This is a genomic window from Pseudomonas sp. PL-6, assembly GCF_054110165.1.
On sequence record NZ_CM134189.1, the window covers coordinates 3,249,835 to 3,306,058 of the forward strand.

At 66.4% G+C, this 56,224-nt stretch carries 49 protein-coding genes, 4 tRNA genes and 2 pseudogenes (2 of these 55 running past the window's edge); 22 read left to right on the top strand and 33 right to left on the bottom strand.

Annotated elements, in window-relative coordinates; translation table 11 throughout:
• The 4 genes from ACW9UL_RS13765 to pedF form a co-directional block, all read right to left on the bottom strand.
• A protein-coding gene (locus ACW9UL_RS13765) for a quinoprotein relay system zinc metallohydrolase 1 (RefSeq protein ID WP_457787346.1) crosses the window boundary here: on the bottom strand, positions 1-464 show its 5' portion. The gene continues 463 nt to the left of window position 1, outside the view; the window shows 464 of its 927 coding nt (coding positions 1-464); it begins with the start codon at positions 462-464; the stop codon falls past the left edge of the window.
• A gap of 136 nt (positions 465-600) precedes the next feature.
• Complete coding sequence (locus ACW9UL_RS13770; protein ID WP_457787347.1) at positions 601-1,350, bottom strand: quinoprotein dehydrogenase-associated SoxYZ-like carrier; 750 nt, start codon at positions 1,348-1,350, stop codon at positions 601-603.
• A 21-nt stretch (positions 1,351-1,371) separates the two neighbouring features.
• Positions 1,372-2,244, bottom strand: coding sequence for a substrate-binding periplasmic protein (locus tag ACW9UL_RS13775; RefSeq protein ID WP_457787348.1), 873 nt, complete (start codon positions 2,242-2,244; stop codon positions 1,372-1,374).
• Positions 2,245-2,392: 148 nt separating this feature from the next.
• On the bottom strand, positions 2,393-2,812 hold the full coding sequence (gene pedF, locus ACW9UL_RS13780; RefSeq protein WP_021443425.1) for a cytochrome c-550 PedF: 420 nt from the start codon (positions 2,810-2,812) through the stop codon (positions 2,393-2,395).
• 289 nt (positions 2,813-3,101) lie between these two features.
• On the opposite strand from pedF, the gene exaA reads away from it, so the two are divergent.
• Together exaA and ACW9UL_RS13790 are read left to right on the top strand one after the other, a co-directional pair.
• Positions 3,102-4,964: a quinoprotein ethanol dehydrogenase gene (exaA, locus tag ACW9UL_RS13785; protein ID WP_457787349.1), complete on the top strand. Its 1,863-nt coding sequence runs from the start codon at positions 3,102-3,104 to the stop codon at positions 4,962-4,964.
• Between the two features lie 105 nt (positions 4,965-5,069).
• Complete coding sequence (locus ACW9UL_RS13790) at positions 5,070-5,723, top strand: pentapeptide repeat-containing protein (protein ID WP_457787350.1); 654 nt, start codon at positions 5,070-5,072, stop codon at positions 5,721-5,723.
• An 88-nt stretch (positions 5,724-5,811) separates the two neighbouring features.
• On the opposite strand, the gene ACW9UL_RS13795 is transcribed toward ACW9UL_RS13790, so the two are convergent.
• From ACW9UL_RS13795 to ACW9UL_RS13805, 3 genes are read right to left on the bottom strand one after another with little or no spacing between them, the layout of a single operon-like run.
• Positions 5,812-6,462, bottom strand: coding sequence for a response regulator transcription factor (locus ACW9UL_RS13795; RefSeq protein WP_457787351.1), 651 nt, complete (start codon positions 6,460-6,462; stop codon positions 5,812-5,814).
• Positions 6,459-7,724, bottom strand: a complete 1,266-nt coding sequence (locus tag ACW9UL_RS13800) for a HAMP domain-containing sensor histidine kinase (RefSeq protein ID WP_457787352.1) — start codon at positions 7,722-7,724, stop codon at positions 6,459-6,461. The genes ACW9UL_RS13795 and ACW9UL_RS13800 overlap by 4 nt, the downstream gene beginning before the upstream one ends.
• Entirely contained in the window at positions 7,725-8,162 is a 438-nt protein-coding gene (locus ACW9UL_RS13805; protein WP_457787353.1) for a cupredoxin domain-containing protein, read from the bottom strand.
• A gap of 158 nt (positions 8,163-8,320) precedes the next feature.
• On the opposite strand from ACW9UL_RS13805, the gene pedA1 reads away from it, so the two are divergent.
• From pedA1 to ACW9UL_RS13835, 6 genes are all read left to right on the top strand, one after another.
• Positions 8,321-9,496 carry a lanthanide ABC transporter ABC transporter substrate-binding protein PedA1 gene (gene pedA1, locus ACW9UL_RS13810; RefSeq protein WP_457787354.1) on the top strand — a complete coding sequence of 392 codons (1,176 nt, stop codon included), beginning with the start codon at positions 8,321-8,323 and terminating at the stop codon, positions 9,494-9,496.
• A gap of 70 nt (positions 9,497-9,566) precedes the next feature.
• Positions 9,567-10,532 (top strand): YVTN family beta-propeller repeat protein, encoded by a 966-nt coding sequence (locus ACW9UL_RS13815; protein WP_457787355.1) that lies wholly within the window; start codon positions 9,567-9,569, stop codon positions 10,530-10,532.
• Positions 10,529-11,395, top strand: a complete 867-nt coding sequence (pedB, locus tag ACW9UL_RS13820) for a lanthanide ABC transporter ATP-binding protein PedB/LutE (protein ID WP_457787356.1) — start codon at positions 10,529-10,531, stop codon at positions 11,393-11,395. The genes ACW9UL_RS13815 and pedB overlap by 4 nt, the downstream gene beginning before the upstream one ends.
• A complete protein-coding gene (gene pedC, locus ACW9UL_RS13825) occupies positions 11,392-12,183 on the top strand; it encodes a lanthanide ABC transporter permease protein PedC (protein ID WP_457787357.1) in 792 nt (263 codons plus the stop codon). Before pedB ends, pedC begins: the two co-directional genes overlap by 4 nt.
• A 129-nt stretch (positions 12,184-12,312) precedes the next feature.
• Positions 12,313-12,891 carry a PQQ-dependent catabolism-associated CXXCW motif protein gene (locus ACW9UL_RS13830; RefSeq protein ID WP_021442088.1) on the top strand — a complete coding sequence of 193 codons (579 nt, stop codon included), beginning with the start codon at positions 12,313-12,315 and terminating at the stop codon, positions 12,889-12,891.
• A 23-nt stretch (positions 12,892-12,914) separates the two neighbouring features.
• Positions 12,915-13,580, top strand: coding sequence for a response regulator (locus ACW9UL_RS13835; protein WP_457787358.1), 666 nt, complete (start codon positions 12,915-12,917; stop codon positions 13,578-13,580).
• A gap of 92 nt (positions 13,581-13,672) precedes the next feature.
• Here the strand turns inward: ACW9UL_RS13835 and ACW9UL_RS13840 are convergent, their stop codons facing one another.
• The 5 genes from ACW9UL_RS13840 to ACW9UL_RS13860 form a co-directional block, all read right to left on the bottom strand.
• Positions 13,673-16,741: an efflux RND transporter permease subunit gene (locus ACW9UL_RS13840; protein WP_457787359.1), complete on the bottom strand. Its 3,069-nt coding sequence runs from the start codon at positions 16,739-16,741 to the stop codon at positions 13,673-13,675.
• Positions 16,742-16,743: 2 nt separating this feature from the next.
• Positions 16,744-17,760, bottom strand: a complete 1,017-nt coding sequence (locus tag ACW9UL_RS13845; protein ID WP_021442091.1) for an efflux RND transporter periplasmic adaptor subunit — start codon at positions 17,758-17,760, stop codon at positions 16,744-16,746.
• Positions 17,761-17,910: 150 nt separating this feature from the next.
• Entirely contained in the window at positions 17,911-18,705 is a 795-nt protein-coding gene (locus ACW9UL_RS13850) for an ABC transporter permease (RefSeq protein WP_021442092.1), read from the bottom strand.
• Complete coding sequence (locus ACW9UL_RS13855) at positions 18,702-19,634, bottom strand: ABC transporter ATP-binding protein (RefSeq protein WP_122107062.1); 933 nt, start codon at positions 19,632-19,634, stop codon at positions 18,702-18,704. Before ACW9UL_RS13855 ends, ACW9UL_RS13850 begins: the two co-directional genes overlap by 4 nt.
• A gap of 157 nt (positions 19,635-19,791) precedes the next feature.
• On the bottom strand, positions 19,792-20,454 hold the full coding sequence (locus ACW9UL_RS13860) for a transglutaminase-like domain-containing protein (protein WP_457787360.1): 663 nt from the start codon (positions 20,452-20,454) through the stop codon (positions 19,792-19,794).
• Between the two features lie 143 nt (positions 20,455-20,597).
• Between ACW9UL_RS13860 and ACW9UL_RS13865 the strand changes: the two genes are divergently transcribed.
• The 3 genes from ACW9UL_RS13865 (at position 20,598) to ACW9UL_RS13875 (ending at position 24,600) form a co-directional block, all read left to right on the top strand.
• Positions 20,598-23,045, top strand: coding sequence for an acyl-CoA dehydrogenase (locus tag ACW9UL_RS13865; protein ID WP_457787361.1), 2,448 nt, complete (start codon positions 20,598-20,600; stop codon positions 23,043-23,045).
• A 153-nt stretch (positions 23,046-23,198) separates the two neighbouring features.
• A complete protein-coding gene (locus ACW9UL_RS13870; protein WP_021441642.1) occupies positions 23,199-23,606 on the top strand; it encodes a PA2817 family protein in 408 nt (135 codons plus the stop codon).
• A 172-nt stretch (positions 23,607-23,778) separates the two neighbouring features.
• Positions 23,779-24,600 (top strand): CmcJ/NvfI family oxidoreductase, encoded by an 822-nt coding sequence (locus tag ACW9UL_RS13875; RefSeq protein ID WP_457787362.1) that lies wholly within the window; start codon positions 23,779-23,781, stop codon positions 24,598-24,600.
• 150 nt (positions 24,601-24,750) lie between these two features.
• Here the strand turns inward: ACW9UL_RS13875 and ACW9UL_RS13880 are convergent, their stop codons facing one another.
• The 9 genes and pseudogenes from ACW9UL_RS13880 to ACW9UL_RS13920 all read right to left on the bottom strand — a co-directional run bounded on the left by ACW9UL_RS13880 (position 24,751) and on the right by ACW9UL_RS13920 (position 33,186).
• The gene (locus ACW9UL_RS13880) at positions 24,751-25,719 is read right to left on the bottom strand and encodes an LLM class oxidoreductase (protein ID WP_021441644.1); all 969 of its coding nucleotides are present in this window, start codon (positions 25,717-25,719) and stop codon (positions 24,751-24,753) included.
• Between the two features lie 220 nt (positions 25,720-25,939).
• Complete coding sequence (locus tag ACW9UL_RS13885; RefSeq protein ID WP_457787363.1) at positions 25,940-27,721, bottom strand: monovalent cation:proton antiporter-2 (CPA2) family protein; 1,782 nt, start codon at positions 27,719-27,721, stop codon at positions 25,940-25,942.
• A 322-nt stretch (positions 27,722-28,043) separates the two neighbouring features.
• On the bottom strand, positions 28,044-28,514 hold the full coding sequence (locus tag ACW9UL_RS13890; protein ID WP_021441646.1) for a phosphate-starvation-inducible PsiE family protein: 471 nt from the start codon (positions 28,512-28,514) through the stop codon (positions 28,044-28,046).
• Positions 28,515-28,804: 290 nt separating this feature from the next.
• Entirely contained in the window at positions 28,805-31,648 is a 2,844-nt protein-coding gene (clpK, locus tag ACW9UL_RS13895; RefSeq protein WP_457787364.1) for a heat shock survival AAA family ATPase ClpK, read from the bottom strand.
• Positions 31,649-31,746: 98 nt separating this feature from the next.
• Positions 31,747-32,090: pseudogene (locus ACW9UL_RS13900) on the bottom strand (Hsp20/alpha crystallin family protein); the annotation flags it as partial.
• Between the two features lie 700 nt (positions 32,091-32,790).
• A tRNA-Gly gene (locus ACW9UL_RS13905) sits at positions 32,791-32,866 on the bottom strand.
• A gap of 21 nt (positions 32,867-32,887) precedes the next feature.
• Positions 32,888-32,963: transfer RNA gene (locus ACW9UL_RS13910), tRNA-Glu, on the bottom strand.
• A gap of 44 nt (positions 32,964-33,007) precedes the next feature.
• Positions 33,008-33,083 (bottom strand) — tRNA-Gly (locus ACW9UL_RS13915).
• A 27-nt stretch (positions 33,084-33,110) separates the two neighbouring features.
• A tRNA-Glu gene (locus ACW9UL_RS13920) sits at positions 33,111-33,186 on the bottom strand.
• Positions 33,187-33,408: 222 nt separating this feature from the next.
• Between ACW9UL_RS13920 and ACW9UL_RS13925 the strand changes: the two genes are divergently transcribed.
• Both ACW9UL_RS13925 and ACW9UL_RS13930 read left to right on the top strand, forming a co-directional pair.
• Positions 33,409-34,176, top strand: coding sequence for a hypothetical protein (locus ACW9UL_RS13925; RefSeq protein WP_457787365.1), 768 nt, complete (start codon positions 33,409-33,411; stop codon positions 34,174-34,176).
• Between the two features lie 40 nt (positions 34,177-34,216).
• Positions 34,217-34,873, top strand: coding sequence for a glutathione S-transferase family protein (locus tag ACW9UL_RS13930; RefSeq protein ID WP_457787366.1), 657 nt, complete (start codon positions 34,217-34,219; stop codon positions 34,871-34,873).
• An 89-nt stretch (positions 34,874-34,962) separates the two neighbouring features.
• Here ACW9UL_RS13930 and msrC read toward each other — a convergent pair whose 3' ends face one another.
• Positions 34,963-35,445 (bottom strand): free L-methionine (R)-S-oxide reductase MsrC, encoded by a 483-nt coding sequence (msrC, locus tag ACW9UL_RS13935; protein ID WP_457787367.1) that lies wholly within the window; start codon positions 35,443-35,445, stop codon positions 34,963-34,965.
• Entirely contained in the window at positions 35,442-36,332 is an 891-nt protein-coding gene (locus ACW9UL_RS13940; protein ID WP_457787368.1) for an ATP-binding protein, read from the bottom strand. Before ACW9UL_RS13940 ends, msrC begins: the two co-directional genes overlap by 4 nt.
• Before the next feature lie 106 nt (positions 36,333-36,438).
• Between ACW9UL_RS13940 and ACW9UL_RS13945 the strand changes: the two genes are divergently transcribed.
• Positions 36,439-38,760: a hybrid sensor histidine kinase/response regulator gene (locus tag ACW9UL_RS13945; protein ID WP_457787369.1), complete on the top strand. Its 2,322-nt coding sequence runs from the start codon at positions 36,439-36,441 to the stop codon at positions 38,758-38,760.
• Positions 38,761-38,805: 45 nt separating this feature from the next.
• On the opposite strand, the gene ACW9UL_RS13950 is transcribed toward ACW9UL_RS13945, so the two are convergent.
• The 3 genes from ACW9UL_RS13950 to pdxB all read right to left on the bottom strand — a co-directional run bounded on the left by ACW9UL_RS13950 (position 38,806) and on the right by pdxB (position 41,044).
• Positions 38,806-39,264, bottom strand: coding sequence for a MarR family winged helix-turn-helix transcriptional regulator (locus ACW9UL_RS13950; RefSeq protein ID WP_021444510.1), 459 nt, complete (start codon positions 39,262-39,264; stop codon positions 38,806-38,808).
• A complete protein-coding gene (locus tag ACW9UL_RS13955; protein ID WP_021444509.1) occupies positions 39,261-39,746 on the bottom strand; it encodes a glutathione peroxidase in 486 nt (161 codons plus the stop codon). The genes ACW9UL_RS13950 and ACW9UL_RS13955 overlap by 4 nt, the downstream gene beginning before the upstream one ends.
• Positions 39,747-39,913: 167 nt before the next feature.
• Positions 39,914-41,044, bottom strand: coding sequence for a 4-phosphoerythronate dehydrogenase PdxB (pdxB, locus tag ACW9UL_RS13960; RefSeq protein ID WP_457787370.1), 1,131 nt, complete (start codon positions 41,042-41,044; stop codon positions 39,914-39,916).
• A gap of 149 nt (positions 41,045-41,193) precedes the next feature.
• On the opposite strand from pdxB, the gene ACW9UL_RS13965 reads away from it, so the two are divergent.
• Complete coding sequence (locus ACW9UL_RS13965) at positions 41,194-42,567, top strand: MATE family efflux transporter (protein ID WP_457787371.1); 1,374 nt, start codon at positions 41,194-41,196, stop codon at positions 42,565-42,567.
• Between the two features lie 36 nt (positions 42,568-42,603).
• A complete protein-coding gene (locus tag ACW9UL_RS13970; RefSeq protein WP_457787372.1) occupies positions 42,604-43,671 on the top strand; it encodes a DUF3080 domain-containing protein in 1,068 nt (355 codons plus the stop codon).
• A gap of 22 nt (positions 43,672-43,693) precedes the next feature.
• Here the strand turns inward: ACW9UL_RS13970 and tusA are convergent, their stop codons facing one another.
• The gene (tusA, locus tag ACW9UL_RS13975; protein ID WP_031302689.1) at positions 43,694-43,933 is read right to left on the bottom strand and encodes a sulfurtransferase TusA; all 240 of its coding nucleotides are present in this window, start codon (positions 43,931-43,933) and stop codon (positions 43,694-43,696) included.
• 281 nt (positions 43,934-44,214) lie between these two features.
• On the opposite strand from tusA, the gene ACW9UL_RS13980 reads away from it, so the two are divergent.
• Positions 44,215-44,412: a hypothetical protein gene (locus ACW9UL_RS13980; RefSeq protein WP_457787373.1), complete on the top strand. Its 198-nt coding sequence runs from the start codon at positions 44,215-44,217 to the stop codon at positions 44,410-44,412.
• Positions 44,413-44,503: 91 nt separating this feature from the next.
• On the opposite strand, the gene rlmM is transcribed toward ACW9UL_RS13980, so the two are convergent.
• Entirely contained in the window at positions 44,504-45,559 is a 1,056-nt protein-coding gene (gene rlmM, locus ACW9UL_RS13985) for a 23S rRNA (cytidine(2498)-2'-O)-methyltransferase RlmM (protein ID WP_457787374.1), read from the bottom strand.
• Positions 45,560-45,751: 192 nt separating this feature from the next.
• Between rlmM and acnA the strand changes: the two genes are divergently transcribed.
• The 4 genes and pseudogenes from acnA to ACW9UL_RS14005 all read left to right on the top strand — a co-directional run.
• Positions 45,752-48,493, top strand: a complete 2,742-nt coding sequence (gene acnA, locus ACW9UL_RS13990) for an aconitate hydratase AcnA (RefSeq protein ID WP_457787375.1) — start codon at positions 45,752-45,754, stop codon at positions 48,491-48,493.
• A gap of 143 nt (positions 48,494-48,636) precedes the next feature.
• Entirely contained in the window at positions 48,637-50,202 is a 1,566-nt protein-coding gene (gene aer, locus ACW9UL_RS13995) for a methyl-accepting chemotaxis protein Aer (RefSeq protein WP_021442269.1), read from the top strand.
• A 289-nt stretch (positions 50,203-50,491) separates the two neighbouring features.
• The gene (locus tag ACW9UL_RS14000; RefSeq protein WP_457787376.1) at positions 50,492-51,046 is read left to right on the top strand and encodes a hypothetical protein; all 555 of its coding nucleotides are present in this window, start codon (positions 50,492-50,494) and stop codon (positions 51,044-51,046) included.
• Between the two features lie 96 nt (positions 51,047-51,142).
• Positions 51,143-51,265, top strand: a pseudogene (locus ACW9UL_RS14005) (DinB family protein); the annotation flags it as partial.
• A 100-nt stretch (positions 51,266-51,365) separates the two neighbouring features.
• Here the strand turns inward: ACW9UL_RS14005 and ACW9UL_RS14010 are convergent.
• The 5 genes from ACW9UL_RS14010 to ACW9UL_RS14030 all read right to left on the bottom strand — a co-directional run bounded on the left by ACW9UL_RS14010 (position 51,366) and on the right by ACW9UL_RS14030 (position 55,937).
• Positions 51,366-52,073, bottom strand: a complete 708-nt coding sequence (locus tag ACW9UL_RS14010; protein WP_021442272.1) for a type 1 glutamine amidotransferase — start codon at positions 52,071-52,073, stop codon at positions 51,366-51,368.
• Between the two features lie 103 nt (positions 52,074-52,176).
• Entirely contained in the window at positions 52,177-52,521 is a 345-nt protein-coding gene (locus tag ACW9UL_RS14015) for a ribonuclease E inhibitor RraB (protein ID WP_021442273.1), read from the bottom strand.
• Between the two features lie 266 nt (positions 52,522-52,787).
• Positions 52,788-53,549 carry an SDR family oxidoreductase gene (locus ACW9UL_RS14020; RefSeq protein WP_457787377.1) on the bottom strand — a complete coding sequence of 254 codons (762 nt, stop codon included), beginning with the start codon at positions 53,547-53,549 and terminating at the stop codon, positions 52,788-52,790.
• Entirely contained in the window at positions 53,549-54,478 is a 930-nt protein-coding gene (locus ACW9UL_RS14025) for an alpha/beta hydrolase (RefSeq protein WP_457787378.1), read from the bottom strand. Before ACW9UL_RS14025 ends, ACW9UL_RS14020 begins: the two co-directional genes overlap by 1 nt.
• Complete coding sequence (locus tag ACW9UL_RS14030) at positions 54,462-55,937, bottom strand: flavin-containing monooxygenase (RefSeq protein WP_457787379.1); 1,476 nt, start codon at positions 55,935-55,937, stop codon at positions 54,462-54,464. The genes ACW9UL_RS14025 and ACW9UL_RS14030 overlap by 17 nt, the downstream gene beginning before the upstream one ends.
• A gap of 102 nt (positions 55,938-56,039) precedes the next feature.
• Here ACW9UL_RS14030 and ACW9UL_RS14035 point away from each other — a divergent pair, with 102 nt between their 5' ends.
• Positions 56,040-56,224: the beginning of an AraC family transcriptional regulator gene (locus ACW9UL_RS14035; RefSeq protein WP_457790961.1), read on the top strand. Its footprint extends 841 nt past the window's final position; only the first 185 of its 1,026 coding nucleotides appear in the window; the start codon lies at positions 56,040-56,042; its stop codon lies off the right edge, out of view.

Consider the following 56,224-nt stretch of genomic DNA (forward strand, 5'->3'; position numbering starts at 1 on the left):
TGCAGGTCCTCGGTGGGCAATACCACCTCGGTGCCGCGCATCCAGTCGCCCACCAGGCGGTACATGTTCTCCGCCATGGCATCGCCCTGCTCGGCCAACAACCTTGTGGTCTCAGGCAGCGCCGCGATGGGCACATCGGCGAAAGCCTGGTTGCCGAGCACGTGATCCGGGTGATGGTGGGTCAGCAACACGCGCAGCACCGGCTTGCCGGTGGTTTTCTCGATGCTCTGGCGTAGCGCCTCACCGTAACGACGTGACGGGCCACTATCGATCACCACCACGCCATCGGCGGTTTCGATAAAACCGACGTTGAGGATATTGCCGCCGTTGTCCGGCGCGAAATTGTCGGTGCTGCCCTCCACCAGCCAGACGCCATCGGCGATCTGTCGGGGTTGCAGCTGGTAGTTCAACTCGGCGTGAGCCAGGCCAGTGGCCAGGATTAGCAGCAACAGCATCCAGCGCATGATCTTCCCCCTGTAATCCCAGCCACCGCGCATCAAGGTGGACTCCACTGCAGCGTTCGCCGGTAGCTTGGCGCTAAGCGCCGCGAAGCCCAACGCTGCGTCGCGCCCCGGTATTTCGCGACGTATGGAGCCCTGGTTAGAACGCGGCCTGGAATTCGTTGCCATTGTTGTCGCGCAGCCACAGCTCGGCGTGCCGATTGCCGCGCAGGTCGAAGCTCAGCGTCGGGTTCTCGCTGACCGCCGGAAACAGCTCGATGCGCCCCAACACCTGGCCGCCCTCCCCGCGCAGCTCGGCCTGTTCGATATAGAACTCGGGGATGCCACCGACCAGGCCGTTGTCCATCGGGTGCGAGACCTGCAGGCGCAGGCGGCTGCCCTCGCCGCGCACGAAGCGCTTGCCCAGCACCTGGCCCAGGCGCTCTTCCCAACCGGCCTCGGCGCGCACCACGCTGGGCGCCGTGCAGCCGCCGCCCGCGGCTTCGATGCGGGCCGAACCGACATGCCAGAGGCCATCGTCGGTGAGCACCGCGGCGCGGATCGGCGTGGCCTGCTCGACGCGAATGCGGATGGCCAGGCTCGGCTCCAGCTGCGCGCCGGGGGTGAAATCGACAATACGCGGGATGGGATTGAGTTCGGCCCAGGCCAGGATGCGCTTGACCTTGCCGCGGTAAGCGCTGGCGTCGATCTGGATCGGCACCTGGCGCGCGTCTTCGGCAAAAGGTGGCACCTCGAGACGCACCTGCTCATCGAAGACGAAAGGCTCGCCGTTCAGCAGGCGCTGGTGGTAGTAATCCCACATCACCGAGGTGACGGGATCGGCCGGCTGGGCCCGCGCTTCCCAGGCCCAGGCAAACAGGGCCAGCAACACCAAGGTCCGCCAATCCATCGCCCACCTCCGGCTCGCGCCCTATTGGTATTGTTCAGGCTTCTCGTAGCGCAGCCCGTAGCGCGCATAGAGACGCTCGAGCGAGCCATCGAGAATCAGGTTTTCCAGCTGTTCCTCGACCGCATAGGCCAACTGTCGATTGCTTTCGTGCACCGCCATGCCGATCTCCCAGATCTGCCGGCCCATGTCCGGGTAGGCGTTCTCCGCCAGTGCCAGCTGCGGGTCGCCGGCTTCGTGCAGCAGCCAGTCCACCTCGCCACGCAGCGCCATCACCGCGTCCACCTCGCCGGCCCGCATGGCGGCGAAGGCCAGCTGCGGCGTCGGGTAGTGATGGGTCTGCTTGCCGAGCATGCCGCCCTGCACCGAGCTGAGGTAGAACGAGGGCACGCTTTCCACCTCCACCCCCACCGGATGCCGGCGCAGCGCAGCGATGCTCGGCACCTCGGCCAGGCGGCGGCGGTCATGCGCCAGCTGCCAGCGCTCGCGCTGGTAGGGACCGAACATCACCACCAGTTCGTTGATCAGCTCGCCCAGTTCGTTGCGCTTGTAGGAAAACTCGCGGTCGTAGGGCACGCGCAGCATCAGATCGGCCAGCTCGCCCTGCGCGGTGACGCGGCCGCGCCAGATATAGTCGCGCAGGTCGTCGTCGAGCTTCTCGCCAGGCGGCGCCCAGATCAGCTCGAGCCGCAGCCCCAGGCCCTTGGCGAGCGCCTGCGCCAGCTCGTAGTCGACGCCGCGCGGCTGGCCGTCCTGCTCGTAGCTGTAGGGCGGGAAGTTCTGGTACAGCGCCACGCGCAGGGTGCCGGACTCGTTGATACGGTCGAAGTCGCGCACCTGCGCCTGCGCCGTGCCCAGGCACAGCAGCAGGCCACACAACAGGATCAGCCGGTGCATGCTCCTAGAGATGGTGAAGAAATCGTCGCGAGCGAAGGCAGGTCGCGTTTCGCCGGAGCGCAGCAAGCGGAGTGTATTGAAATACATGAGCATTGCGAGCACCGCCGAAGCGCGAGATGCCGAGCGCAGCAGATTTATCATCAAGCTCTTACTCCTCGACGTGCACGCTCTCCAGGTAGGTACGCACCGCCCACAGGGCTTCCTGACTGAGGAAGTCGGCCATCTTCGGCATGTACACGCGGCCATCGCGCACCGCACCGTTGATTACCCGCTCCTTGAACCATTCGTCACCCATGGCGCCCAGCTCGAGCAGGCGCAGGTCCGGGGCGATACCGCCGGATTTGGCTTCCAGACCGTGGCAGGCGGCGCAGTTCTGGTTGTAGGCCGAGGCGCCGATCTCGATGGCGCGCGGGTTGTCGCGGTAGGGGTTCTCCTCCAGCCATTCCTCGCCCAGCGGCTCCAGGCCGTCGGTGTTGACCGCCTGCGGCACCACGTCGCCATGCGCCCAGAGCTGAGTGGATGCGGCCAGCAGCACCAGGGCCAGGGTGGAATTGAGTTTCTTGTTCATGGCTAGGACCTCATCGAATGCACGCAAGACGGCTCGTACGGAGCTCGTGGGGCCATCTTAGAAAGGCCGCGCAAGACGCCGAATGCTGCTTTGGTGGTCGCGTCCTAGTCCCTTGGTAGTAGGGCTTGTGAGGGGGTGTTGGCGATGCCTTGGCAGCAAGGCCAAGTCATGCCCCGACCGGGAAATCCTCCCGGCAAAGGCGGGAGTTTTTCCGTAGGCGCGAAGGTGGCCGGGTACCACCATCGACTTGCCACTGCGGCGATCACTTTCTTCAACGGGAAGCACAACCATGACAACAAGAAACCTACCCAGCACCCCGCGTCCCCTGGCGCTTGCCCTGATGCTGGCCGGCGGCCTGGCACTGAGCCAGGGCGCGCTCGCCAAGCCGGTCACCTGGGAAGACATTGCCAACGACCACCGCACCACCAGCAACGTGCTGCAGTACGGCATGGGCACCAACGCCCAACGCTGGAGCCCGCTGGCTCAGGTGAACGCCGACAACGTGTTCAAGCTCGCCCCGGCGTGGAGCTACTCCTTCGGCGACGAGAAGCAGCGCGGTCAGGAATCGCAGGCCATCATCCACGACGGCGTGGTCTACGTGACCGGCTCCTACTCGCGGGTGTTCGCCCTCGACGCCAAGACCGGCAAGCGCCTGTGGACCTACAGCCATCGCCTGCCCGATGACATCCGCCCCTGCTGCGACGTGGTCAACCGCGGCGCCGCCATCTATGGCGACAAGATCTACTTCGGCACCCTCGACGCCCGCGTCGTGGCGCTGAACAAGGACACCGGCAAGGTGGTGTGGAACAAGAAATTCGGCGACCACTCCGCCGGCTACACCATGACCGGCGCGCCAACCATCGTGAAGGATGGCAAGACCGGCAAGGTGCTGGTCATCCACGGCAGCTCCGGTGACGAGTTCGGCGTGGTCGGCAAGCTGTTCGCCCGCGACCCGGATACCGGCGAGGAGGTCTGGATGCGTCCGTTCGTCGAAGGCCATATGGGCCGCCTGAACGGCAAGGACAGCACCCCGACAGGCGACGTGAAAGCGCCGAGCTGGCCGGATGATCCCAACCACCCCACCGGCAAAAAGGAAGCCTGGAGCCAGGGCGGCGGCGCGCCGTGGCAGAGCGCCAGCTTCGATGCCGAGACCAACACCATCATCATCGGCGCCGGCAACCCGGCGCCGTGGAACGGCTGGGCGCGTACCAGCGACGGTGGCGACCCCAAGGACTACGACAGTCTGTACACCTCGGGCCAGGTCGGTGTGGACGCGACCACCGGCGAGGTGAAGTGGTTCTACCAGCACACCCCCAACGATGCCTGGGACTTCTCCGGCAACAACGAGCTGGTGCTGTTCGACTACCAGGACAAGGACGGCAAGGTCACCAAGGCCACCGCCCACGCCGACCGCAACGGCTTCTTCTACGTGGTCGACCGCGCCAACGGCAAACTGAAGAACGCCTTCCCCTTCGTCGACAAGATCACCTGGGCCAGCCACATCGACCTGGAAACCGGTCGCCCGGTGGAGAACGAAGGCCAGCGCCCGCCCAAGCCCAAGCCGGGCGAAAGCAAGGGTGAAGTGGTCGAGGTCTCCCCGCCCTTCCTCGGCGGCAAGAACTGGAACCCCATGGCCTACAGCCAGGACACCGGTCTGTTCTACGTCCCGGCCAACCACTGGAAGGAGGACTACTGGGCCGAGGAAGCCACCTACAAAAAAGGCTCCGCCTACCTGGGCATGGGCTTTCGCATCAAGCGTCTGTACGACGACCACGTCGGCATCCTGCGCGCGATGAACCCGACCACCGGCCAGGTCGCCTGGGAGCACAAGGAGCGCCTGCCGCTGTGGGCCGGCGTGCTCGCCACCAAGGGCAACCTGGTGTTCACCGGGACCGGCGACGGCTACTTCAAGGCCTTCGACGCCAAGAGCGGCAAGGAGCTGTGGAAGTTCCAGGTCGGCACCGGGATCATCTCCCCGCCCGTTACCTGGGAACAGGACGGCGAGCAGTACATCGGCGTGACCGCCGGTTACGGCGGCGCCGTGCCGCTGTGGGGCGGCGACATGGCCGAGCTGACCAAGCCAGTCGCCCAGGGCGGTTCCTTCTGGGTGTTCAAGCTGCCGAGTTGGGACCAGGCCAGCGCCAAACGCTGATGGCCCAGCGCATGGCGCACCTCTGGGTGCGCCATGCGCTTTGGTCCGTAGGAGCGGCTTCAGCCACGAACCAGACGAATCAGACAATCCCCCCGAGGACTCGCCATGAACTACCTGCCTCTGCTTATCCCGGTGCTGCTACTGGTCATCGGCAGCCACGCCATCGGCGCCGAGAGCGACGGCGTGCCGCAGATCAACGGCTGCCGCATCGAACCCGACAGCCAATGCCCCAACGCCAACCTGCGCGGCGCCGACCTGCGCAACCTGGACATGCGCCGCATGAATCTTTCCGGCGCCGACCTGTCCGGCGCGGATCTGCGCCACGTCAACCTCGACCTGGCCAATCTGGAACAGGCCAAGCTGCGCGGCGCCAAGCTCAACCGCGCCAGCCTGCAACAGAGCAACCTGCGCCTGGCCGACCTGTCCGGCGCCAGCCTGGTGGCCATCAGCGGCTGGGGCCTGTTCGCCCAGGCCGCGCAGTTCGAAGGCGCCGACATGCGCGCCGCCAACCTGGAGTTCGCCCGCCTCTCCGGGGCCAGGCTGCACAACGTCCAGTTGCAGGCCGCCAACCTGGAAATGACCTGGCTGAGCAAGGCCGACCTCAAGGGCGCACATCTGCAAGACGCCAACCTGCAGGAAGTGAAACTGGCCGGCTCCAATCTGGAGAGCGCCAACCTCAGCGGCGCCCGCACCCGCTTCGGCAACTTTCAGGACGCCAATATGCCGGGGTGCGTGCAATGCCCCAAGGGCTGGGATTGAGAGCTCTGGTTCGAGGCTAAAGCCGCTCCTACAGCCTGCGGCCGAACGCTGATTGGCGTAGGAACGGCTTCAGCCGCGCCCCCCTGAATCAGGCACTCTCCAACCCCACCCTGACCACCCCACTGTCGATAGCCAGATGCACCAACTCGGCCTGCGAGCTGATCTGCAGTTTGTTCTTCACCAGGGTCTGGTAGTTGGACAGGGTCTTGCCGCTGATGCACAGCTTCTCGGCGATCTGCCGGGGTGGCAGGCCGCGGGCGAGCATGACGAAGATTTCGAACTCGCGCTGGGTCAGTTCGCGCAGACGCGGGTCGAGGCCGCCACTGCTGGTGGGATTGCAGGCCAGTTGGGTGGCCAGGGGTTGTTCGATATAGGCGTGGCCGGCGGCGGTGCGGCGTACCGCCTCCACCAGCACTTCCGGCGACGAGTTCTTGGTCAGGTAGCCGATGGCGCCGGCGTCCAGCGCCTGGCGTACCAGGGGCAGTTCGTCGTGCATGCTGAAGAACAGCACGCGCAGTTGCGGCAGGCGCTGGCGCAGGCGGCGGGTGGTTTCCAGGCCGCTGATGCCGGGCAGGCCAATATCCATGATCACCAGGTGCGGTATCTCTTCCTGCACCCGTTGCAGGGCCTGTTCACCATCGCTGGCCTCGCGCAATTGCACCTCCGGCAACAGGGCACGCAGCAGGCTGGCGTAGCCCTGGCGCACCACGGCGTGATCGTCCACCAGTAGCACCTTCATCGCATCGCCTCCAGAGGAATGTTCAGGCACAGCGCCCAGCCCGCTTGTGGGCGACTGTGCAGACGCAGCTCGCCGCCGAGGCTGCGGCTGCGTTCACGCATCGAGCGCAGGCCGATGCCGGGGCGCAGCGGCAAAGCCGTGCCGCGACCGTTGTCACGCACCAGCAGGCGCAGCCCCTGGCCGCGGCGCTGCAAACGAATGCGCACTTCGCTGGCGTCGGCATGCCGGGCGACATTGGTCAGCGCCTCCTGCACCAGCCGATAGAGATGGGCCTTGCTCGCCAGCGGCAAGCTCGGCAACTGCTCGCCCAGTTGCAAGCGGCAGCGAATGCCCTGCGCCTGCTGCCAGTCGGCGGCCAGTTGCTGCAAGGCCGGGCCCAGTTCCAGGCGTTCCAGCACCACCGGATAGAGGTCGCGGATCAGGCGGCGAAAGCCCTGCTGCAGGCGCTCGCAGTTGTCGTCCAGCAGGCGCGCGGTGTCCTGCACCTGCTGCGGCCGCTCGGCGATCACCTTGAGCAGGCAGGCCTGGGCGCGGATACCGCTGAGGTACTGGCCGAGGTCGTCGTGCAGGGTCTGGCCGAGGCGCGTGCGCTCGCGCTCCTGCAACTCCAGCAGCGCCTGGGTCAGCTCGGCGTTGTCCGCCTGCACCTGCTGCAGGGTGGTGGCCATGGCGTTGAAGTGGCCGGCCAGGCGCTGCGCCTCGGCCAGGCCATGGTGTTGCAGGCGGGTGTCGAAGTGGCCGGCGCCGACCTGGCTCAGGGCGGCCAGCAGCTCGTCGAGCACGCGCAGGCCGCGGCGTACGGCGAAGCGAATGGTCAGCAGGCTCAGGGCCAGGGCGAAGGCGCTGAGCAGCAGCAGTTGCAGCAGCGAATCCTGGATTTCCTCGATCTCGTCGGACGGATCGAGGGCGATGCGCAGTTCGCGGCCATCGTCCAGCGGCCAGACGTCGGCCACCAGCAGGGCCGGATCCAGCAGCTGCCGGGCGACCCACTGCTGTAGGCCGCTATCCGTCTGCTGGTCGACCGGCTCGCCTGGGCGCAGCCAGCTGACGCGGATATGCCGCAGGTTGTCGGTCAGTTCGGGGCGCAGGCTGGCCGGGTTGTTGCGCGCCACTTCGCCCAGGTACTCGACCACCGCCTCGGCCGCCAGCAACTCGCGGCGCACGTCGTGGCTGGCCTGGCGCAGCAGCAGCGCCAAGCCGGCGAGGGTCACCAGCGCGAACAGCAGGCTGACGCCGAGATTGATACGGCCGAGGGCGGTCATCTACTTGACCACGAAATAACCGAGCATGCCCTTGCCTTCCAGGCCCTTGGCGTAGAAGCGGTATTTGCCCGGCTTGACCGGCAGGAAGAAGATCTCCGCCTCGCCGGCGTCCTCGAACTCCAGCTCGGTGAGGGTCACCGCCTTGATCTCCACGCCGCCGGCCTCGACCTTGCGCAGGTAGATGGACGTGGCGAACTCGGGCGCCTGAAAGGCGTACTCCTTTTGCCCGCTGGCGATGATCTTGAGCTGATAGGCCTGGCCGGTCTGCAGCTGATACTCGCTGTGCGACATGGCGTAGTCGCTTTCCTCGCTGCCCAGCACCAGGTCGGGCAAGGCAACCGGCCGGCGGGTCATATCGCCGGCGGCGTGCAGGCTGTCGACGCCGAGCAGGCTGAGGATCAGCAGCAGCGGCAGCGTAAGGACTTTGATAATGCGCATGGGGGTTCACCTGTTGTTTTTATGAGCCTGGTGACCATGCTAGGGAGCGAGCGACCATTGCGGTTTACTACCTTGGTACCGGCGCACTGGTACTTTGGGCATATTTCCCGAGGCGGGGGCTGTTCCTATGCTGGGGCCATCCGACCGGGAGCCGCCCCATGCGCCAGATTTGCCAGTCCGCCCTGCTAGTTCTCGCCCTGCTCTGCGCCAGCGTCGCCTGTGCCAGCGAGCTGCAGGTGCGCATCGGCTACCTGGCCCACCTGCCGCCGCGCGGGCCGCTGCTATCGAACGTCATTCCCGAGCCGCTGGACGCCGGCCGCCGCGGCGCCGAGCTGGCGATTGCCGACAGCAACAGCACCGGGCGCTTTCTCAAGCAGAGCTACAGCCTGGAAAGCGCCGAAAGCGACGAGGCCGCCAGCCTGCTCGCCGCCGCCGATGCCCTGCATGTCCAGGGCATTCGCCTATTTGTGATCAACGCCCCCGCCGCGACCCTGCGCCAGCTTAGCCAGCGCCTGCCGGACAGCCTGCTGCTCAACGCCGGCAGCACCGACGACGGCCTGCGCCGCGCGCAGTGCCTGGGCAACGTGCTGCACACCCTGCCCAGCCGCGCCATGCTGGCCGATGCCCTGGCGCAGTTTCTCGCCGTGCGCAAATGGACGCGCTGGCTGCTGGTGACCGGCAACACCGAAGACGACCTCGCCTACGCCGACGCGCTCAAGCGTGCGGCCAAGCGCTTCGGCCACAAGATAGTCGCGGAGAAGCCCTGGAGCTTCGACAACGACCAACGCCGCAGCGCCCAGGCGGAGATGCCGCTGTTCACCCAGGCCAGCGAGTACGACGTGGTGCTGGTGGCCGACGAGCGCGGCGACTTCGGCGAGTACCTGCCCTACAACACCTGGTACCCGCGCCCGGTGGCCGGCACCCAGGGCCTGACCCCGACCGCCTGGCACAAGAGCGTGGAGACCTTCGGCGCCGCGCAACTGCAGAAGCGCTTCGAGGAACTGGCCGGGCGCTGGATGAACGACCGCGACTTCGCCGCCTGGATGGCTGTGCGCAGCCTGGCCACGGCCATCACCAAGCAGCGCGCCGCCGAGCCGCAGGCCATACGCCGCCTACTGCTGAACGAACAACTGCCGCTGGACGGCTTCAAGGGCCGCAAGCTGAGCTTCCGCCCGTGGAACGGCGAGCTGCGCCAACCCATCCCACTGGTTCACCCACGCGCCCTGGTCAGCACCTCACCGCAGGACGGCTTCCTGCATCCCAGCAACGAGATGGACAGCCTCGGCTACGACCGCCCGGAAGTGAGCTGCGACCTGGCCGGTAACGCGAATTGATGGTGCGCACCCGACCCTAGGGTGCGCCGTGCGCACCGGCAAAAACCGACATAAAAAGAGGATCAACCCCATGCGCCTTACCCCTCTCGCCTGCGCCGTCGCCTTCGGCCTGGCCTGCCACTCGGCCCTGGCCGCCACTGCCTATGTGTCCAACGAGAAGGACGACAGCATCAGCGTGATCGACCTGGACACGCTGGAGGTCACCGATACCCTGGCCGTCGGCATGCGCCCGCGCGGGCTGCTGCTGTCCTCCGACAACAAGCTGCTGTACATCTGCGCCAGCGATTCGGACCGGGTGCAGGTGATGGACCTGGCCACGCGCCAGATCGTCAAGGAGCTGCCCTCCGGCGCCGACCCCGAGCAGTTCGCCCTGCACCGCAACGACCGCTGGCTGTACATCTCCAACGAGGACGATGCCCTGGTCACCGTGGTCGACACCCAGAGCGACGAGGTGCTGGCGCAGATCGAGGTGGGCGTGGAGCCCGAAGGCATGGCGGTGAGCCCGGACGGCAAGTGGGCGGTCAACACCAGCGAGACCACCAACATGCTGCACTGGATCGACACCAGCACCCAGCAACTGGTGGACAACACATTGGTCGACCAGCGCCCGCGCCACGTCGAGTTCGACCAGGACGGCAAGCGCCTGTGGGCCTCGGCCGAGATCGGCGGCACGGTCACGGTGATGGACGTCGAGGCGCGCGAGATCCTCAAGGTGCTGCGCTTCGCGATCAAGGGCGTGCACCCGGACAAGGTGCAGCCGGTGGGGGTCAAGCTCAGCGATGACGGCAAGTACGCCTTCGTCGCCCTCGGCCCGGCCAACCACGTGGCGGTGGTCGATGCGCAGAGCTACGAGGTGCTCGACTACCTGCTGGTGGGCCGGCGCGTCTGGCATATGGCCTTTACCCCGGACCAGCAGCGCCTGCTGACCACCAACGGCGTCAGCGGCGATGTGTCGGTGATCGATGTCGATACGCTCAAGGTGAGCAAGTCGATCAAGGTCGGTCGCTACCCCTGGGGCGTGGTGGTGACGCCATGAATGCCCTGCAGGTGAGCGGCGTCGGCTTCGCCTACGGGGCGCGCCAGGCGCTGAACGACCTGGCCTTCGAGCTGGCACCCGGACGCTTCGCCGCCCTGCTCGGCCCCAACGGCGCCGGCAAGTCCACCCTGATCGCCCTGCTCACCCGCCTGTATGAGCTGCAGCAGGGCGACATCCGCATCTTCGGTCACAGCCTGCGCGATGAGCCACGCCAGGCGCTGCGCCAGCTTGGCGTGGTGTTCCAGCAAAGCACCCTGGATCTGGACCTGTCGGTGCAGCAGAACCTCGCCTACCACGCCGCCCTGCACGGCATGCCCAGGCGCCAGGCGCAGGCGCGTATCGACGAAGAGCTGCTGCGCCAGGATCTCGCCGAGCGTCGTCACGACAAGGTGCGCACGCTCAATGGCGGCCACCGTCGCCGCGTGGAGATCGCCCGCGCCCTGCTGCACCAGCCGCGCCTGCTGCTGCTCGACGAGGCCAGCGCCGGGCTCGATCCGGCCAGCCGCCAGGCCCTCGGCCGGCATGTGCGCAACCTGTGCCGCGAGCAGGGCCTGAGCGTGCTGTGGACCACCCACCTGCTGGACGAGATCGAGCCTGGCGACGAGCTGCTGATCCTGCATCGCGGCGAGCGCGTGGCCCGCGGCAAGGCCGCCGATTTCGGCGACGACCTGGCCACCAGCTTCGCCCGCCTGACCGGCGACGAGGCGATGGGCCGTGGGCATGTGCGCGAGGCGATCCGGCCGAACGGTGGGAGGGGCTTCAGCCGCGATATCCACAATATCGAAGAGCTCGCGGCTAAAGCGGAGCGCCGCCCGACCACCCCCACGCCCCCCGCAAACGCCTCAAAGGAGCCGCAACCATGACCGCCTACTGGGAATGCCTGCGCGGCATCGTGCTGCGCGAATGGCTGCGCTTCGTCCTGCAGCGCTCGCGCTTTCTCAGCGCCCTGGTGCGGCCGCTGCTGTGGCTGTTGGTATTCGCCGCCGGTTTCCGGGCGGCGCTGGGCATCGCCATCATCGAGCCCTATGACACCTACATCACCTACGACACCTACATCGTGCCCGGCCTGGCCTGCATGATCCTGCTGTTCAACGGCATGCAGGGCTCGCTGGCGATGGTCTACGACCGCGAGATGGGCAGCATGCGCGTGCTGCTCACCAGCCCGCTGCCGCGCGCCTTCCTGCTCGCCGCCAAGCTGCTGGCCACCGCGCTGATCTCGCTGCTGCAGGTCTATGCCTTTCTCGCCATCGCCTGGGTATACGGCGTGCAGCCGCCGGCCTGGGGCCTGCTCGCCGCCCTGCCGGCGCTGCTCTTGGTGGCGCTGCTGCTCAGTGCCCTGGGCCTGCTGCTGTCCAACGGCATCCGTCAGCTGGAGAATTTCGCCGGGGTGATGAATTTCGTCATCTTCCCGCTGTTCTTCCTCTCGTCCGCGCTCTACCCGTTGTGGAAGATGCGCGAATCCAGCGAGTGGCTGTACTGGCTGTGTGCGCTCAACCCCTTCACCCACGCCGTGGAGCTGGTGCGCAACGCCCTCTACCTGCGCCTGCACCTCGATGCGCTGCTGATCTGCAGCGGCCTGACCCTGCTGCTGACGCTGCTCGCCGTGGCCAGCTTCAACCCGCAGCACGCGGCGCTGCGCAAGGTAGGTTGAGCCACTTTCTGGCCGCTGGCCATTACGACTTCTACTACTTTGGTACTGCTTTTGCTCTCCATCGTAGAATTTCCAACGCAGCAGTCCGGGCCTCTAATACCTGCATAAAAAGAACAGAGGCCCACGGTCATGAAACACTGCCTTGCCCTGCACGCGGGGCTGCTCCTCGGCACCAGCCTGCTAGCGCCCGTGACGCTGGCCGAGGTCGCCCTGTTCGCCGCCGACGGCTATCGCCAGACGCAATACCGCAGCCCCACCCCGGCCGCCCTCGACGGCGCGCGCACCCTCGACACCCCGGCCCTGCAGCGCCTGCTGCGGGAACAGCCGCACACCCGCCTGATCGACGTCTACCGCCGCACCTGGTTGAACGGTCGCTTCGTCGAGGACGAGGCCCACGCCAACCTGCCCGGCAGCCTGTGGCTGGCCAACACCGGCGACGGCCGGCTCGAGCCGCGCTGGCAGCGCTACTTCGAGCTGCACCTGCGCAACGCCAGCCAGGGCGACCCGGACTGGCCACTGGTGTTCTACTGCCGCTCCGATTGCTGGCTGAGCTGGAACGCCACGCGCCGCGCCTACCGCCTGGGCTACCGCCAGCTGTACTGGTACCGTGACGGCATCGACGCCTGGGAGCAGGCCGGCCTGCCCCTGGTGCCCGCCCAGCCTGCCGAACTGCCCGGCGCTTTCTTCATCCCCAACGCCGCACCATAATCACAACAACGAGGTGAAAGGCCATGTACAAGATTCTGATTGCCGACGACCACCCGCTGTTTCGCGAGGCCATCCACAACGTCATCGCCGACGGCTTCCCCGGCAGCGAGATCATGGAAACCGCCGACCTGGACAGCGCCCTGGAACTGACCCAGGCGCACGACGATCTCGACCTGATCCTGCTCGACCTGAACATGCCTGGCATGCACGGCCTGGGCGGGCTGATGAACCTGCGCAACGAGGCGCCGACCATCCCGGTGGTGATCGTCTCCGCCGAGCAGGACAAGCAGATCGTGCTGCAGGCCATCACCTACGGCGCGGTGGGTTTCATCACCAAGTCCTCGCCGCGGGCGCAGATGACCGAGGCCATCGCGCAGATCCTCGACGGCAACGTCTACCTGCCGCCGGACATCATCCGCTCGCAGAAAAGCGGCGGCCACCGCCAACACACCGACCACCACAGCATCCCGCCGGAGCTGCTGCAGGCGCTGACACGCAAGCAGCTGCTGGTGCTCGAACGCATGACCAAGGGCGAGTCGAACAAGCAGATCGCCTACAGCCTGGATATCGCCGAAACCACGGTCAAGGCCCATGTCTCGGCGATCCTGCGCAAGCTGGGCGTGCACAACCGGGTGCAGGCCATTCTCTCCGCCGGCGACATCGACTTCGCCGCCTACCTGCGCCGCTGACCCGCGGCGTCAGCACGCCCTAACACCTGATGGCCCGGAGGCAATCCGGGGACGCTTCCTGCCCGGCTGGTCGCTCGCGGGTGGCATCCGGGCTACGAAACGGCCGGCTCCTCGTCGATCATCCGCAGCGGCGCCCAGCGGCGCAGCAGCAGGTACAGGGTGGGAATCACGTAGAGGGTGAAGAAGGTGCCCACCAGCAGCCCGCCGACTATCACCAGGCCGATCTGCTGGCGACTCTCGGCGCCGGCGCCGGTGGCGATGGCCAGCGGCAGTGAACCGAGGACCATGGCCCCGGTGGTCATCAGGATCGGCCGCAGGCGCTGCACCGACGCCTCGATCACCGCGGCGCGCAGCTCCTTGCCCTCGCGCAGCAGGTGGTTGGCGAACTCGACGATGAGGATGCCGTGCTTGGTGATCAGGCCGATCAGGGTCACCAGGCCGATCTGCGAGTAGATGTTCAGGGTGCCGCCGAACAGGGTCAGGGCGAGCAAGGCGCCGGCCATCGACAGCGGCACGCTGAACAGGATGATCAGGGGGTCGCTGAAGCTCTCGAACTGCGCCGCCAGCACCAGGAAGATGAAGGCCAGGGCCAGGGCGAAGATCAGCGCGATGCCGGCGCTGGATTCCTTGAAGTCGCGCGAGGTGCCGGTGTAGTCGTACTGGGTGTCGGGCGGGAACACCTCGCGCGCGGCGGCCTCCAGATGGTCCAGCGCCTCGCCCAGGGTATAGCCGCTGCCGACGTTGGCGCTGACCGTCACCGCGCGCAGCTGGTTGAAGTGGTTGAGTTCGCGCGGCGCCACGGTCTCGCGTACCGAGATCAGGTTGGACAGCTGCACCATGCCGCCCTCGCGGTCGCGCACGTAGACCCGATCCAGGTCCTGCGGATTGCTGCGGTCGATGTCCTGCAACTGCACCAGCACGTCGTACTGCTCGCCGCTCTGCTTGAAGCGGGTCACCTGGCGGCTGCCGAACAGGCTTTCCAGGCTGCGACCGATCAGCGCCACATCGGTGCCCACCGCCACCGCCTGCTCGCGATTGACCGCCACCTTGAGCTGCGGCGTGTTGAGCTTGAGGTCGCTGTCCAGGCTCTCCAGCCCCGGATAGTCGCGCACCCGCTCGAGCAGCTGCTCGACGTAGCCCTGCAGCTCGGCGTACTCCATCGACGAGCGGATCACCAGGTTGATCGGCTGGTTGCGCGCGCTCTGCCCCAGCGGCGGGCGGTTGACCGGGAACACGCGCATGCCGGCGATATCCTGCAGCTTGGGCAGCAGCTCGTTGCGGATCTCGAACTGGCTGCGGCTGCGCTCGGCCCAGTCCTCCAACTTCATGAAGGAAATGCCCTGGGCCACCGTGGGGAAGCCGGCGATGACCATGTAGCGGTTGGTTTCCGCGATGCTCGCGTAGGCGGCCTCCACCTCCCGCGCGTAGCGCGCGGTGTAGTCGATGGTGGCACCGTCCGGGCCGTTGAACACCCCGACTATGGTGCCGGTGTCCTCGGTCGGCGCCAGCTCCGAACGCAGCCCGTTGAACAGCCAGGCGCAGACCACGAAGGCCAGCAGCAGCACGCCGAGCACCAGCGGCCAGGTACGCAGGGCACTATTGAGGCTGTGCTTGTAGCTGTAGGTGACAGCGTTGAGGAAGTTCTCGATCAGGTTGTACAGCCGGCTGTGGCGCTCGCCGGCCTGGTGCGGCTTGAGCAGCACCGCGCACATCATCGGCGTCAGGGTCAGGGCGACGAAACCGGACACCAGCACCGCGCCGGCCAGGGTCCAGGCGAACTCGGTGAAGAGTTTCCCCGTGGTGCCCTGCATGAAGCCGATCGGGGCGAACACCGCGGCCAGGGTCAGGGTCATGGCGATCACCGCGAAGGCGATCTCGCGGCTGCCCTTGAACGCCGCCTGCATGGGTTTCATCCCCGCCTCGATATGGCGGTGGATGTTCTCCAGCATGACGATGGCGTCGTCCACCACCAGGCCGATGGCCAGCACCATGGCCAGCAGGGTCAGAGTGTTGATGGAAAAGCCCATCAGGCTCATCAGGGCGAAGGCGCCGATCAGCGACACCGGGATGGTCACCAGCGGGATGATGGTGGCGCGCAGCGAGCGGAGGAAGATGAAGATGATCAGGATGACCAGCCCCACCGCTTCCCAGATGGTGATGAAGACGTTGTCGATGGACTCGCGGATGAACAGCGAGTTGTCGTTGGCCACCGTCATGTGCATGCCCTCGGGCAGCAGCGCGCGGATCTCCGGCAGGGCCGCCTCGAGGCCGGCGGAGATGTCCAGCGGGTTGGCCGTGGCCTGCTTGATCATGCCCATGGACACCGCCGGGCGACCGTTGAAGCGCACCACGCTGCGCTCGTCGCGCGCGCCGATTTCGGCATGGCCGACGTCGGCCAGGCGCAGCAGGTAGCCCTGCGAATCGTCGAGAATCAGCTCGTTGAACTGCTCGGGCGTGCTCAGGTCGGTTTCCGACAGCACGGTGAACTCGCGCTCGCGCGATTCGATGCGCCCGGCGGGAATCTCCACATTCTGCCGGCGCAGGGCGTCTTCCACGTCCTGCACCGTGAGGTTGTGCGCGGCGAGCTTCTCCGGGTCGAGCCAGATGCGCATGGCGAAGGTGCGTGCGCCGCGAATCTGCACCTCGGACACGCCGGGGATGGTCTGCAGGCGATCCTTGATCACCCGCTCCAGCACGTCGGTGATCTCCATGGCGTTGTAGCGGTCGCTGTAGGTGGCAATCCAGATCACCGGCTGGGCGTCGGCCTCGACCTTCTGCACTATGGGCTCGTCGATCTCGTCGGGCAGCAGACCGCGCACCCGGCCGAGACGGTCGCGTACGTCGTTGGCCGCCTCGTCGGCATTGCTGCCGAGGCGGAACTGGGCGGTGATCTGGGTATTTTCCGAGCGGCTGATGGAGCTGACGAAATCCAGCCCCTCGATGCCGGACAGCACGTCCTCGATCGGCTGCGCCACCTGCGACTCCATGATCTCCGGGCTGGCGCCGGGGTAGATCACGTTCACCGTGACGATGGGCACGTCGATATTGGGGTATTCGCGCACGCTGAGGCGGTCGTAGGCCATCAGCCCGAGCAGCACCACGATCAGCGACAGCACGGTGGCGAACACCGGCCGGCGGATGCAGATATCGGAGAGGATCACCGCTAGCGCTCCCCGCTCTTGCTGCGCACCGCCAGGCCCGGGCGCACCTTCTGCCAGCCGGCGCTGATCACCGTCTCGTCGCCCTCGAGGCCTTCGCGCACCTCCACCAGGCCGTCGAAACGCTTGCCCAGGCGCACTTCGCGCTGTTCGACGCTGCCGTCCACCACCAGGTTGACCAGCAGCTGCTCGCCCACCGGCATCACCGCCTCCTCGGGAATCACCAGCGCCTCGGGGCGCTCGGCGAGGATCACCGAGACGCGGACGAACTGGCCGGGGCGCAGACGGCGGTCGTCGTTGCCGATATGGGCGCGGATCGCCTGGCTGCGGCCGACTTCGTCCAGACGTGGGTTGATGGCGAAGATCTCGCCCTGGAAGCGCTCGCCCGGATAGGTGTCCAGGCTGATTTCCACCGTCTGCCCCAGGCGTACCTGGGCCACGGCCTTCTGCGGGATGCGGAAGTCGACCTTCAGCGGGTCGAGCACTTCCAGGTTGACGATGTTCTGCCCGGCGCTGAGGTAGTCGCCGACGCTGGCCTGGCGCAGGCCGAGTACGCCGTCGTAGGGCGCCTTGATCTGGGTCTTGTCGAGCCGCGCCTGGGCCAGCGCCTGGCTGGCGCGGGCGGCCTGCAACTGGCTCTGCGCCTCGTCGAGGGCCTGGGCATTGCTGGCGCCGCGCTGGAACAGCATCTGCGCGCGCTGGTGGTTCTTCTCGGCGAGGTCGAGGTTGGCGCGCGCCTGGGCCAGCTCGGCACGGGCGATGGCATCGTCGAGGCTGACCAGCAGGTCGCCGGCGGTCACCGCCTGGCCCTCGCGAAAATGCAGGCTGGCCAGACGTCCTTCGATTTCCGGGCGGATCATCACCGACTCGTCGGAGCGCAGCGAGCCGAAGGTGATCAGCTCGTCGCGCACCGCCATCTGCTTGACCGGCACCACTTCCACCACCGGTCCATCGGCGGCCAGCACCTGACCGGCCAGCAGCGCCGACAACAGCAGTGGCAGGGAACGCAGCAGCACGGCCATATACAACCCCCCTTGTATGTATAAGCCGAGTCTAACCTTCTGCTCTCTCAATGACAGCGGGGCAAGATATTTCCCTATGTTTTTGTGGCCTGCCATCCCTGGGCGGCCTGGGGCCTCGCCAGGCGCGGCCCAGCGCTTCCGGCGAACCCCTTACTGACGCATGCCGCGGCCGCTGACCAGCAGGCGAATGCACAGGGTGTACAGCACCGCGGTGGCCAGCAGCATGAAACCGATGGCCACGCCGATGCGGATGTCCGACACGCCGAGGATGCCGTAGCGGAAGGCGTTGACCATATGCAGGATCGGGTTGCCCATCGACACCGCCTGCCAGAACGGCGGCAACAGGGTGATCGAATAGAACACCCCGCCCAGATAGGTCAAAGGGGTAAGGACGAAGGTGGGGATGATCGAGATGTCGTCGAAGTTGCGCGCGAACACCGCGTTGACGAAGCCGCCCAGGGAGAAGATGGTCGCGGTCAGCAGCACCACCAGCACCGTCACACCCAGGTGGTGCACCTGCAGGTGGGTGAAGAACAGCGACAGCAGGGTGACGATGAAGCCCACCGCCAGGCCGCGCAGCACGCCGCCGACGACGAAGCCGACGAGGATGGTGTGCGGCGACACCGGCGACACCAGCAGCTCCTCGACGTTGCGCTGGAACTTGCTGCCGAAGAAGCTCGACACCACGTTGCCGTAGCTGTTGGTGATCACCGACATCATGATCAGCCCCGGCACTATGTACTCCATGTAGCTGAAGCCGCCCATGTCGCCGATCTGCCGGCCGATCAGGTTGCCGAAGATGACGAAGTACAGAACCATGGTGATCGCCGGCGGCAGCAGGGTCTGCGGCCAGATGCGCAGGAAACGGCGCACCTCACGGTGGACGATGGTGCGCAGGGCCACCAGGTTGGCGGCGAATTCGCTGTTGAGGTACTGGGTATTCATGGCGCCACCTTGGCCAGGTTCTTTTCCACCAGGGAGACGAACAGCTCCTCCAGGCGATTGGTCTTGTTGCGCAGGCTGAGCACCTCCACCTGCTGCTGCGCCAGCTGCTGGAACAGCGCATTGAGACCCTGGCTCTTCTCCACCTGCACCTCCAGGGTGTGGTCGTCGAGCAGCCGCGCCGGGTAGCCCTGCAGCTGCGGCGCCACCGCGTGGGTGTCCTTGAGGTCGAGCAGGAAGGTCTCGACGTGCAGCTTCTTCAGCAGGTCCTTCATGCTGCTGTGTTCGACGATGCGGCCGTGGTCGATGATGCCGATGTGGCGGCACAGCTGCTCGGCCTCCTCCAGGTAGTGGGTGGTGAGGATGATGGTGATGCCCTGCTGGTTCAGCTCGGTGAGAAAGCTCCACATCGAGCGGCGCAGCTCGATGTCCACCCCGGCGGTGGGCTCGTCGAGGATCAGCAGGCGCGGCTGGTGCACCAGCGCGCGGGCGATCATCAGGCGGCGCTTCATGCCACCGGACAGCTCGCGCGAAGCGACGTTGCGCTTGTCCCACAGGCCCAGCTGGGTCAGGTACTGCTCGGCGCGTGCCTTGGCGATGCTGCGCGGAATGCCGTAGTAGCCGGCCTGGGTGACGACGATGTCGAACACCTTCTCGAACTGGTTGAAGTTGAATTCCTGCGGCACCACGCCCAGGCAACGCTTGAGCGCCGACGGCTCGCGGTCGAGGTCGTGGCCGAACACCTCGACCGTGCCGCCGCTCTTGTTCACCAGGGTGGAGAGAATGCCGATGGTGGTGGACTTGCCGGCGCCGTTGGGGCCGAGCAAGGCGAAGAAGTCGCCTTCGGCGACGTCCAGGTCGATGCCGTGCAGAGCCTGGAAGCCGTTGCCATAGGTCTTGGTCAACTGGCGGATGGTCAGGGCGGAGCTCATGAAAATGGGGTTTCCCGCGCTAGGGTGAAGACAGCATAGATGGGGGTAGGGGCGACGATTTGCAACCGGTTGTTGCGGCCATCGGCGCATGCCGACCTGCACCCTACCCAGGCCGACGCGCGGAGAAAAGCCCGCCCTGGCGATCTTGACTATCGATTCAGTCGATAGCAGCCGCCTCGGCCTGCATGTCGCCGCTCATGAATGCCGCGTCGGCGGCGAACAGATGCGGATAGCAGCGCTGCAGGTGGTCGAAGAACAGCTGCTCGGGCAAGTCGGCGAACTGGCCGTGATCGACCAGGTACTCCATATAGCGCTCGCCCTTGTCGTTAAAGGGATGGAAGACGCTGTCGTGGACGCCGTCGAACTCCAGCGGCGCCACCTTGAACACCCGGCACAGTGCCTCGTTGAAGGCCGGCGTGGCCTTGACCCAGCGCCCGTCGAGAAACAGCTCGGTGTAGCCGTGCATGGCGAACACCTCGCTGCGCAGCAACTGCAGCAGGCGCGGCGTCGACAGGTGATTGCGCACGTCGGCCAGGCCGATGCGCGCCGGAATGCCGCAATGCCGCGCGCAGGCCGCCAGCAGGTTGGCCTTGGGCACGCAGTAGGACTCGCCGGCGAGCAGCGCGTGGCTGGCCTTCAGCGTCTGCGGCTCGCGGCTGAACACATAGGGGTTGTAGCGGATATGGTCGCGCACCGCGCGGTACAGCGCCACGGCCTGGTCGCGCGGATCGCGCCCGGCGCCGCGCCAACGCTCGGCGAACTCGATTAGCGCAGGGTGGTCACTGTCAATGAAGCGGCCGGGTTGCAGGTAGGTCTGCATGGGTCGTGCTCCCAAGGGTTTGCCCCAGTCTAAGCGCGCCGATCGCGCCATAAAAACGGCGATCCGGCCAAGCTGCCCCGCCTTGCCGCCAATTCGCGACTAAGCTCGTGGCGTCGTCCGCTGTCACTCATGGAGGAACACACATGCTCGTTATCTGGTTACTGGTTCTGCTGCTCGGCGTGGCCTACCTGGCCCACAGCCGCAGCGCCGCCCTGCCCGCGCTGGGCATCACCGCCGCCTACCTGCTGGCCATGGCGCTGCTGAGCCCGGTGCCGGGCTGGTTGCAACTGCTGCTGTGGGCGCTCACCGGTGCCGTGGCGGCCTTCGTGCTGCTGGTCGATCTGCGCCGCCAGCTGTTCAGCGGCCCGCTGTTCGCCTGGTTCCAGCGCGTGCTGCCGCCGATGTCGGATACCGAGCGTGACGCCATCGAGGCCGGCACCGTGTGGTGGGACGGCGAGCTGTTCAGCGGCCGCCCCGACTGGGACAAGCTGCTGGCCTACCCCAAGGCGCAGCTGACGGACGAGGAACAGGCCTTTATCGACGGCCCCACCGAAGAACTCTGCGCCCTGGTCAACGACTGGCAGGTCGGCCAGCAGCTGGACCTGCCGGAAAAGGCCTGGGAGCACATCAAGCAGCACGGCTTCTTCGCCCTGATCATCCCCAAGCAATACGGCGGCAAGGGTTTCTCCGCCTACGCCCACTCGCAGGTGGCGATGAAACTGGCCACCCGCTGCGGCGACCTGGCCTCCACCGTGATGGTGCCCAACTCCCTGGGCCCGGCCGAACTGCTGCTGCACTACGGCACCGATGCGCAGCGCCAGCACCATCTGCCGCGCCTGGCCAGCGGCGAGGACATTCCCTGCTTCGCCCTCACCGGCCCGCTGGCCGGCTCCGACGCCGGCGCCATGCCGGACACCGGCATCGTCTGCAAGGGCCAGTGGCACGGCGAGGAAGTCATCGGCCTGCGCCTGAACTGGGAGAAGCGCTACATCACCCTGGCGCCGGTGGCCACCCTGCTCGGCCTGGCCTTCAAGGCCTATGACCCCGAGCACCTGCTGGGCGAAGAGGAAGACCTCGGCATCAGCCTGGCGCTGGTGCCAACCGATACCCCCGGGGTGGAGATCGGCCATCGCCATCTGCCGCTGGGCGCCGCCTTCATGAACGGGCCGAACAGCGGCAAGGACGTGTTCATCCCGCTCGACTACCTGATCGGCGGCCAGGAGTACCTGGGCAAGGGCTGGATGATGCTGATGAACTGCCTGTCGGTCGGCCGTTCCATTTCCCTGCCCGCCGGCGGCACCGGTGCGGCCAAGCTCGCCAGCCTGGTCAGCGGCCAGTACAGCCAGATCCGCGAACAGTTCGGCGTGCCGCTGACCGCCTTCGAAGGCATTCAGGAGGCCCTGGCGCGTATCGGCGGCAACACCTGGCTGATGGACAGCGCGCGCATCCTCACCGCCAGTGCCGTCGACCTCGGCGAGAAACCCTCGGTGCTGTCGGCCATCCTCAAGTATCACCTCACCGAACGCGGCCGCGAGTGCGTCAGCCATGCCATGGACCTGCACGGCGGCAAGGGCATCATCATGGGCCCGAGCAACTACCTGGGCCGCGCCTGGCAAGGCGCGCCGATCTCCATCACCGTGGAAGGCGCCAACATCCTCTCGCGCAACCTGATGATCTTCGGCCAGGGCGCCATCCGCTGCCATCCCTATGTGCTCAAGGAAATGGCCCTGGCCGGGCGCGACGACAAGGACCAGGCGCTGGCCGAGTTCGATGCCCTGCTGCTGCGCCATATCGGCTTCGCCGTCGGCAACGCCGCCAGCAGCCTGCTGCTCGGCCTGAGCCTGGGGCGCTTCGGCCAGGCCCCCGGCGACAACCTCAGCCAAGCCTACTTCCGTGCCCTCGGCCGCCTGGCCGCGGCCTTCGCCCTGTGCGCCGACAGCAGCATGATGCTGCTGGGCGGCGAGCTGAAGCGCCGCGAACGCCTGTCCGCGCGCCTGGGCGATGCGCTCAGCCACCTCTACCTGGGCTCGGCGGCGCTCAAGCGCTACCACGACCTGGACTACCCGCAAGCCGTGCAGCCGCTGGTGCGCTGGGCCATGGAGGAAAACCTGTTCCACGCCGAACGGGCCCTGGCCGAGCTGCTGGCCAACTTCCCCAATCGCGCCTTCGGCTGCCTGCTCAAGATCCTGGTGTTCCCCCTCGGCCGCCGTCACCGCGGCCCGAGCGACGCGCTGGACGCCGAAGTGGCGGCGATTCTCGGCCGTCCGGCCGGCGATCCGGCGCTGGAGGCGCTGCTTGCCGGCTGCTACCGGCCGCAAGCCGAGCAGGATGCGGTCGGCGCCCTGCAACACGCGCTGCAGCTGATCGACGCCAGCCGCGATGCGCGCAAACGCCTGCAGCAGGCGCTCAAGGACGGCAGCCTGCAACCGGCCCCCGGCCAGGATGCCATCACCGCGGCCATCGCCACCGGCCTGCTCGACGGCGAGGCGGGCCAGCGCCTGCAGGCCGCCGAAGCGGCGCGCCGGCGGGTGATCGACGTCGACGACTTCGCCAAGGAGGAGCTCAAGCTCGGCCGCGGCAAGGTGCGCTAACACCCTAGCCCGGATGCAATCCGGGAGAGATGTGCAGGATTTCCCGGATTTCATCCGGGCTACGCATACAGCGACCAAGGCCCGGTGAAACGGGACAGCGGGCGCCAGGCTCTCTATACTCCTGCGCCCGTTTTACCCAACAGGAATCGCACCATGGCCAGCCACCTCGAACACCACCTCGCCCTGCTCAACCATCTGCGCGGCATCCTGGTCGCCCTGGGCGAAGCCGAGCAGGTCCTGGACGACAGCCACGCGCTGTTTCTCGAGCGCTACGACGAGCTGCTCGCCGAGCTGCCGCGCGACCCGGTGTCCAGCCAGTACCTGGGCCAGGACCTGATCAGCCAGATCTTCCATCGCTACCCGCAGATCGCCCACCTGGTGCCGCGCGACCTGCTGTGGTTCTTCGGCGGCGACTGCCTGCACTTCATGCCCGACGAGGAAATCGCCCTGTACCAGGCCCTCGACGAGCGCCGCTTCGAGGCCGAGCAGAACGACGAGCCGTTCGACTGGAACCAGGAAAAGCAGCTGCTGGCCCTGTCCACCGATAGCCCCCGGCACTGAATCGCCCTTTTCACGCGCCATCAAGGAACTGGAGTCAGGGTTGGAGCGCTACGGGCGCATTTAAAAGTACCCGTTCGAGGGCATATGATTGAGCAAGGGAGCCTACATGCAAGCTACAGCGCAGCCACGGTGACACCACACCGGGCGCGGTCAGCAGACTGGGAGGCATTACTTGAAACGCACAACTGATATGCCCGCTAGCGTCATCGCAACACTCACCTACCTGGTCAAGCACGATGCGAAGCCCTATGTGCACACCGAGGCGCTGACCGGCGACAGCGAACCGCACTATTTTGCCGAGCAGGAGGAGCGCGAGGTCACGATACACAACGGTCGTCCGTTGGCAGACAGCCTTTCTCTGGACAAGCAGGGCTTTGAATTCCATCGCCGGGATACGCTGGTCGCCGACCTCTACGACGATACCTCGGTGGAAAACCTCTACTACGACGAGGTCAAGGCCTTGATCATGGAGTTGACGGGCGCGAGTCGGGTCGTCGTCTTCGACCACACCAGGCGCAGCGACGCCGAGCGGCGGGATATTCGTGGGCCAGCCAGCCGTGTGCACAATGACTACACCGAGCGCTCGGGGCCTGAGCGTGTCCGCGACGTGCTGGGCGGGGATCAGGCCGCCGCACTGGCAGCGATGCCAGTGGCTCAGATCAACCTCTGGCGCCCGATGAGCGGGCCCGTCAAGCGCTCGCCGCTGGCCGTGCTGGACGCCTCGACGCTAGACCCCAATGACCTGCTGGCCACCGACCTGGTCTATCCGGATCGGATCGGTGAGATCTACCACCTGGCCTACAATCCACACCAGCGCTGGTACTATTTTCCGGACATGCGCCGTGACGAAGTCTTGCTGATCAAGGGGTATGACTCGCGTCACGACGGCCGCGCCCGCTTCACCCCCCACACCGCCTTCCAGGATCCCAATACGCCGCCGGGAGCCCCGCCGCGCGAGAGTATCGAGGTTCGCACCCTGGCCTTCTTTGACTAGGTACTGGTCATCTGGCGTGGCTCTCCCTGGGCGGTACTTGAGCCCCTCCCCCGCGCTTTACCAGGGATCGGCCGCCCCTCGTCGGTAGGGATTGCCCCAGGTGCCGACGACGGCTGTCAGCGGGTCGTAGCTTTCCAGCACCATGCCGCCTCATGTTGCCAGGACGAAGTTGGGCAGAACGAACTGACCGAGTTCCTCGATCACCTCGCCTGCAGGGCGTTGGCCGTACTTCAGATTGATGATCACATGGTTAACGCCGATCTCCTGCAAGCTTTGCAGCAGCGAGATCAGGTGATATCGCCCTAATTGATAGCCCAGGTGAATCGGTCGTGGCGGTGTCTGCGGGTTATCCGTCAGATCGATGTATAGCGACTGGGTGAAGGGTTTGAATAGCTCACCACATTCGGCACGAACCGCAGTGCGCCAGTTATCGACAATCAGCTGCTGCGTCTTTGGGGCGCGCGGATAACTGATCCAGCCATGACTGTAGCGGGCGATCCATTCCAGCGTCTGGCGGCTATGGCCGGTGACAAAGAAAGGAATTTCCGCCGTGGTCGGCTTGGGAATCAGATCCGCCCCCTCAAGCGTGCCGCCGGACCAGGTCAAAGGCACGAAACTGCTGCGCTGAACCTCGCGAAATACCTGAAGGTATTCGCGGAACAGACTGTCGCGTTGCTCCGGGTCGACACCGAATGCGGGAAACTCCACCGGCCGGTCACCGGAAGCCACACCGAGTAACAGGCGACCACCGCTGAGCTGATCGACACTGGTAGCGGCCTTGGCGGTGTGCAGGGGATTGCGGATTGGCAGGATGATCGAGGCGGTACCCAGCGCAATCGAGTGTGTGTGTGCCGCCATAAAACCCAGGTAGACCCAAGGATCGAAGACCTGACCCGAATCACCGAAACTGGGGTCACGTAACGGCACGTCGCGAAACCAGAGAGCAGAGAAACCCAGCTTGTCGGCACGTTGGGCCAGGCTCGCCTGGTCGAGCATGCTCGGCGTATCACCGGCAAAGGCTTCGAGGGGGAAGAAAAGACCCAGGGTCAGGCGGCCTTGGCGGTAAGTGCGCTGAAAGCCAGGTTGTCGCTGATAGGGAATGGAATTCGGAGTGAACATGCGCCCTCCTACCTATTTCAAAAGATGTTGAGGAGCTGAAAGAAATCCTTGCGAGCGGATATCAAATCAGCGTTATCAAGGCCACCCGGAACGCCGCTCAGGGCGTTTGTGATAGTCCAGGGGCGATGCGTTGCGAGGTCACCCGTTGCCCCCGCTGCAAGGCGGCGATACACGGCGAGACGGTCGACGGCGACAGAGCTATGCGATCCCGAATGAATGCTCACTGGGCGTCCCGCGCTTCTTGGTTCGGCGGTTCGATATGCTCGATGTTTCCCAGTACCAACGCTCGCCCGGCAAACAGACCACCCGCTGTTTCCAGGGCAAAACGTTCGGCATCGCGTTTGCGCACTTCGTCGGTTACCGCGTCGGCTTCGAGCTCCGACGCACCCAGCGTCAGCACGGCCTGACGGCCTAGCAGCAGGGCGGCCTCAAAGGTTTCCCGCACTATGTAGTCGGCGTCGTGCTTGACCAGCTCCAGCGCGTGTTCGCGGTCAAAGGCGCGCACCACCAACTTCACCTGCGGGCAGTAGTGCCGCGTACTTTCGACTATGCGTGTCGCGGCTTTTTTATCATCCACACAAATAATGATGGCGCGGGCGTGATGGGCACCGGCAGCCTGCAATATTTCATGGCGGGCACCATCACCGTAATAGACCTTGAAACCATAGGGCTCCACGGCGCGGATCACCTCCGGATCTATCTCGATAATGGAAAGTTTCGCTCCCTGAGCGAGGGGTGCCTGGCAGGCAATCTGGCCCACGCGGCCAAAACCGATGATGAGTACATTGCCTTGCAGATTCTGTGCGGTTTCCACACCGTCCATGGAAACGCTCTGTGCGCGGGCAAAACGTCTGTACAGCAGTAAGGCCACCGGCGTAATGGCCATGGAGAGCACCACGATAGCCGTCATATTGGCGTTGACTTCGGGACTGATGACCCTGAGCTTGAGCGCCTCGGCAAACAACACAAAAGCAAATTCGCCCCCCTGCGCCATAAGCACGGCGCGATCCAGCGCATCGCCATGGGGGCTCTTCGCGAGGCGCGCGACCCCATAAATGCACAGCGCCTTGACCAGCATCAGCGCCAGCAGACCAGAGGTGATGAGCATCCAGTTCGTGGCCACCACTTGCAGATCCAAGGCCATGCCGACGCCGAGGAAAAACAGCCCCAGCAGCAGGCCGCGAAACGGCTCTATGTCGGCCTCCAACTGGTGGCGAAAGGTGGATTCCGACAGCAGCACGCCGGCAACGAACGCCCCCATCGCCATTGAAAGCCCGCCGATTTCCATCAGCAGCGCTGCCCCCAGCACCACCAGTAGCGCGGCGGCGGTCATCACCTCGCGCGCCCGGGCTTGGGCCAATATCCGAAACAGCGGATTGAGCAGCCACAATCCGATGGCCGCCAGTGCGCCCAGGGACAGGGCGGCGATACCTATGCGCTGCCAAAGCGGTGAAGTGGGTTCATGCACCAATTCAGTGGGCGCCAGAAATGCCACCACCGCCAGTAACGGCACGATCAACAGGTCTTCAAACAGCAAAATGGACACGATGCGCTGCCCCCTCGGCTCGGTTATGTCACCGCGTTCCGAGAGGACTTGCATAACCAAGGCCGTGGATGTGAGTACAAAACCGGCTGCGCACACAAACGACACCTGCCAGGGGAAACCAAAGGCCATACCGACAAAGGTGAGCAGAAAAGCACAGACCACCACCTGCAGGCTGCCCAGCCCAAAGATCTGCCCACGCAGCTCCCATAGATGCGAGGGTTTCAGCTCCAGTCCAATCACAAAAAGAAACATCACCACACCCAGCTCGCCCACCTGAATGATGGTGTGGGGGTCATGGATCAATTGCAGTCCGAAGGGGCCAATCATCATCCCCGCCACCAGGTAACCCAGCACCGAGCCGAACCCGATGCGTTTGAGCAGCGGCACTGCCACCACGGCCGCAGCGAGCAACGTGATGACACCCAATAATTGTCCTGCGTTGCCTTCAGCGGCCATAGCCTTGACCCTCAGCCCATGTCAGGAGCGGTTACAGGTAAACGTTCGTACAGCCCCGATTTCGGGTGCTTCACCCGACCGGATGGCACGCGCGCCATACAACTTCAGCGTCGGCGCCGCAGCTGCCGCCGGTTCGAATAACAAGGCAAGTCGGCTTGCTCCCGGGGCGATCCACAGCCCCCTTTCGCCGAGTAAAAGGCCGCCGGCGAGTGCGGCGATACCGATCAAAGTCCAAACCGGCAGCGCTATCTGGCTGCTCAAGCGATGCCGTGGCCAGACTCGACGTTTGTCGCCTGGGCCACTCGCTGTCAGGCATGGCGTCCTAGGCAATGCGGTCATCGCGCTCACGCAACAGCCAGTAGGTCAGACCCAGGGCCAGGGTGGCGCCAGCCAGTGCCGCGACTTTGGCCGGGCTGACATCGGGATCCAGGACCACGAACTTGCGGGACAGCGCGATCAACCCGATCAGGATGACCGTCTTGACCTGAATGATGCTGTCACGGCGCAAGGCCACGCGCACGATGGAATGCTTGAATTCCATCGCGATCAGGAGCGTCATGATCATGCCGAACACAGTCTGGAAGATCTTGTGGTCGAGCGGGTTGAATGCATCGATGATCAGCAGGCTGAAGACAATGTGAATCAGCTGCACCAGCGACACCAGGATAATCACCGCGATCACCGCTGAAAGGATGATGGCGACGGCCTGCTCGAAGCGTTCGTAAAACGTCATCACCGCCCATTCACGACGGAGTCGTTCGAGTGTCGTCCCGGTCTGATTGCTGTTGCTCATGCGCCACTCCTTCAGAAACAGGCCATTCCTACGAGAAATCGCGGTCGCTGCGCCTCTTGCGCCAGCCCAGGCCTTCGTCCATGCCGAAGCGCGTGAACATGTCGCGGGCGATGTCGGCAGCCGCGCCAGGTCGTCACGACAGGAGGTCGCGCAGCCAGGTGCTCCACCCCGCGCGCGCAGGGAACGTCGTACTTGGATAGGCCGGGCTCGACCCGAGAGGTGCCCGGCGCATCAAAGAGAAAGCACGGGCTGCCCGTCTCGAATGTTCAGGATCAGGGCAGCCCCGCGCTTCATGCTTTACCACTTTCGGACTTCTTCTTGCGCGCCCCCTTGCTCGGCTCCTTGGACGAGCCCGGCGGTTGCGCAGATTCGGCGGGAGCTTCGGCGCTGGCCGCAGCGGCTGGCTTGCGGTCGAAGGCGACCCGCTCCGCCTTGTCGTCCCAACGTGCATGGGCGTGATCGCCCTTGCCGATGCCACCGCCGAGCATCTCGCGCGCCAGTGCCGTTTCCAGCTCGCTGCGAATCAGTCGCTTGAGCTCGCGAGCGCCGAATTCGGGCTTGTAGCCTTCTTCCGCGAAGTGATCGACCAGCGTCCCATCGAACGTCAGCGTCACGCCCTGGCTTGCGGCACTGCGGGCCACGCGATCGAGTTGCAGGCCGACGATGTGGCGGATCTCCTCCCTGCCCAGCGCATGGAAGACGATGAGCTCGTCGATGCGGTTGAGGAATTCGGGGCGGAAGTGCCCGCGCAGCACGTCCATCACCTCTGCCTTGGTCTTTTCGTACTCCTCGCCGGCCGCTCCGCGCGCCTTCAGCCGGCGCTGAATGATGTCGGATCCCAGGTTGGAGGTGGCGATGATGATGGTGTTGGTGAAGTCCACCACGCGACCCTTGCCGTCGGTGAGCCGCCCGTCGTCGAACACCTGCAGCAGGATGTTGTAGACGTCGGGGTGGGCCTTCTCGATCTCGTCGAGCAGCAGCACGCTGTAGGGCTTGCGACGGACCTTCTCCGTGAGCTGGCCGCCTTCGTCATAGCCGACGTAGCCCGGCGGAGCGCCCACCAGCCGCGCCACGGTATGACGCTCGCCGTACTCCGACATGTCGATGCGCAACAGGGCGCCCTCGTTGCCGTAGACGGATTCGGCCAGCGCCTTGGCGAGTTCGGTCTTGCCGACGCCGGTGGGGCCCAGGAACAGGAACGTGGCCACGGGCTTGCTGCCTTCGCGCAGACCCGCGCGCGACAGCCGCACCGCATCCGCCACCGCCCGTACCGCCTCGTCCTGCCCCACCAGGCGCTCGTGCAGCCGCTGCTCCAGGTGCAGCAGCTTCTCGCGCTCCTCCACCGTCAGCTCATTGACCGGGATGCCGGTCAGGCGCGAGACGATCTGCGCCACGTGCTCCGCCTTGACTTCGGCGCTGCCCGAGCCGCGCTCGCGTTCCCAGTCCTCGACCTGCGTCTTGAGTTCGGCTTCCTTGGTTTCGATGCGCTTGCCGACCTCCGCCGCATTGTCGTATTGCTTGCGGGAAGCCAGGTAGTCCTGCTCCCGGCGCAACTGGTGCAGTTCGGCCTCCGACTCCTGCACCGCAACGGGGCGGGCCGTCGCCGACAGCTTCACGCGGGCGGCAGCCTGATCGAGCAGATCGATGGCCTTGTCCGGCAAAAAGCGCGCGGTGACGTAGCGATCGGACAGCTCGGCGGCCGCGATGATCGCGTCCTCGGTGATGCTGACCTTGTGGTGCGCTTCGAAGGTATCGCGCAGGCCGCGCAGGATCATGATGGTCTGCGCCACCGTTGGCTCGGGCACCATGACCGGCTGGAAGCGCCGCTCCAGCGCGGCGTCCTTCTCGATGTACTTCTGGTACTCGTTGAGCGTCGTCGCGCCGATCAGGTTCAGCTCACCGCGCGCCATCATCGGCTTGAAGACGTTGGCCACGTCCAACCCGCCTTCGCCGCCGCCCTGGCCGGCACCCACGATGGTGTGCACCTCGTCGATGAAGAGGATCATCTCGCCCTGGTGCTCGGAGATCTCCTTCAGCACCTTCTGCACGCGTTCCTCGAACTCGCCACGGTACTTCGCGCCGGCCACCATGGAATTGATGTTCAGCTCGACCAGGCGCTTGTCGCGCAGCGTCTCGGGCACCTCGCCAGCCACCATACGCTGTGCCAACCCCTCGACGATGGCGGTCTTGCCCACGCCAGGCTCGCCGATCAATACGGGGTTGTTCTTCTTGCGCCGCGCCAACACCTCGATGGTGGTTTCGATTTCCTGCGCGCGGCCGATGACCGGATCCAGCTTGCCCGCATGGGCCATCTTGGTGAGATCGCGCGAATACTTGTCGAGCTCCGGCGTATTGGTCGGCGTCTCGGCGCGGCCATCCTCCGCACCTTTGCCGACCACCTTGTTTACCTGCTGACGCAGGGCCTGCGGCGTGAGGCCATAGCGGCGCAGCAAGTTGGCGGCCAGCCCTTCGCCCTCTTCGGCCAGGCCGATCAGGAAGTGCTCGGGCCCGACGTAGGAGTGTCCTAATTCATTGGAGGCGACGAAGGCGCGACTGAGCGCATCCTTCACCCGTGGCGACACGCCGATCTCGCCTTCAAACGGCTTGTCGCCGCGCTTGGCTTCGGCTTCGATCTGGCGCTTGAGGTCATCGACCTTGATCTTGAACTGGCTCAGGATGGTCTTGACCACGTCGCTGTCGGCCAGCGCCAGCAGCAGGTGTTCCGTATCGACTTCGGAACGACCAAAGTCCGCGGCACGCTTGGCGGCTTCCTGCAACAGGACCTCGGAGTGTTCGCTGATGCGGCTGGCCAGCCCGCTGCCGCGACGGCGCGGCGTGCCAGATGCTGTGGAGGCTGGTTCGCCAAACGACGCATCGACTACTTCATCGGCATCGGCTGCAGCCGGTGCCGACTCTTCTCCGATGCGGAAGAAATCGCTGCCCAGAAAATCTTCGAACAAGCCGCTGCGCGAGCCGAAAAGGGCTTCCAGCGGGGAAATGGCGCGTTTTTGCTGGCGCACCAGTTGGCGGTAGTGATCGTCACACAACAGCATGGTGGTGCGGCGACCATTGAGATTGGCTTCCACCCGCGCGGTGGCGGGTTGGCCGCAGATTTGGCACTGTTTCCTGGCCATGCGGACGCTCCTCGGGTCATTCGGATGACGAGGTGCAGCAGGCCGCGGCACCTCGTCTCCCGGTTGGATTTCGTGGCGACCGCAAGGGACTTTCCGAGTTAGCTGCCAATCGGAATCGAACGGCCGTGCTTAGGTGCACTTGCTTCGCGCTTCGAATCCTGGTTGGCATCGTCAGGCAGGTTCAGTGCACGCTGGAAACTGCCGTAGGGGCGTTCGACACGAGGGAAGCCGCCTTCCTTCTTCTCCAGCTCCTGGCGCTTTCACCTCGCACCATCGGCAGGTCGTTGTCGGGCGTGATCTGGAAGTCCTTTTCTTCGACACCGGGAACGTCGAAGGACATCTTGTACTGCTTATTGGTTTCCTGAGAATCCAGCGCCAGCTGCAGCATGCCTCGCCAGTCGAACGGCAAGCGCGGCACGGCAAGCGCCAGAAAACCAAATCCAGCCAAGCCCAAGGGGACTGTTGCAATACTTGACAAAGTCTGCGCTTGGCAGGCTAGAAGTCAAGCGACTTATCTAGCTCAGAAGGCGGGCGCGGATTCAGCTCCCGAGTGCTCCATCATCGTCGAACAGCACACACCAGGCACCGGCGGCATCCCTGTGCCAGACGGAACGGAAGCTGCTGTGCTGGAAGCGTGCCGCGAGCGACTGGCCACCCGCTGGTTGGCGTGGAAGCACTCGACGGTGCGCGCCGTTAGGGCGCCCAGGGCAGCAGGTTCTTGTCGAGGATGCGCGTGCTTTGCCGCCCGTCCTTGAGGTCCAGCCTGCGGTGTGCGAGCCAACTGTTCTCCATGGCCGAACGGACAGCCCGGAGCTTCTGCTTCCGTTCGATCCTGGCGGATATCGCCAAAGAAAGGCCGTCAACGTCAGGGGGGATAGTCTGCGCCGGTGGGGCGGGCCTGCCGGACGGTGACACCTGCAAGTGCCATGAACGAACTCCTGAACAAGAGTCCGGACCCGATGCTTTGCCTCGCCGGCCGCACTCCTCCGGCAACCATCCGGAAACCACGCCCCCCGTAGAGGTGGACTTTGAACACCTGGCCGGGGGCAGATTCCGCTAGCTATGGCTGAAACGAAAAAAGGGCCGTAAGGCCCTTTTTTCAACGATCTTCAGACTGTGCTGGATGCCTGAAAATCATAATTTGGAGCGGGAAACGAGACTCGAACTCGCGACCCCGACCTTGGCAAGGTCGTGCTCTACCAACTGAGCTATTCCCGCAATACAACTTGGTACAGAAAATGGCGTCCCCTAGGGGACTCGAACCCCTGTTACCGCCGTGAAAGGGCGGTGTCCTAGGCCACTAGACGAAGGGGACCTTGGAACTTGGTTGCCCGCCTGCCGCAGCAAGCCTGGCGAATCTGGAGCGGGAAACGAGACTCGAACTCGCGACCCCGACCTTGGCAAGGTCGTGCTCTACCAACTGAGCTATTCCCGCATGTACAACCCACTTCCCCATGGAAAGTGGCGTCCCCTAGGGGACTCGAACCCCTGTTACCGCCGTGAAAGGGCGGTGTCCTAGGCCACTAGACGAAGGGGACGCAGCCCGGAACTTACAACAGCTTTTCCGGCTTCCCTCGCTCTGTTTCGAGCATTGCGCTGGAAGTGGCGCGCATTCTAGGGAGGCTTTAGGAGGTCGTCAACCTCTCTCTAAAAATTTTTCAAAATCAAAGACTTCAGGCCATAAATTGACGTGGCACTAGGAGCCTTGCAGCCAAGCCACTACACTCGGACGAAAAACCAGCACTCGAGAGGTTCAAGCAGTGTCCCCACTCGTGATTACCCTGCTGATAGTCGGAGGCATCGCGCTGCTGATCGTGATCGCCTACGTCAATCACATGGTCGAGAACAGCAAGCTGGAAAAAGCCCGGCAGAAAGCCGATCTCAACGACCGTATCCGCCGCTGCCTGGACGTCTCGGAAAAGATGCCCGGCCAGTTGATGAGCGCAGCGTTGAAACTGCTGCTCAGCCGCCTGCAACTGCAACTGAGCGAGCGCCTGCTGCCGCTGGACAAGGGCAACGTCGGCCTCAAGGGTCGCATCGATGAACTCAAGGCGCTGGTGGCCCGGGGCGAGTCGATCCCGGTGAACAACGCCCCGCAACCCATCCTCAACGAAGCCAAGGCCAAGGACGTGCGTTACCTTCTGGAAAACCTGCACGCCCTGATCACCGGCTCGGCGCAGATCGGTCTGCTGCCGGCCAATGAAGGCAAGCACTGGCTCCAGCAGATCCGCCAGATGCTGGTGCAGCTGCATATCGAGTTCTTCGGCAACCTCGGCCAGCAGGCCCTGCAACAGAACCAGCCGGGCCAGGCGCGCCTGGCCTTCGAGCGCGGCGCGCAGTACCTGCGCAAACAACCGGAACCGGCGCTGTACCAGACCCAGCTCAAGCACTTCGAACAGCAACTGGCGAGCGCCAACGCCCTGGTGCTGGACAAGGTGCAGCCCTCGGCCGATGCGCCCAGCGAGCTGACCGAAGGGCTGAAGAACCTGGATGACGACGACTGGAAGAAGAAGAATATCTACGACTAGCGTCTGCCGAGCGATCCGCCGTACCCCATAAGGAGTTCCGATGAGTCTGACCGTCTACGGGGCGCCGCTCTCCCCCTTCGTCCGCAAACTCTGCCTGTGCCTGCTGGAAAAGGGCCTGGACTACCAGCTGGAGGTCGTCACCCCGTTCGGCCAGCCCGACTGGTACCGCGAGCTCAATCCACTGGGGCGCATCCCGGCGTTTCGCGACGGCGACCTGACCCTGGCCGACTCCAGCGTCATCTGCCAGTACCTGGAGGAGCGCTACCCCGAACACCTGGCCCTGTACGGCGAAGGCGCGGCGCAGCGCGCCCAGGTGCGCTGGCTGGAAAAGTACGCCGACTACGAACTCGCTCCGCTGTGCACCTTCGGCGTGTTTCGCAACCGCACGCTGAAACCCAGCCTGGGTCAGCCCTGCGATGAGGCCAAGGTGCAGGCCACGCTGGAGAAACTGCCGGGGCATTTCGACTATCTGGAGGGCGTGCTGGGGGACGCCGAGTACCTGGTCGGCGAGCGCCTGTCGATGGCCGACCTCGCCCTCGCCTGCCAGCTGATCAATATGCAACACGGCGGCGAGACGCTGGATGCGGCGCGCTGGCCGCACCTGGCCGCACATTACGCCCGGATCACGGCGCGCGCCTCGGTGCAGCAGCTGCTGCCGCGCGAGTTGCGCACCCTGGAGAAGATCCGCGCGCGTTGATCGGTGGACAAGCTGCGCGTTGTCCACCCTAATCGACTACCCGACTTAATCCTCAGTAGCTCGGATGCAATCCGGGGCTGCCTGGCGACTCAACAATCTGTCGCCGCCAGAAAGATCGCCGCCAGCGCCTCGATGCCGGCCTGATCGACCTCGCTGAAACGCCCGGTCAGCGGACTGTCCAGGTCCAGCACGCCGATCAGCCGGCCGTCCTTGATCAGCGGTACCACCAGCTCACTATTGGAGGCGCTGTCGCAGGCGATATGCCCGGCGAAGGCGTGCACGTCCTCCACCCGCTGGGTCTGCCGGCTCGCCGCCGCCGTGCCGCACACGCCGCGCCCGAAGGGAATGCGCACGCAGGCCACCTTGCCCTGGAAGGGGCCAAGCACCAGTTGCTCGCCCTGGGCCAGGTAGAACCCGGCCCAGTTCAGGTCGGCCAGTTCGTGGAACAGGAAGGCGGAAAACTGCGCGGCGTTGGCGATGAAGTCGCGCTCGCCGGCGAGCAGCGCTTCGAGTTGCGCCGCCAGCAGGGGGTAGCCGTCCAGCCCGGAGCCGGTCTGGGAAAGGTCGATCATGCGTCTTGCTCCAAGAGTTGCAGCCCGACCCAATGCCGGGCGAATTGAAAGGCGCAGCGGCCGTTGCGGTTGCCGCGGCCCAGGGCCCAGCGGATCGCGGCCTTCTCCAGCGTCTCGCTCCATTGCCAGCGCAGGCCGGCCGACGCCGCCTGCACCTCGACCCAGTGGCGCACCACGTCGAGGTAGTGTTCCTGGCTGAAGGGGTAGAACGACAGCCACAGGCCGAAACGGTCGGACAGGGCGATCTTGTCCTCCACCGCCTCGTTGGGGTGCAGCTCGCCGTCGATCATCTGCCAGTTCTCGTTGTCGCTCTGCTTCTCCGGCATCAGGTGTCGGCGGTTGGAGGTGGCGTACAGCAGCACGTTGTCCGGCGCGCGCTCCAGCGAGCCGTCGAGCACGCTCTTGAGCACCCGGTAATCGCCCTCGCCGGCCTCGAACGAGAGGTCGTCGCAGAACAGCACGAAACGCTGCGGCAGGCGCGCCAGCTGCTCCACCACCCGCGGCAGGTCGGCCAGGTGATCGCGTTCGATCTCGATCAGGCGCAGGCCGGCCGCCGCATGCTCGGCGAGCAGCGCGCGCACCAGCGACGATTTGCCGGTGCCGCGCGCGCCCCACAGCAGCGCGTGGTTGGCCGGCAGGCCGGCGACGAACTGGCGGGTGTTGCGCGCCAGCTGCTCGCGCTGGGCGTCGATGCCGAGCAGGTCGTGCAAGCCGAGGTCGAGGCTGACCGCCAGGGGCTGCAGGAAACCGCTGCGGCCGTCGCGCTGCCAGCGCGCGGCCAGGCTCCGGTTCCAGTCCAGTTCCGCCCGCACTGCGGGCAACAGGGGTTCGAGGCGCGCCAGCACCTGCTCGGCACGCGCCAGAAAGCTCTGCAATCGGGAATCCACGCTCTACTCCTTTTGCGCAGGGCCGCACGCTGCGGGCTCTGCCGGTCCGGCGCCGCTATCGGCTATGCTTGGCAGGCGCCACGGATCAGAGACCACGCCCGCCGCCATGGATATATCGCTCACCCATCGCCTGTCGTTCCGACAGGCCGGCCTGACCGTGCTGGTGGCGTTCATCCTCGGCACGCTGCTCAGCGTCACCCAGGTGGCGATCGATTATGCCAGCGAAGAGGCCTCCATCAACCGCGAGATTCGCGCGCTGCTGGAAATCAGCCACAACCCCGCCGCCCGTATCGCCTACAACATCGACGCCGAACTGGCCCAGGAACTGGTGCTCGGCCTGCTGCGTTCGCCGGCGGTGACCCGCGCCGAACTGATCGACAACAGCGGCCTGGTGCTGGCCAGCGTCAGCCGCCCGCGCAGCGAGAGTCGCTACCGGGTGTTCAGCGACAGCCTGTTCGGCGCCCAGCGCCAGTTCCAGGACCCGCTCTACGTCGCCCACGCACCCAACGAAGCGCTCGGCGAGCTGCGCCTGGAGGTGGACACCTACGCCTTCGGCAGCCACTTCCTGCGCCGCTCGCTGCTGACCCTGCTGACCGGCTTCGCCCGCAGCCTGCTGCTGTCGCTGATCCTCCTGGTGCTGTTCTACTTCATGCTGACCAAGCCGCTGGTGGGGGTGATCCGCGCGCTCAGCGAGCGCAACCCGCAGGACCCGCAGCATCGCCCGGTGCCCTGCCCCAAGGGCCACGAACGCGACGAGATCGGCACCCTGGTCGAGGTGACCAACCGCCAACTGTCGAGCATCGCCCAGGAAATCGAGCAGCGGCGCAACGCCGAGGATCGCCTGACCCAGTACCTGGCCGAGCTGGAGAATATCGTCTCGGCGCGCACCGCCGAGCTCAAGGCTGCCAACGCCCGCCTCAGCCAGTCCAACCGCGAGCTGGAACTGGCGCGCACCACCGCACTGAACATGGCCCAGGCCCGCTCGGCCTTCCTCGCCAACATGAGCCACGAGATCCGCACCCCGCTCAACGGCCTGCTGGGCATGCTCGCCCTGGCCCTGGACGCCCCGCTCAGCGCCGAGCAACGCCAGCAGCTGGGCATCGCCCACGATTCCGGCAAGGTACTGGTGGAGCTGCTCAACGACATCCTCGACCTGTCCAAGTTCGAGGCCGGCCAGCTGGAGCTGGAGCAGATTCCCTTCGACCTCGGCGTGCTGGCCGAGGAGACCGCCAGCCTGCTGTCGCAGAACGCCGCCGGCGCGGTGGAGCTGACCTGCCTGATCGCCCCCGACCTGCCCGCCCAGGTCGTCGGCGACCCGACCCGGGTGCGGCAGATCGTCAGCAACCTCTTGTCCAATGCGCTGAAGTTCACCCGCTTCGGCCGCGTCGACCTGCAGGTATCGCGCAGCGCGGACGGCGTGCGCATCCGCGTGCGCGACACCGGCATTGGCATCGCCGAAGACGCCCAGGCGCGCATCTTCCAGCCGTTCGCCCAGGCCGAGGTGGGCATCACCCGCGAGTACGGCGGCACCGGCCTCGGCCTGGCGCTGACCCGCCGCCTGTGCGAGGCCATGCACGGCAGCCTCGGCCTGCAATCGAAGGAAGGCTTCGGCAGCGAGTTCTGCGCCGAGCTACCGCTGCCGGCGCATGCCGAGGCGGCGGCGCAACCGACCCTGCACGGCCGCATCGTCGCCCTCACCCCGGCCAGCAGCGGCCTGCACCAGGTGCTCAGCCAGTGGCTGCCTGTCTGGGGCCTGCACTACCGGCGCCTGGACACCGACGCCAGCCTGCTCGGCGTGGACGCCGACCTGCTGATCAGCGACTGCCCGGAATGCCTGCTCGACCTGCGTCCAGCGCTGAACACGCCGGTGCTGCTGGTCACCGCCTACGGCAACTTCCTGCCCCTTGATCAGGCCCAGCGCCTCGCCCCGCTGCAGCAGATCGCCCGCCCGCTGGCGCGCGCCGGCCTGCTGCAGATGCTCCGCCATATCCTCCACAGCGATGCGCCGAGCGCCGGTGGTACACCCCACGCCCAGGCGCCGAGCGAGCGCTCGGCGCGGGTACTGCTGGTGGAGGACAACCCGGTCAACCAGCTGGTGGCCAAGGGCATGCTGGCCAAGCTGGGCTGCCAGGTGCTGGTCGCCGGGCATGGCGGCGAAGCCCTGGACCTGCTGGAGCGCGAGGCCGTCGACCTGGTGCTGATGGACTGCAACATGCCGGTGATGGACGGCTATGAGGCCAGCCGGCGGATTCGCCGCAACGGCCGCTGGCCGGACCTGCCGATCGTCGCGCTGACCGCCAATGCGCTGTCCGACGAGCGTGAACGCTGCCGCGCCGCCGGCATGAGCGACTACCTGGCCAAGCCCTTCCGCCGCGAGGAGCTGGCCGCCCTGCTCGATACCTGGCTGCCGGCCGCGGTCACGCGTTGAGCGCTGCGGCTGGCGCGCAGGACCTGGGCGGCCCCGCGGCACCCCCTAGGTGCCGAGTCGGCTCAGCAGGCGATCCAGGCGCTGACGCAAGCCGTCCAGCTCGGCCAGCTCCTCGCCGCCGAACTGGCACAGCAGCTGCGCCTTGAGCGGCGCCACCCGCGCCTGCAACGCTCTGCCCGCCTCGCTCAAGGCCAGGTGCACCTCGCGCTCGTCGTGGGCGGCGCGGCGGCGTTGCACCAGGCCCATCTGCTCCAGGCGCTTGAGCAGCGGCGTGAGGGTGCCGGAGTCCAGCTGCAGGCGCTGACCCAGGGCCTTCAGCGTCGGCTGCTCGGGCGCCTGCGCCTGCCATTCCCAGAGCACCAGCATCGCCAGGTACTGCGGGTAGGTCAGGCCCAGCGCGTCGAGCATCGGCTTGTAGGCGCGGATCACCGCACGCGAGGCAGCGTAGAGCTTGAAGCACAGCTGGTTGTCCAGCTGCAGTTGGGCGCTATCGAAAGCGGTCATTTGAGCAGGGCTTCGATCTCGCTGGAGAGCTCCTCCGGCTTGGTGGTCGGGGCGAAGCGCTTGATCACCTGACCGTCCTGGCCGATCAAGAACTTGGTGAAGTTCCACTTGATGCCCTGGCTGCCGAGCAGGCCGGGGGCGCGCTTCTTCAGCTGGACGAACAGCGGATGGGCATCGGCGCCATTGACGTCGACCTTCTTGAACAGCGGGAAGCTGACGCCGAAGTTCAGCTCGCAGAACTCGGAAATCGCCCCCTCGTCGCCCGGCTCCTGCTTGCCGAACTGGTTGCAGGGAAAGCCCAGCACCACCAGGCCCTTGTCCTTGTACTGCTGCCAGATGCTTTCCAGGCCCTTGTACTGCGGGGTAAAGCCGCACTTGCTGGCGGTGTTGACCACCAGCACGGCCTTGCCGCCGAAATCGGCGAGGGTCTTCTGCTCACCCTTGATGGTGGTGACCGGGATATCGAAGAGTGCGTTGCTCATGGGAGTCGTCCTGAAGTGGGCTGGATGTGCCAAACAAAATAGCGAGCAATTAGATTGCGTGCAATTTAATTACCGAACGATAAGGCGCATGGATAGTGCGTCATGCGGCCCCACCTGCCTTTGCCCTCGACAATCGGTGCGCGCGGCCTGGGCGGCCCGGCGGTTCCCTATGCGAGGGTAGCCCCCAACGCCCGTACCAGCGCCGCCAGCTCGGGCGCCTCGCCCTGCAGGCGCACGCGCAGGCCGTCGAGTTCGCGGCGCATCGGGTAGTGCTTGCGCAGACGGTCGAAGCCGGCGCGGCGTGCCTCGGCGTCGCCGATAAGGCTGCGGCGGAAATCCGCATCGTCGCGGCGCGGGTCGTACACCGCGCGGCACAGGGCAGCCAGCGCCCAGGCCGGGTCGGCAGTGCCGTCCAGCGTCACCTCGCTCAGCCAGGGCTCCGGCAGCAAGTCGGCCAGGCGCACCTGTTCGGGCAGGCCGAGGGCGCGGCAGCAGGCCTGGTAGATCTGCGCCGTGCCGCGCAGCTTGCCGTCCAGGCTGTAGCCGGCGATATGCGGGGTGGCCAGCTGACACAGCGCGGCCAGTTCGACGTCGGCCTGCGGCTCGCCTTCCCAGACGTCGAGCACCGCCTTGAGATCCGGCCGCTGCGGCAGCAGCTGACGCAGCGCGGCGTTGTCCACCACCGCGCCGCGGCTGGCGTTGATCAGCCAGGCGCCGGGCTTGAGCGCCGCCAGACGCGCGCCATCGAACAGATGGCGGGTGCCGGCGTCCAGCGGCGTATGCAGGCTGATCACCTCGCACTCGGCGACGATCCGCTCGAGGTCGACGAAATCGCCGCCTTCGGCCGCCTGCCGCGGCGGGTCGCACACCCACACCTGCCAGCCCAGGCCGCGCAGCAGCTCGACCAGGCGCCCGCCGACCTGCCCTGCCCCGACCACGCCATAGACCCGCGTGGCCGGGTCGACGCCTTCGCGCTCGGCCAGGGTCAGCACGCTGCCCAGCACGTAGTCCACCACGCCGCGGGCGTTGCAGCCCGGCGCGCTGCTCCAGGCGATGCCGGCCTCGGCGAAGTAGTCGAGATCCAGATGATCGGTGCCGATGGTGCAGGTGCCGACGAAACGCACGCGGCTGCCTTCCAGCAGCGCGCGGTCGACGCGGGTCACCGAGCGCACCAGCAAGAGATCGGTGTCGCGTACGTCGGCCGCGGTGATGGCGCGTCCGGGCAAGCGGCGGATGCTGCCGAACCCGGCGAAGAACTCGTCGAGCAGGGGGATGTTTTCGTCGGCGACTATATGCATGGCGGGCTCCAGGGATCAGGCCGCCATTCTATGTCAGAGCGGCGCCAGCGTCGCCCCGCAGGCCCCTGCGCAGAGCGCCACGGCGCGCTTTCCTGACCGACACGTCAGAGCGTAGACTACGCGGTTTTCTGCCCTCCCGAAGAATCGAAATGTCTACCGACACTCGCCTTGGTCGCGTGCGCACGGAACTGCGCAGCCTGCTCGTCCTGGCCACGCCGATCATCATCGCCCAGTTGGCGCACACCGCCATGGGGTTCGTCGACACCTTGATGGCCGGGCGGGTCAGCCCGCGGGATTTGGCCGCCGTGGCGCTGGGCAACTCCATCTGGGTGCCGGTGTTCCTGCTGATGACCGGCATCCTGCTGGCCACCACGCCCAAGGTGGCGCAGCGCTTCGGCGCCGGCGAGGAAGCGGCGATCGGCCCGCTGGTGCGCCAGGCGCTGTGGCTGGCGCTCGCAGTCGGCGGCGGCGCGGCGGCGCTGCTGTGGAACGCCGAATTCATCCTGCGCCTGATGGGCATCGAACCGGCGCTGATCACCTCGGCCATGGGCTATCTGCGCGCGGTGGCCTGCGGCTTCCCGGCGGTGGCGCTGTATCACGTGCTGCGCTGCTTCAGCGACGGCCTCGGCCATACCCGGCCGAGCATGGTGCTGGGCATTCTCGGCCTGCTGCTGAACATTCCCGCCAACTACGTGTTCATCTACGGCAAGCTCGGCCTGCCGGCCATGGGCGGCGTCGGCTGCGGCTGGGCCACCGCTCTGGTGATGGGTTTCATGCTGATCGGCATGCTGGTCTGGGTGAAATGGGCGCCCTACTACCGCCCCAGCGCCCTGTTCGCCCGTTTCGAACGACCGCAATGGGCGGTGATCCGGCGTCTGCTGGCCATCGGCGTACCGATCGGCGTGGCGGTGTTCGCCGAATCGAGCATCTTCGCGGTGATCGCACTGCTGATCGGCGGCCTAGGCGCTACCGTGGTGGCCGGCCACCAGATCGCGCTGAACTTCAGCTCCATGGTGTTCATGATCCCCTACTCGCTGGGCATGGCCGCCACCGTGCGGGTCGGCCAGGCGCTTGGCCGCGGCCAGCCACGCGAGGCGCGCTTCGCCGCCGGGGTGAGCATGGCCGCGGCGCTGGCCTATGCCTGCCTGTCGGCCAGCCTGATGCTCCTGCTGCGCGAGCAGATCGCGCAGATCTATACCCCGGATGCGGCGGTGATCGCGGTGGCGGCGACGCTGATCGTCTATTCGGCGCTGTTCCAGTTCTCCGACGCCATCCAGGTCACCGCCGCCGGCGCCCTGCGCGGCTACCAGGACACGCGCATCACCATGCTGCTGACGCTGTTCGCCTACTGGGGCATCGGCCTGCCGGTGGGTTATGCGCTGGGGCTCTCCGACTGGCTGGGCGAACCCAGCGGTCCCAGCGGGCTGTGGCAGGGCCTGGTGGTCGGCCTGACCTGCGCCGCGCTGATGCTGGCGGTGCGCCTGGCACGCAGCGCGCGCAAACGGATTCGTGCGACGGCCTGAGTCGAACCCGGCGCGCCGAGGCCATACACTGGCGGCATGAAGCGACTCGCCCTGCTCCTCTGCCCACTCCTGCTCGCCGCCTGCGGCCCGGCCGATAACGGCCTGGCGCTGCAGGCCGACTACCTCCAGCGCCTGGATCGGGCGCTGGAGAGCGACGGTTTCGTCGCCTTCGACAGCCGCAGCGCCAGCCAGTACCGCCTGCCGCCGCGACGCGAACGTCTGCTGGCGCTGCCCGAACTGCGTATCGGCCTGCTCGATTTGGTGATCGACGCGCGGCGCTGCCCGCGCCTGCAGCAGCTGATCAGCCAGCGCAACAGCAGCCTGGGCAAGCAGCTGGTACCCAGCCAGCGCCTGGGCTACGAGGGCGACCTGCTGCGCGCCATCGACGCCTGCCTGCCGCACCTGCAGGACGACGCCGGCCTGAAGGCCACCCTGCAGCGCCTGGCCGCCGACAAGCGCGAGCAGTTGCCGGCGGTGTTCTGGAATGCCCTCAACGGCAGCCGCGAGGTCGAACGCTACCTGCGTTTCGCCGATCAGGCGCTGCCCGTCGCCTTTGCCGAGGACGGCGCCGCGCTGGATGCCCTGGAGCAACTGGCGGCCATCGGCGCCGGCCTGCCGCAGCGCCTGCCGCCGCCTGCCGAACGGCTGGAGCCGCTGTTCTTCGCGCTCTACGCCAGCGACCAGGGCGGCCAGCTGATCACCAGCCTGGCCAGCCTGCGCCACAGCCTCGACGCCGCCAGCGAGCTGCTCGAGCAACGCCAGCAACGCCGGCCGCTGTGCCCGCTGGGCCAGGCGACACTGCGCGGGCGCATCCTGCAGAACATCTTCGTCAAGTTCTACGCCGGCGGCCTGCAGCCCTACCTGGCCGCCGTCGACCAGCGCGGCCAGCAATGGCAGGCGGCGCTGCGACAGTTGCAGGGCATCGAAGGCATACCGCCGGCGACACGCACCTATCTAGCGCGCCTGGCCGGCGAACAGGACTCACTGTGGATGGATTTCCGCGCCGCCACCGCGCGTCACGTCAAGGCCTGGCAGGCGCTGCTGAACAGCTGCGGACTGGCGCCGGGGCAAGCGGGCTGGAGCGGCGCCCCGGGCGACGCCTAGCGACAGGCTGCGGACCTCCGGCCTATTCCGCCTTCTTGCGGATCCAGTACAGGTAGGTGCCGTCCTCCTCGGCCTGGCCGAGCAGCTCGTGGCCGAGGAACACGCAGAACTTGGGAATGTCGCGGCGGGTCGAGGGGTCGGTGGCCACCACCTTGAGCAGGCCGCCGGGCTGCAGGTCGCGCACCTTGTTGTGCAGCATCATCACCGGCTCGGGGCAGTTCAAGCCGCTGGCATCGAGCAGATCGTCGTGGGACAGGGTCAGGGCATCGGACATAAGGGGGCTCCACTGGCAGGCGGGCATTGTCGCGCAAAGCTGACCTCCAGGTCACCTTGCCCGCACAACCTTGGATGGGCGGCGCCCGCCCGGCATCTACGGCACAGTGCCTGCGCTCCGGCGGGTTAGGGACAGCCTGCACGCCAGTTCCGGGCGGAGCCCGGGGCGCAGCGGGAGCCCGGGCCGGGCGTTTGCCCGGGCTCGGTTGAATGCCAGCCCGACGCCGCGGCGCCGGGCTAATCTGTGAGGAAGCAGCCGAGGCCCCGCCCATGCCCGATCGCCAACCGCCGCAACTCTGGTGCCTGGTCCGCCTGGACGACAACGGCAACGAGTTCGTCGTCCGCGACGGCCTCGACCGCGCCGCCGCCGAGGCGCTGGCGCGCACCTTCGAGGCACGCGGGCACAAGCAGAGCTACTGGATCAGGGCGCAAGGGCCAGGGGCCGAAAAGCGCCCAGACGCCGAGTGATGGATGCCGCGGCGTCGCCCGGGTCGTGCGCACCTGCCGGCTGCCCCTGGTGCGCCCGGCGCAGCCTGCGAGGCCCCGCCGGATATCGCCGCTACTTGCCCAGCCGGCGCAGATGGCAGGTGACTTCCTCGCGGTCGTGATAGAGCTGCTTGCAGGCCAGCGCCACTTTCACCCCGCGCGCGGCGAAGCCCGCCTCGATGCGCTCGAGCAGGCGGCGCACCTCGGCATAGCGCTGCTTCATCGGCAGCTTGAGGTTGACCACCGCCTCGCGGCACAGCCCCTCGCCCAGCCAGGTCTCGATCAGCGCAGCGGTGCGCGCCGGCCTCTCGACTATGTCGCAGACCATCCAGTGCACCGGATGGCGCGGGCGGAACAGGAAACCATCGGCACGCTGGTGCACGACGAAACCCGAATACATCAGGCTCTCGGCCATCGGCCCGTTGTCCACGGCGGTGACGCGGATTTCCCGGTTGACCAGCTGCCAGGTCCAGCCGCCGGGCGCCGCGCCCAGATCCACCGCGGTCATGCCCGGCGCCAGGCGCTGATCCCACTGCTGGCGCGGGATGAAGTGGTGCCAGGCCTCCTCCAGCTTGAGCGTCGAGCGGCTCGGCGCCTCGCGGGGGAACTTCAGCCGCGGAATGCCCATCGGCCACATCGCCTGGTTGTCCGCCTCGGCGATGCCGGCGAACACCTCGCGGCCACTCTTGAAGGTCAGCAGCAGACGCGGCTTGCTGGCGTCGTCCACCAGCTTGCCGGCCCCCCGCAGGGCCTTGCGCAGCGGCGCCTCGAACTTCTTGCAGAAGGTCGACAGCTCCTTGCCCTCGTTGGTGTCCACCACTTCCAGCCACAGGCTGCCGCACTGCGGGTAGTCGGCCAGGGCCTCGAGCAGCACGCCGATGCGCTCGCTCTCCGGCAGGCTGACGAAGGCGCCGCGCGCCCACTGGCGCGGGAAGATCAGGCTGTTGAACCGCACGCCGCGCATCAGCCGCGCGCTATCGCCGGCCTCGCTGCAGATGAACTCGGCGCAAGCGCCGCCGGGCTTGGCCTTGGAGTAGCCGGCCACGTCCAGACGCGCGGCCAGCTCGGCGATCTCGGCGCAGACCTCGCCTTCGAAACCGGGGCGGCAATGGAAAAACAGGGTATTCATCGAGACGTCTCCTTGGGTCGCGCATGATACCCGAGGCGGGAACCGCGGACGCCACCTTCCTGTCCAGTGCTAGGCAGATTGCCAGCAGCGAATCCCGAATGAACGCTGGCCAGACCGCTCATAGGCAACTAGCTTGAACGCTCTGCAGTCATCAGAAACGGCCCGACCGTACGGGCCTCAAGGAGAAGTGCAATGCCCTCCCTCGACAGCCTGAACTGCCGCCGCGAACTGAAGATCGGCGACGCCACCTACCACTACTTCAGCCTGCCCGAGGCGGCCCAGCGCCTCGGCAACATCGACCGTCTGCCCAAGTCGCTCAAGGTGCTGCTGGAAAACCTGCTGCGCTGCGAAGACGGCCACACCGTCAGCGCTGCCGACCTGCAGGCCATGGCCGACTGGCTGGACAAGCGCGGCTCCGAGCGGGAGATCCAGTTCCGCCCGGCGCGGGTCTTGATGCAGGACTTCACCGGGGTGCCGGCGGTGGTCGACCTCGCCGCCATGCGCGACGCCATGGCCAAGGCCGGCGGCGACCCGCAGCGGATCAACCCGCTGTCACCGGTGGACCTGGTCATCGACCACTCGGTGATGGTCGACCGCTACGCCTCCTCCAGCGCCTTCCACAACAACGTCGAGCTGGAAATGCAGCGCAACGGCGAGCGCTACGCCTTCCTGCGCTGGGGCCAGCACGCCTTCGCCAACTTCAGCGTGGTGCCGCCGGGCACCGGCATCTGCCACCAGGTCAACCTGGAATACCTGGCGCGCACCGTGTGGACCAAGGAGGAGGACGGCGCCACCCTCGCCTACCCCGATACCCTGGTCGGCACCGACTCGCACACCACCATGATCAACGGCCTCGGCGTGCTCGGCTGGGGCGTCGGCGGCATCGAGGCGGAAGCGGCCATGCTCGGCCAGCCGGTGTCGATGCTGATTCCCGAGGTGATCGGCTTCAAGCTCAGCGGCAGGCTCAAGGAAGGCATCACCGCCACCGACCTGGTGCTCACCGTCACCCAGATGCTGCGCAGCAAGGGCGTGGTGGGCAAGTTCGTCGAATTCTACGGCGACGGCCTGGCCGACCTACCGCTGGCCGACCGCGCCACCATCGCCAATATGGCCCCGGAATACGGCGCCACCTGCGGCTTCTTCCCGGTCGACGCCATCACCCTCGGCTACCTGCGCCTGTCCGGCCGCCCGGAAGCCACAGTGCAACTGGTGGAGGCCTACTGCAAGGCCCAGGGCCTGTGGCGCGAGCCCGGCGCCGAGCCGCTGTTCAGCGATAGCCTGAGCCTCGATCTGGGCAGCGTCGAAGCCAGCCTGGCCGGGCCGAAGCGCCCGCAGGACCGCGTCGCCCTCGGTCAGGTCGCCCAGGCCTTCAACGATTTCCTCGGCCTGCAGCTCAAACCCACGGCCAAGGAAGACGGTCGCCTGCTCAACGAAGGGGGTGGCGGCACGGCCGTCGGCGGCGGCCAGCAAAGTGGCGGGGTGGACTATCAGGACGAGGGCCAGACCTATCGCCTGAAGCACGGCGCGGTGGTGATCGCCGCCATCACCTCCTGCACCAACACCTCCAACCCCAGCGTGATGATGGCCGCCGGCCTGCTGGCCAAGAAGGCCGTGGACAAAGGCCTGCAGCGCCAGCCCTGGGTCAAGAGCTCGCTGGCGCCCGGCTCCAAGGTGGTCACCGAGTACTTCAACGCCGCCGGCCTGACGCCCTACCTGGAGAAGCTCGGTTTCGACCTGGTGGGCTATGGCTGCACCACCTGTATCGGCAACTCCGGGCCGCTGCGCGAGCCCATCGAACAGGCCATCACCCAGGCCGACCTGAGCGTCGCCTCGGTGCTGTCCGGCAACCGCAACTTCGAGGGCCGCGTGCACCCGCTGGTGAAGACCAACTGGCTGGCCTCGCCGCCGCTGGTGGTGGCCTACGCCCTTGCCGGCAGCGTGCGCCTCGACCTCAGCCAGGAGCCGCTGGGCACCGGCAAGGACGGCGCGCCGGTGTACCTCAGGGACATCTGGCCGAGCCAGGCGGAGATCGCCGAGGCCATCGCCAAGGTCGATACCGCCATGTTCCGCAAGGAATACGCCGAGGTGTTCGCCGGCGACGCACAGTGGCAGGCCATCGAGGTGCCGCAGGCCGACACCTACGTCTGGCAGGCGGACTCCACCTATATCCAGCACCCGCCGTTCTTCGAGGACATCGCCGGCGATCCGCCGCATATCGGCGATATCCATGAGGCGCGCATCCTCGCCCTGCTCGGCGACTCGGTGACCACCGACCACATCTCGCCGGCCGGCAACATCAAGGCCGACAGCCCGGCCGGGCGCTACCTGCGCGAACAGGGCGTGGCGCCCGCGGACTTCAACTCCTACGGCTCGCGCCGCGGCAACCACGAGGTGATGATGCGCGGCACCTTCGCCAATATCCGCATCAGGAACGAAATGCTCGGTGGCGAGGAAGGTGGCAACACCCTGCATATTCCCAGTGGCGACAAGCTGTCGATCTATGACGCGGCCATGCGCTACCAGGAAGCGGGCACGCCGCTGGTGGTGATCGCCGGCAAGGAATACGGCACCGGCTCGAGCCGCGACTGGGCGGCCAAGGGTACCAACCTGCTGGGGGTCAAGGCGGTGATCGCCGAGAGCTTCGAGCGCATCCACCGCTCCAACCTGGTGGGCATGGGCGTGCTGCCGCTGCAGTTCAAGCCCGGCTGCGACCGCAAGAGCCTGGGCCTGACCGGCCGCGAGAAGCTCGGCATCCACGGCCTCGACGGCGTCGAACTGCACCCGCATATGCCGCTGTCGCTGGCCATCGTCCGCGAAAACGGCCAGCGCGAGGAGGTCGAACTGCTGTGCCGCATCGACACCCTCAACGAGGTGGAATACTTCAAGGCCGGCGGCATCCTGCATTACGTGCTGCGGCAGATGATCGCTAACTGAAACGAGCGGGCCAGGGACGGCCCGGGTCGCGACGAAAGGGTGACGCCAGGCAGAATCCGTTTACACTGCGCGCCACGGATTTCTCCCTCAACTTCGCCGCTTTGCGGCCGATGCAGAGGGCATAACAACGACGGATACCTGCCATGCGTAATAACCAACCGGTCACTCAGCGCGAGCGCACCTTCCCTGCGCAGCAGCGCCTGATATCCACCACCGACCTCAAGGGCCAGATCACCTACTGCAACGACGCCTTCGTCGAAATCAGCGGTTTCTCCCGCGAGGAACTGCTGCGCGCGCCGCACAACATCGTGCGCCATCCGGACGTGCCGGCGGCGGTGTTCGAGCACATGTGGAGCACCCTGAAACAGGGCCGGCCGTGGATGGGCATCGTCAAGAACCGTTGCAAGAGCGGCGACCACTACTGGGTCAACGCCTACGTCACGCCGATGACCGAGAACAACCAGGTGGTCGGCTACGAATCGGTGCGGGTCAAACCCAGCGCCGAGCAGGTGCGCCGCGCCGAAGCCCTCTATGCGCGGGTCAATGCCGGCAAGACCGCCATTCCCAAACGCGATGCCTGGCTGCCGGTGATGCAGGCCTGGCTGCCGTTCATCCTGGTCAGCCAGATCGGCTTCCTGATCGGCCACTGGTTCGGCAGCGGCTGGGGCTTCGCCCTCGCCGCCGCACTCTCCATCCCCCTGGGCCTGGCCGGCATCGCCTGGCAGACCCGCGGCATCAAGCGCCTGCTGCGCCTGGCCGAACAGACCACCTCCGACCCGCTGATCGCGCAGATGTACACCGACAGCCGCGGCGCCGAAGCGCGCCTGGAAATGGCCATGCTCAGCCAGGAAGCGCGCCTGAAGACCTGCCTGACGCGCCTGCAGGACACCGCCGAACAGCTCACCCAGCAAGCCCGCGAGGCCGACAAGCTGGCGCACAACAGCTCCGCCGGCCTGGAGCGCCAGCGCCAGGAAACCGAACAGGTCGCCACCGCGGTCAACGAAATGGCCGCCACCACCCTGGAAGTGGCCAGCAACGTGGCGCGCACCGCGATCGCCACCCAGGAGGCCAACCGCCTCACCGGCGAAGGCCGCGGCATCGCCGCGGAAACCCGCGAAGCCATCCAGCGCCTGTCGCAATCGGTGGGCGATACCGGCGAAACCGTCACCCGCCTGGCCCAGGACAGCAACGAGATCGGCGGCGTGGTCGACGTGATCAAGGGCATCGCCGACCAGACCAACCTGCTCGCCCTCAACGCCGCCATCGAGGCCGCCCGCGCCGGCGAAATGGGCCGCGGCTTCGCCGTGGTGGCCGACGAGGTTCGTTCCCTGGCCCAGCGCACCGCCGAATCCACCGGCCAGATCCACGCCTTGATCGCCAAGCTGCAGCGCACCGCCGAAGAAGCGGTGATGACCATGGAAATCGGCCGCAAGCAGGCCGACGAAGGCGTCGAGCGCGTGCTCCAGGCCGACCAGGCGCTGGCCGGCATCAGCGACGCGGTGGCCAATATCGCCGACATGGCCAACCAAATCGCCGCCGCCGCCGAGGAACAGAGCGCCGTGGCCGACGAGATCAACCAGAACATCACCACCATCGCCCAACTGGCCGACCAGACCGCGGGCGAAGCGCAAAGTACCGCCAAACTCAGCGAAGCCCTGACCGGCACCGCCCAGGGCCAGTACGCCCTGGTCGAACGCTTCAACCGCTGAAACGCAAAAGGCGCAGCGGGCCAACCGCTGCGCCTTCCTGCCCGCCACTTCCCGCAGGAGCGAGCTTGCTCGCGATCCGCCTCGCCTTCCGGCTTCCCGCTCCCCGCAACCCCATAATCGCCACTTGCCAGTATCCCGCCTGCCTGGTGTATAACCGGCTAATCGCCCTGCCCTTTTTCCGCAGGTGACGACTTGGATAGGGGGAGTTTGGAACAGCGGAATATTATCCGGCAGTCCTATTTGGCAGGTTATGCACCAACTGGTGTCTATTTATAGTTAGGCGCTAAAAATGATCGAATCCTGTTACTGGCGCGCAGAGCTTAGAAACGATCTCGTCTGGCTACGCAAGAAGCGCAGGTATCAACGGTGGTCTGAAAAGCAGCAAGTTCTCTTTGAACGAAAACTAATGATTGTTGCCTTTCAAGTTCGTTCGCTGCTGGAGCGGCCAAAAGTAAATGATCAGGCTCGCGAAACTTGCCTGCCGGTATTACGTTACAAAAATATCGGAAATCGACCATTCACCGCCACAGGTGTGGGCTGGCCCGAAGATCGATTCGACATGGAGCACCCGGAGCCTCACACCCTCACCGCACTGGATGTGTGCAACCAGCTAATTCATTACTACTGGATGCAAACAATTACTGAAGGCACAGCCTTTGTATCGATGCTCGTTTTCTCGGACCACCAGCGGCATAAATGGGCATACCAAATTAGAATCGACGCTCTTTTGAAATTATTTGGCGTATTCAGTGAAGAGTCATCCGCAATAACTAGCACTACATTTAAGTGGAACGACAAAAAACAAGATTATGTACTTGTGAAAGCAAATAACTCAGCGCAATAGCCGCCTAACAATGTATATGGGCTCTCCCCACAGCCTTGTAGGGTGGGCTTTAGCCCACGCTGACCACCGATGGTGGGCTAAAGCCCACCCTACGAACTGGTGCACCTGTTCAACCACCAGACGCACCACCGCGGCCAGGCCAGCACGCTGCTGTCGCAGGCAGGCGTGGATATCGGGGTGACCGATCTGCTGGCGTTGATTGCAGATGAGCCGGAATAAGGGTCTTGTCTGCGCCCAACTGTCGTTCGCCCACGAGGAGCAGCGGGATCGGAGCATCGCCCAGCGGCCCACCGATCCGCTCTGCAGAGAGGGTTCGAACTCAGAGCCCGGCCAGCTTCAGCCAGTGGGCGTAGAAGCCCTCGGCCACCTGGTTCAGCGCCCTCACCTTTTCGCCCAGGTTGTCGCGCATCGCGGCGATGCTCTGCTGGCTGGGCTGGCTGGCGTCGAGCAGGTGGGCCCAGTCGTCGAGCCAGAGCTCGATCAGCTCTTCGGTCATCTCCGGGTGGCCCTGCAGGGCCAGCACCTTGTCGCCCCAGGCGAAGGCCTGGTTGTCGCACCAGCGGCTGCCCAGCAGCGGTTGCGCCCCCGCTGGCAGGGCGAAGGTGTCGCCGTGCCACTGGAAGATGCTGAAGTGCTCGGGCAGGTGCGCCAGCCAGGGGCTGTCCGCCGCCTCGCTGCGGCGCTGCATGGCCTGCCAGCCCGCTTCGGTGTAAGGCATGCGGCTGATGCCGGCGCCCAGGGCCTTGGCCAGCAGTTGGCCGCCCAGGCAGTGGCCGACGATGGGAATGTCGCGGGCGATAAAGCGCTGCAGCGCCGCGACTTCCTCGGCGATCCAGGGCAGCGGGTCGTTGACGCTCATCGGCCCGCCCATCACCGCGACCGCCCTGGGTCGCTCCAGGTCGTAGCCGCGCAGTTCGCCGAGGTCGGCGCGCAGCACCTCGAAGGCGCAGCCGCGCGCTTGCAGCACCCGCGCCAGGTGAGCGGGCGGGCAATAGTCGATATGGGTGAGGATCAGGATGTCGGCCATGCCGCGCAGTCTGCGCGATGGCCTCGGGCAAGTCGAGGCGCGCTGACGGTTGGCGCCATCGACCGGCCGCGCGGGCCGGCCGATGGACTGTCGAGACAATGCCCTAACGGGCAGCGGAAGCCTTCACCTCCTGGGTAACGCCCCAGCCGTCCAGCTTGCCGCCCAGGGGCAGGACGATGGACTCCAGGTCATGTTCGAATGCGCCGATACCGGCATGGGTGGCGTACATCACTTTGCTGATCTGCAGGTGCCAGGCGCCGTCCTCGCGGGCGGAAACCTGGGCGTTGAGCGACTCGCCGCGAAAATTCCTGGCTGCCATGCGGGCCCGCTCCTCATCGGGAAAGATGGCGTAGAACTCGATCGGGTGAAACTGGGCGAAGTCGAACCCCCCTTCTTTCATCCGGCGCAGCACCGAGGTGCTGGCGTCTTCGTGGAAGGCTGTGCTCATAAACGACCTCCTCTCAGGCGATGGATGGATTGACCGCTTTCCCATTGCAACCGCCCAACTTCGGCGGTGTCGCGGCACCTTGGCGGCGCCGCCCCGAGAATCAAGCAGGCTGCTTGATGTGTCTGTTGACGCACATCGACGACTGCCCAGCAGGACACCAGGCTGAAAACCGTCCTTTGCAGGGTAGCCGCTGGCCGCCGGATTCGCCTGCAATGGAAAGGCCTTGTGACAAAGCCGGCGACCGGCGGCCATTGGCCAGCCCGCAATCAGCTCCGGCTGAGCCAGGCCATGATCGCTCTATTGATCCAGCCCGGGGTGATCTGCCCCAATGCGTAGAGCAGGCGGAACTGCAGGCCCACCGGGCGGTGCACCGCAGCGCCCTGAGCCTGCTGCCAGGCGGCTTCGGCGACCTGTCCGGCCTGTAGACGCACGCCGAGGCGGCGCATCACCGGCGGCGGTTCGCCCTGGCTGGCGACCATCGGCGTGTTGACGAACGGCGGCATCAGGTCGCCGACGCGGATGCCATGGGCGCGCCATTCCAGCTCCAGCGCCTCGGTCAGGCCGCGCACGGCGAACTTGCTGGCCGAGTAGCTGGCCAGCTGCGGCACGCCGTAGACCGCCGAGGCCGAGCCCATGTTGATCACCTGCGCGCCGGGCGTGGCCTTGAGATAAGGAAATGCGGCGTGGCTCAAATTGAGCACGCCGAGCAGGTTGATCTGCAACAGGCGCGCGTGCTGCTCCAGTTCGATGGTCTCGAAGGCGCCGGTGCGCAGGATGCCGGCGCCGTTGAACAGCAGACGCAGCTGGCCGTTGTGCAGGGCGCAGAAGTCGGCCAGGGCGACCTTGACCGCGCCGGCGTCGACCACGTCCAATTCGGCGTGCCAGACCCCACCCAGTTCCGCCGCCAGCGCGGCCAGGGCCTTGGCGTCGACGTCGAGCAGGCCGACCCGCCAGCCACGGGCGTGGAACAACCGCGCGGTAGCCGCGCCGATGCCCGAGGCAGCGCCGCTGATGAGGATGTTGTCCATCACAGCCCCCGTTCGCGCAGGAAGGCCACCACCCGGGCGATGGCGTAATCCGCCGCGCGCAGCATGCCGACATGGGCCTGGAACACGTGCCACAGCCCCGGATAACGCTCCAGGCGCACGCTGGCGCCGGCGGCCTGGGCGCGCTCGGCCAGGCGCAGGCTGTCGTTCAGCAGCAATTCGTCCTCGCCGACCTGGATCAGGGTCGGCGGCAGGCGGCTCAGATCGGCGAACAACGGCGACATACCCGGATCGTTGCGCGGCAGATCGGCCGGGCAATATAGCGCGGCAGCCTGCTCGATCCAGCTGGGATGGATCAGCGGGTCGCCGGCCGGCGGCTGGTGCATGCGTTCGCCGGTGAAATCGGTGGCCGGCGAGAAGCACACCAGCGCCGCCGGTGCCGGCAGGCCCAGTTCATCGATGCGCAGGCTGCCGACCAGGCTCAGGTTGCCGCCGGCCGAATCGCCGCCGATGGCGATCTGCTCGGGCCGGTAGCCGGCGTCCAGCAGCGCGCGGTAAGCCGCCACCACGTCGTCGCGCGCCGCCGGATAGGGATGCTCCGGCGCCAGGCGGTAGTCCAGCGCGCAGACGTCCAGGCCGCCGCGCTTGGCCAGGCTGGCGCAGATGCCGCGGTGGGTAGCCGGCCCGCCGATCATGAAGGCGCCGCCGTGCAGGTAGAGCAGCACGTTGCCGCTGCTGGCCGGCGGCCGGTGCCATTCGCAGGGCCGCCCGCCGAGGGTCGCGGCACTGCGCGTGACTCCGCGCGGGGTCAGGGTGGTGGCGGTGAGCAGGCGCAACACCAGGCGCTGCCCGGCTATCGGCATCGGCGGGCGCACCAGGCCGCGAAACAGCAGGCCCAGGAAGCCGCGCAGCACGCGGCGCAGCAGCATCTGCTCGGCGGCGGGGGCGGTGAAATCAGCGGACGCAGTCATCGTCGGCAAGCTCCGGGGTGCGGGTCAGGTGGCGGTAGGTGAAGGTGTAGCCCGGCCAGTTGTTGGTGTGCTTGCCGGAGGCGTTCTGATACCAGCTGCTGCAGCCCTGCGCCCATATCGTTCGGCGGGTGAGGTGCTGCAGGCGCTGGTTGTAGCGCCGCTGCACCTCGGGCCGCAGGTCCAGGTAGCGTAGCCCCTGTTCGCGCAGCGCCTGCAGGCAGCCGAGCACGTAGGGGTACTGGCTCTCCAGCATATAGAGGATGGAGTTGTGGCCCAGGTTGGTATTGGGCCCGTAGAGCAGGAACAGGTTGGGAAAGCCGCTGACGCTGATGCCCTTGTAGGCCTCGGCGCCATCCTTCCAGGCCTGGTTCAGCTCCAGGCCGTTCAGGCCGCGAATGCGCATCGGCGCGAGAAAATCGCTGGCGGTGAAGCCGGTGCCGTAGATCAGCACGTCGCAGGGATGCTCGCGGCCGTCGGCGCTGACCAGCGCGTGCTCGCGCACCGCGCGGATCGGCGAGTCGACGATCTCGACATTGGCCTGGGCCAGCGCCGGGTAATAGTCGTTGCTGATCAGGATGCGCTTGCAGCCCATGGGGTAGTCCGGCTGCAGCTGCGCGCGCTTGCCGGCATCGGGCATCTGCCGCGCCAGGTGACGGGTGAAACGGCCGCGCATCGAGCGCATCAGCCAGGGCAGGCTGACGAAGGCCAGCGCGCGCACCTCGTGGTGCAGGTACTTGAGCAGGCGGTCGACCCGCTGCAGCAGCGGCACGCGGCGCATCAGGGCGATTTCCCAGGCGCGGTAGGCGCGATCCGGCTTGGCCAGCACGTAGGCTGCCGAGCGCTGGAACAGGCTCAGCTGCGCCACTTTCGGCTGGATCTGCGGGACGAACTGGATCGCCGAGGCGCCGGTGCCGATCACCGCCACGCGTTTGCCGGTGAGGTCCAGGTCATGCCGCCAGCGCGCCGAATGGAAGGCCTCGCCGCGAAAGCGCTCCAGCCCCGGCAACTGCGGATAGGCCGGGCGGTTGAGCTGGCCACAGGCGCTGACCAGCGCCTGGGTCTCCAGGCATTCGCCGCCGACCAGCTCGACCCGCCACAGCCCGCGCGCGGCGTCGAACTCGGCGCCCTGCACCTCGGCGTTGAGGCGGATCTGCGGGCGCAGCCGGTACTTGTCCACGCACTGCAGGATATAGGCGTGGATTTCCGCCTGCGGCGGGTACTTGCGCGACCAGTCGTGCTTGGCCTCGAAGGAAAACGAATAGAGGTGCGAAGGCACGTCGCAGGCGGCGCCGGGATAGTCGTTGTCGCGCCAGGTGCCGCCGACTTCGCCGGCCTTTTCCAGCAGCAGGAAGTCGTCCTGGCCGGCCTTGCGCAGCTGCATGGCCAGGCCCAGGCCGGCGAAGCCGCTGCCGATGATCAGCACGCGCCAGGGCGCGCCCGTGCGGGGGTTGTTATGCATTGTGGTCTCCCCGACCAATGAGTGGCGATAAGCGGATGCTACTTGCGCCGGCCACCGCCGGTTATGGCATAGTCGGTCAATCGATTGTGATTTTCGGACAGCCTGATGTCGCCACCCTGGCCCGCACGCCGCAGCATCACCAGCATGCAGTTGCTCACCCAGCTGGGGCTCGACCTCGGCCTGGACCTGGACACCTGCCTGCGCGATACCGGCCTGAGCGCGGTGCAGCTCGCCGCCCCGCACGGCGAGATCGACGCCGGCCGCGAGCTGCAGCTGATCGCCAACCT

Excerpts from the sequence above, each read along its gene's own strand:
- ACW9UL_RS13970 (WP_457787372.1), top strand. The coding sequence starts at position 42,604 with ATGAAGCGACTCGCCCTGCTCCTCTGCCCACTCCTGCTCGCCGCCTGC.
- ACW9UL_RS13845 (WP_021442091.1), bottom strand. The coding sequence starts at position 17,760 with ATGGCCGTGCTGCTGCGTTCCCTGCCACTGCTGTTGTCGGCGCTGCTG.
- ACW9UL_RS13950 (WP_021444510.1), bottom strand. The coding sequence starts at position 39,264 with ATGACCGCTTTCGATAGCGCCCAACTGCAGCTGGACAACCAGCTGTGC.
- ACW9UL_RS14030 (WP_457787379.1), bottom strand. The coding sequence starts at position 55,937 with ATGCATAACAACCCCCGCACGGGCGCGCCCTGGCGCGTGCTGATCATC.
- clpK (WP_457787364.1), bottom strand. The coding sequence starts at position 31,648 with ATGGCCAGGAAACAGTGCCAAATCTGCGGCCAACCCGCCACCGCGCGG.
- ACW9UL_RS13890 (WP_021441646.1), bottom strand. The coding sequence starts at position 28,514 with ATGAGCAACAGCAATCAGACCGGGACGACACTCGAACGACTCCGTCGT.
- pedA1 (WP_457787354.1), top strand. The coding sequence starts at position 8,321 with ATGCGCCAGATTTGCCAGTCCGCCCTGCTAGTTCTCGCCCTGCTCTGC.
- ACW9UL_RS14025 (WP_457787378.1), bottom strand. The coding sequence starts at position 54,478 with ATGACTGCGTCCGCTGATTTCACCGCCCCCGCCGCCGAGCAGATGCTG.
- ACW9UL_RS13885 (WP_457787363.1), bottom strand. The coding sequence starts at position 27,721 with ATGGCCGCTGAAGGCAACGCAGGACAATTATTGGGTGTCATCACGTTG.
- ACW9UL_RS13790 (WP_457787350.1), top strand. The coding sequence starts at position 5,070 with ATGAACTACCTGCCTCTGCTTATCCCGGTGCTGCTACTGGTCATCGGC.
- ACW9UL_RS13800 (WP_457787352.1), bottom strand. The coding sequence starts at position 7,724 with ATGACCGCCCTCGGCCGTATCAATCTCGGCGTCAGCCTGCTGTTCGCG.
- ACW9UL_RS13880 (WP_021441644.1), bottom strand. The coding sequence starts at position 25,719 with ATGTTCACTCCGAATTCCATTCCCTATCAGCGACAACCTGGCTTTCAG.
- exaA (WP_457787349.1), top strand. The coding sequence starts at position 3,102 with ATGACAACAAGAAACCTACCCAGCACCCCGCGTCCCCTGGCGCTTGCC.
- rlmM (WP_457787374.1), bottom strand. The coding sequence starts at position 45,559 with ATGAATACCCTGTTTTTCCATTGCCGCCCCGGTTTCGAAGGCGAGGTC.
- ACW9UL_RS13945 (WP_457787369.1), top strand. The coding sequence starts at position 36,439 with ATGGATATATCGCTCACCCATCGCCTGTCGTTCCGACAGGCCGGCCTG.
- ACW9UL_RS13805 (WP_457787353.1), bottom strand. The coding sequence starts at position 8,162 with ATGCGCATTATCAAAGTCCTTACGCTGCCGCTGCTGCTGATCCTCAGC.
- ACW9UL_RS13930 (WP_457787366.1), top strand. The coding sequence starts at position 34,217 with ATGAGTCTGACCGTCTACGGGGCGCCGCTCTCCCCCTTCGTCCGCAAA.
- ACW9UL_RS13980 (WP_457787373.1), top strand. The coding sequence starts at position 44,215 with ATGCCCGATCGCCAACCGCCGCAACTCTGGTGCCTGGTCCGCCTGGAC.
- ACW9UL_RS13835 (WP_457787358.1), top strand. The coding sequence starts at position 12,915 with ATGTACAAGATTCTGATTGCCGACGACCACCCGCTGTTTCGCGAGGCC.
- ACW9UL_RS13830 (WP_021442088.1), top strand. The coding sequence starts at position 12,313 with ATGAAACACTGCCTTGCCCTGCACGCGGGGCTGCTCCTCGGCACCAGC.
- pedC (WP_457787357.1), top strand. The coding sequence starts at position 11,392 with ATGACCGCCTACTGGGAATGCCTGCGCGGCATCGTGCTGCGCGAATGG.
- pedB (WP_457787356.1), top strand. The coding sequence starts at position 10,529 with ATGAATGCCCTGCAGGTGAGCGGCGTCGGCTTCGCCTACGGGGCGCGC.
- ACW9UL_RS13815 (WP_457787355.1), top strand. The coding sequence starts at position 9,567 with ATGCGCCTTACCCCTCTCGCCTGCGCCGTCGCCTTCGGCCTGGCCTGC.
- ACW9UL_RS14015 (WP_021442273.1), bottom strand. The coding sequence starts at position 52,521 with ATGAGCACAGCCTTCCACGAAGACGCCAGCACCTCGGTGCTGCGCCGG.
- ACW9UL_RS13795 (WP_457787351.1), bottom strand. The coding sequence starts at position 6,462 with ATGAAGGTGCTACTGGTGGACGATCACGCCGTGGTGCGCCAGGGCTAC.
- ACW9UL_RS14020 (WP_457787377.1), bottom strand. The coding sequence starts at position 53,549 with ATGGACAACATCCTCATCAGCGGCGCTGCCTCGGGCATCGGCGCGGCT.
- ACW9UL_RS13965 (WP_457787371.1), top strand. The coding sequence starts at position 41,194 with ATGTCTACCGACACTCGCCTTGGTCGCGTGCGCACGGAACTGCGCAGC.
- ACW9UL_RS13955 (WP_021444509.1), bottom strand. The coding sequence starts at position 39,746 with ATGAGCAACGCACTCTTCGATATCCCGGTCACCACCATCAAGGGTGAG.
- ACW9UL_RS13860 (WP_457787360.1), bottom strand. The coding sequence starts at position 20,454 with ATGCAGACCTACCTGCAACCCGGCCGCTTCATTGACAGTGACCACCCT.
- ACW9UL_RS13870 (WP_021441642.1), top strand. The coding sequence starts at position 23,199 with ATGGCCAGCCACCTCGAACACCACCTCGCCCTGCTCAACCATCTGCGC.
- ACW9UL_RS13855 (WP_122107062.1), bottom strand. The coding sequence starts at position 19,634 with ATGAGCTCCGCCCTGACCATCCGCCAGTTGACCAAGACCTATGGCAAC.
- ACW9UL_RS13775 (WP_457787348.1), bottom strand. The coding sequence starts at position 2,244 with ATGCACCGGCTGATCCTGTTGTGTGGCCTGCTGCTGTGCCTGGGCACG.
- acnA (WP_457787375.1), top strand. The coding sequence starts at position 45,752 with ATGCCCTCCCTCGACAGCCTGAACTGCCGCCGCGAACTGAAGATCGGC.
- pedF (WP_021443425.1), bottom strand. The coding sequence starts at position 2,812 with ATGAACAAGAAACTCAATTCCACCCTGGCCCTGGTGCTGCTGGCCGCA.
- pdxB (WP_457787370.1), bottom strand. The coding sequence starts at position 41,044 with ATGCATATAGTCGCCGACGAAAACATCCCCCTGCTCGACGAGTTCTTC.
- ACW9UL_RS14000 (WP_457787376.1), top strand. The coding sequence starts at position 50,492 with ATGATCGAATCCTGTTACTGGCGCGCAGAGCTTAGAAACGATCTCGTC.
- ACW9UL_RS13865 (WP_457787361.1), top strand. The coding sequence starts at position 20,598 with ATGCTCGTTATCTGGTTACTGGTTCTGCTGCTCGGCGTGGCCTACCTG.
- ACW9UL_RS13850 (WP_021442092.1), bottom strand. The coding sequence starts at position 18,705 with ATGAATACCCAGTACCTCAACAGCGAATTCGCCGCCAACCTGGTGGCC.
- msrC (WP_457787367.1), bottom strand. The coding sequence starts at position 35,445 with ATGATCGACCTTTCCCAGACCGGCTCCGGGCTGGACGGCTACCCCCTG.
- ACW9UL_RS14010 (WP_021442272.1), bottom strand. The coding sequence starts at position 52,073 with ATGGCCGACATCCTGATCCTCACCCATATCGACTATTGCCCGCCCGCT.
- aer (WP_021442269.1), top strand. The coding sequence starts at position 48,637 with ATGCGTAATAACCAACCGGTCACTCAGCGCGAGCGCACCTTCCCTGCG.
- ACW9UL_RS13770 (WP_457787347.1), bottom strand. The coding sequence starts at position 1,350 with ATGGATTGGCGGACCTTGGTGTTGCTGGCCCTGTTTGCCTGGGCCTGG.